The following is a 54,908-nucleotide window of genomic DNA, read 5'->3' as shown; positions in this document are numbered from 1 at the left end:
CGTCGACGTCGGCGGCCGCCGCCATCGACCCGGCCACCGAGGCACTCAACCGGCTGTCGCCGGCCGGCCGGGCGGTCATCACCACCCTGCGCGACCTCCAGCCAGCGTGGAGGGCGCCGCCCGGGTCGGTCAGCAGCGCACGTTCGCCGGCGTCGCCGGGGATCTGCGGGACCTGTCCGGCCTGTACCTGCCCGGGGTCACGTCGTGGCTGGGTCGGATGGGCGGTGCCTTCAACACCGCGATTCGGCAGTCTCTCGGCCTGGCGCAGACCCGGGACACCGTGCGGGACGTCGACCTGATCCTGGACAACACCGCGACGTCGTCGGACCGGCTGGCCGCAGCCGTCCGGCCGATCGTGAACGGGTTCCTTCAGTTCGCCGCCGTGGGGTCCGGGTTCCTGCCCGGCATGGCCGGCGACGTCGGCACCCTCGCCACGCGGTTCGAGCAGTGGGCGATTGCCTCTCGCCAGTCCGGGGACGCGCAGCGGTGGATGTCCACCGGCCTGACCGTGCTCCGCCAGCTGGGCGAGGTCGCCTGGAACGTCGTCGCGTCGGTGCGGGCGGTGGTCGGCGCCGGCGACAACGGCGGATCCACCCTCGACTTCCTGGTCCAGGGCAGCGCGGCGATGCGTGCCTGGTTGGAGTCCGCCGAGGGCCAGCAGCGCGTCGGGGAGGTGCTGACCACACTCCGGTCGATCCTGACCGGTGTCGGCGAGGTCCTACCGGTGATCGCCGGCCACGCCGACACGTTCAACGACGGGCTGAACGTCACTGGCGAGGTGGTCAGCTTCGCCGCCGGGCACCTGGACACCCTGGCGAAGATCCTGCCGATCGTGGCGGCCGGGTGGGTGATCTCCCGGTCCGCGCAGACCGCCGCCAACATCGCCTCGGTGATCGCCCTGCCGATCCGACTGGCCGAGGTCGCCGCCAACTGGGGGATGCGGTCCGCCCTGAACGCGCACACCGCCGCCCTGACCGCCAACACCACCGGCAAGCGGGGCGCCACGGTGGCCACCGCGGCGTCGACGGCCGCGACCACCGCCGGTGACGCCGCCACGAAGAGGTCAGTGTGGAGCATCAACGCGCTGTCCGGGGCGATGCTGCGGGCCCGCGCGGCGATGGTCGTGGCCACCGTCCAGCAGTGGGCTCTCAACATCGCGCAGATGGCGTCCCCGACCACGTGGATCGTGCTGGGGATCCTGGCGCTGATCGCGGTCATCGTGTTGATCGCAACGAAGACGCAATGGTTCCAGCAGGCGTGGGACTGGGCGTGGAGCGGCATCAAACGGGGTGCTGAGGCCGTGGGCGACTGGTTCGTGCACACCCTGTGGGAGGACTGGATCCTCGGGGCCTGGAACGGCATCACCAACGCCGGCAGCCGCGCCCTGGACTGGTACCTGAGCCTGCCCGGGAAGCTGCTGCGGGGCCTGGCCAAGGTCGGCGACATCCTCGCCGCCCGTTCAAAGCCGGCTTCAACATGATCGCGTCGTGGTGGAACCGCTCGGTGGGCCAGCTGTCGTTCACTACGCCGTCCTGGGTGCCGGGCATCGGCGGCATGGGCTGGGCCATGCCGCAACTGCCGATGCTCGCCCGGGGCGGCTACCTGCCGCACGGCGGCGCCGCGATCGTCGGCGACGGCGGAGAGCCCGAGGTCGTCGACTTCCCGGCCGGCGCGCGGGTCACCCCGCTGTCGCAGGTCGGCGCCGCCGGCGGGACCACGGTGTTGGAGATCCACTCCGGCGGGACCCGGCTCGACGACCTGCTGGTGGAGATCCTCCGCCGGGCCATCCGCAGTCGCGGCGGCAAGGTCCAGGTCGTGCTGGGCACGAGCAGATAGGAGGACGGGCCGTGACGCAGTCTCCGCAGGACGTCGTCGTAGAGCTGTACCTCGGCCCGGTGCTGGGCTGGGTCGACATCACCGACGACGTCCGCCTCGGGTCTGCCGACTCCGGCGGTGGCATCACCATCAGCCGCGGCCGCCGGGGCGAGGGACAGCAGACCGAGCACGGCAGCGCGGACCTGGTCATCGCCAGCCCCGGCGGCCGGTACAGCCCCCGCAACCCGCGCAGCGTCTACTACGGGCTGCTGGGACGGAACACCCCGGTCCGCGTCGGCGTGCGGCAGCTCGTCGACGCGTTCGACGATCGGACCGTGGCCGCCGGGTGGGGACCGGACTGGACCAGCTTCGGTGCCGGCGGCACCGTCGCCCCGACCGACGCGTCCGTGTCCGGCGGGATGGCCCGCGCGTACGTGCCGGCCACGGCATCGTTCCGCGCCAGCTACTACACCGACATGACCATCGTGGACGCCGAGGTCGTGGTGACCGTCGACATGTTCATCTCCAACGTCGTCGGCGGGGCGGTCGAGCCGGCGAACATCATGTTCCGGGTCCAGGACCTGTCCACGTACTACCTGTGCCGGATGGAGGTGTCGGCGGCCGAGGTCGTCAGCGTGTCGATCCACCACTCCACCGGCGGCACCATCGTCGCCCCAACGCCGGTGCCGGGGCTGCTCTTCGCCGGGCAGCCACTGAAGGTGCGCGCGTCCTGCGTCGCCGACCGGCTGGCGGTCAAGGTGTGGACCCGGCCGCCGGCGGCGAGCCGGCCGGCTGGCAGGCCACCGCCGTGGACACCCGCCTGACCGCCCCGGGTACGTCGGGATCCGCTCCGGCGTCGCCGGCGGCAACACCAACACCCTCCCGTGGAGTTCCGCTACGACGACCTGGAGGTCATCGACCGGCGAGCGTGCATGGAGGTGTCGTCGTGGCCGGCCGCTGGGACATCTCCGGCACCGACGTGTGGACCCCGATCCAGGCCGCCGGGATCCTGCGCCGCCTCGGCCAGGGCGCCAAACCCCTCGACTCGGCGCTGTACCGGCGCCTGCCGCGCACCAACCCGACGGCGTACTGGCCCCTCGAAGACCCGGCCGGGTCGTCGTCGGCCCGGTCGGCCGTCGCCGGCGTGCCGAACATGACCGTGTTCGGATACAGCAGGTTCCAGGTCCCGGGCACCGGTGGCCAGCCCGCCCGGCCGCCGGGCTGCCCCGGTTCGCCACCGGCGAGGACATCCCGGGTCCGCCCCGGTGCCGGACTGGTCGGAAGGTGGCGTGCTGGTCGGCCGGCCGCCGGTGCCCGCAGCGGGTACGCAGTCGTGGCGGGTGGCGCTCGTCGCCGTGTTTCCGCGCGACCGGGGCGCCAGCGGTACTTCCTTCTTCGGCTGGACGACCAGCGATGGCCAGTACACGCAGTGGAATCTGTCGGCCACGGCGACCCAGCTGTACGTGTTCGCCGCCGATCCGGTGACGATCATCAACGGGTACCGGATCCCGTCGGCCGACATCAATTTGTTCGATGGATTGCCGCACTTCATCGAGATCGAGGCCAAGACGGTGGCCGGCCTGCTCGACGCCCGCCTCTACATCGACGGGTGGGAGTACGGCTCGATCGAGACGCTCTCCGCGCCGAACCTGGTGCATCCGCCCGGCTGGGTCACCGGCGTCATCCCAACGTCAAGGAGTGGACCGCCGAGAGCGCGGGGAACATCGAGGGCATGCCCCAGATGGGGCACCTCGCGGTGTGGCAGCCGTCCGCCCCGATCAGCGGACACGTGGAGGCGATGCGTGCGCACGCCGGCGAGACGGCCGCCGACCGGATCGCGCGGCTCTGCGCTGAGCAGGGCATCCCCGTGGCCGTCACCCGCGGCCGGACCCGTCGGCGGCGATGGGCCCGCAGCGGGCCGTCACCATTCTGGACCTCCTACGGGAGTGCGAGGACGCCGACGGAGGTGTCCTCGGCGAGGCCCGCGAGCAGATCACCCTGATTTACCGGACGCTCGGGTCGCTGTGCAACCAGCAACCCCTGGCGGTGGACTACGGGCACCTCGCGCCGCCGTTCGACCCGGTCGACGACGACGACCAGGTCCGCAACGACGTCACCGCGAGCCGGCCCGACGGCGGGACCGCGCGGGCGGTGCTGGAGGCCGGGCCGCTGTCCATCCAAACCCCGCCGGCCGGGGTTGGCACCTACGACACCAGCCTGACCGTCAACGTCGGCACGGACGAACATCTGCCCAGCGCCGCTTGGTGGCGGCTGCACGTCGGCACGTGGGACGAGGCCCGTTACCCGACCGTCCGCGTCGACCTGACCGCCAGCGCCTGGACAGCAGACCCGGCCCTGGCCAGGCAGGCCGCCGCCGTGGACACCGGCAGCGTCGTCGACATCGACGGACTACCGGAATGGCTGCCGCCCGGGCCCGCGTCGCTCATGGTCCAGGGCACCGTCGAACGCCTCGACGCCTACGACCGGACCCTGGACTGGACGGCCACACCGGCCGGCCCGTACACCGTGGCCACCGCCGACGGGCACCCCGCGCACCCGCTGACGGGTCCGCCCTCGCGGCCGACATCACCGCGTCGGCGACAACCGTGCAGATCGCTTCCACGACGGCATGGACGACGGAGGCGCAGGACTTCCCGATCTCTGTGCGGGTCGGCGGAGAGCGCGTCGACCTCGACGCCGCGGGCATCGTCCTCAACGACAACCCGTGGTTCCTCACCGGGGCGGACGGCTGGTCGGGGCGTCCGCGTCGGTCGTCTGGACGGACGCCGTCACCCGGCCCGGCACCCGGTACGGGTCGCTTCAGATCACCGTCGCCGGCGGCGGGTCCGGCGGTGCCACCGCCAACGCGCCATACGCCGACGTGACCCCCGGTGCCCGGTACCGGGCCGTCATGTGGGCGTACGTCACCGCCGGCACGGTGACGCTGGGCCCGGCGGTGGACTGGCGCAACGCCGCCGGCATGTACATGACCACCGCGGTGCCCACCCCACAGCGGTGCCGGCCGGCGTGTGGACGCCCCTCGAGGCGATCGTGACCGCCCCGGCGCTGGCCGAGTTCGCGGCGATGCGGGCCCGGCACGACGGCGCTACGCCGGCCGGGGTCGTCTACTACGTGACCGCCATGACCCTGGCCGCCGAGTCCGGGACGTTGTCCAGCCCGCAGACGTACACCGTCACCCGAGACGTCAACGGGGTCGCCCGGGCCTGGCCGGCCGGCACCCCGGTGGACGTATGGACCCCCGCCGTGGCAGCCCCGTGAGGAGCACTGACCGATGACCGCACCGATCCCGATCGCCTCCGGCATGAGGCTCACCCCGGCCCGACTCAACTTGCCGGCCTGGACGCCGTACACGCCGACCTGGACCGCCCAGACGACCAACCCGGTGCTGAGCAACGGGACGCTGATCGGCCGGCACCGGTACCTCGACGCCGAGACGGTGCAGGTCCGCATCGTGCTGCGCCCCGGGTCGACCACGACCTACGGCTCCGGCCAGTACCGGTTCGCGCTGCCGGTGCCGGCGGTCGCTGGGGGCCCGGACCCGCTCCTGCAAGCGACCTGCCTGATGGGTGGGGCGCTGTATCGGCTGGTCGGGTGGGCCAACGCGGCGACTGCGGCACAGTCGTTCGTCTCGATGTACCGGGACAACGCCACCACGGAGCAGTTGAGCGCCTGGAACAACACCGCGCCGATCGCGTTCGCCAACGGGCACAGCTTCGGCATGTCCGGCATCTACTACGTCGCATAGGAGGCGACCAATGCACGTCACGCGGAAGCACCCGGCGCTCCGATACGACGGCACCAACGCCGCCGAGGTGCTGAACGCTCTGGGTGGCTACGAGCTCGTGTCCGAGGCCGACGGGGTGCTCACGGTGCTGTCCCTGATCGGCGGCGGTCCCCTCGCCATCACCGCGGAGTGGGTGATCGTCGACGGCTGGCCGTACTCGCCGGAGCAACTCGCCCAACAGTTCTACGTCGTGCCGGAAGCCTGAGGAGAGCCATGCCGACCTACGCGCAGTTGCAGGCCGAGCCGTACTGGGGCCGGGAGATCACCACACCGGAGGTGGACTGGCTCGGCGACGAGCTGTGTCGGCGCACCGGCCGGCCCCGGTCCGCGTGCGGCACGAAAGGCGACAACCGGCACCTAGGCGGGGCACACCGCTCGCAGGAATGGATCAAGTGGTCGAAGTACTGCACGAACCGCTCGTACACGGTGCAGTCCGGGTTGACCGCCGAGCAGGAGCGGCACCTGGCCGGGATCGACTTCGTACCCGGCGAGTGGGGCAGCGATCGCAACCGCCGGCTGATGGTCGAGCAGACCGGCCGCCTGGTCGACGCGCTCGTGTCCGGCCGGCTGGCCGGCGTGCGCGAGGTGATCGGCACCCTGGACGGCCGCACCGTCGTCGGCGTACGGGCCGACGGGTCGACGTTCAGCAGCGACGACAGCCATCTGGACCACTGGCACCTGACCCTGGACCGGCGGAAGTGCCGGGACAAGCAACTGATGGAGCGCATCGTCGCGGTCGCGCTCGGAGAGGACGACGACATGGATGCGAAGCAGTTCCTGGCCATCCTGAAGGACCCGGCCGTCGCGCGGGAGATGCGCGCCCTGCCCTGGCAGTACGTCGGCGGTGGCATCCCCAAGGGCGTGAGCACCCTCGGCGTACTGAACGAGATCGTGCTGACCGGCCGGGCGACGGCCGCGCGGGTCGGCGCGGACCTGGTCGACGAGCGGCAGCTGGCCGCCGACCTGGCCCCGGCGCTGCTGGCCGTGCTCACGCCGGAGGCGATCGCCGCGGCGATCCCCGACACCCTGGCCGGGCAGGTCGTCGACGTCCTGGCCGCGCGGCTCTCCGCCGACAAGCGACCCACCGTGGTCACCGCCGAGACGGACTGACCACACCAGTAGCAAGGGAGCGTCCCGGTGGACGAAATCACCAATGCGGAGCTGGCCAGACGGCTGGACTCGATGCGCAGGGACGTTCACGACGACCTGACAGCGATCCACCGCCGCCTGGACAGCTACGTGCTGCGCGAGGTGTACCAGGCCGAGCAGAAAGGCCAGGAGACGCGCATGTTGGTGATGGAACGTGAGCTGGCCGGGCTCCGTACGGCCATCGACGCAGCCGAGGAGAAACGAGCGGCGGACAGGAAGTCCGACGACGAGAAGCGGACGACGGAGAGGAAGGCCGCCGACGACAAGAGGACCGCCGACCGGCGATTCATGGTCGCTATGGTCGGGCTGCCGGTGCTCGCCCTCATCGTCCAGATCCTGCTGGCCTTCCGGAGCCCGACGTGACCGGCCGCCGGTGGGTGCCGTCGCCGGCCGCCGTGGCCACCACCGCGGCGGTCGTCGTGGCGGCCGGCACGATCGGCTGGGTCACCCACGAAGTGCAGTTGTCCCGCGTCCAGGTCGCCGCGCTCGCCGGCGCGCTCGACGAGCAGCGCCGCCAGGCCGAAGACGCCGGCCTGGACCCGGTCGCCCCGCCGCCCGACGAAATCCTTCGGGATCCCCGGCCGGGTCCGCCCGGACCGTCCGGGCCACCTGGCGACCCGGGCCGCGACGGCCGGACCGGCAGCCCCGGACCTGCTGGGCCCGCCGGATCACCCGGGCCTACCGGCTCGCCCGGCCGGCCCGGACCGTCCGGCCCACCCGGGCCCGCCGGCGGCACCGGACCCGCCGGACAGCCAGGCCCGGCCGGACCACCCGGACCAGCGGGCCCCGCCGGACCGGCCGGGCCCGCCGGCGAAGACGGCCAGGACGGCGCCGACGGAGAGCCGCCGGCCAGCTGGACGTGGACCGCACCGACCGGCATCACTTACCGGTGCGTCCGCGACCCGGACTCCCCGGACGACGCACCGACGTACACCTGCACAGCAACGACCAGCCGCCGGTAACCCCGGCGGCTTCCTGTTTCGCCACCTGATCGGAGGATCCATGTCGACGACGTCCCGCCGGCCACGGCCGGTGATCATCTACGCCGCGACCATGGCCGGCCTGACCACGCTCACCGGGTACGCCGGCCTCGACCAGCTCATCCCCGCCCAGGCCGTGGCCTGGCTCGCCCTGGCGACCCTGGTCGTCGGCGCGGTCGGCGGCGTCCTGGTCCAGAGCCAGGTGACCCCAGTCGCCGATCCCCGCGACCAGTACGGTCGGCGGCTGGGCGCCCCCTCGCCGGGTGGCCACCTGTCCGGCGACGTCAGTCCCGGCCGGTAGACTCCGTGCCGCGGTGCTCCCGGTGGATCCCCGGGCAGCGCCGACCAAACGACTGACGGCCCCGATCTCCCTGGCGGAGGTTGGGGCCGTCTTGTCGTGTCCGCCCGTTCCCGAGCGGGGTACGGCACCGCCCGGTCGTCGGATGCGGCGTAATCGACGAAAGCCGATAGTGGGTAACCAGCCCGTCCGCCTCAGCGTTCCCCCCGTGATGCTGAGCCGGCGGGTGGGCCGGCCGGGCTCGGAGGTGGTGTCCCGGCCGGCCCTCTTGCTGTCCGGGCCGGACGTCGGTGGCCTGCTGACCGTGGCCGCCCCACCGCCGCTCGGGTGTGGCCGGCGGCTGGAGAGTGGCCGCGTCGACCCAGTCAGCGTGCCCGGTCGAGCCGAGGTGGGGCAAGCGGTGGACCGAGCCTGTGGATAACTCTGGTCACGCCGGGTCGCTGCGGGTCCACTCGCAGCCGTTCGACACCTTGAAGCCGCGGTCGGTGGACTTCACCGTCACCCGGGCCGTCTCGCCCGGCGTCGGGTTGCCCTCGGCGATGATGGAGTCTGGTTCGCCGAAGCTGCGCAGCCTCGCCCAGTAGCACGGGTGCCCGTGGTCAGCGGGCACGGTGGTCGAGTAGACACCGGCCTGAATCTCAGTGCCGACCTCGTAGATCCGATCGCGCAGAGCGGCATCCGGTCCGGCCAGCGGCGGCTCGGTGGTGGGCACCGGGTCGACGGGCGTCTGGTCAACGATGGCGGTGGTGGGTGACGGGTCGGCGAGCGGGTCCTGGTCGTCGCTGCCGCAGCCGGCGGCGGCGAGTACAGCGACGGCGATCAGCGCGGCGGCAGCGTGGCGTCTCACCTGCGGCATCCTAGCGTTCGATGTCCACAATGGGTGCCGGATGCGTTACGCAGACGGAAGAAACCCGTCCCCGGCCTGCCTGGCTGGGGACGGGTCATCTCGTCACATGGAGGTGGTGGGCTGGCCGGATCCTTCGCACATCCGCCGGCTGCCCTCCGGCTGGTGGGGTGGGCAGGGACGGCCGGGGGGCGGTCCTACGCGCGCCCCGCAGACAGAGCATTTACTTTGAGGTGCCATTCGCGGACTCCTTCAGGAATGTGGTAGTCCGGGTATTGATCCTCTTCTGGCTCACCGCCCGCCCCGCCCGGCCCGCATGCCGACGTGCCGCGCAGGTAGATCACGTCCCCGTCGCGGGCGGTGATCCGGAGAGCGGCGGCCACGGGGACCACGGTGCCGGGCTGGCTGCACAGCTCCCACGACTTGAAGACGTCCGGCTGGGCGAAGTCGAGGAGATGATGGGCGAACATGAGCCCGCGAGCTGCACGCAGCTTCGGCGGCGGCATCTCGCCGGGCAGCGGCACCGGCGCGGCCTCACGGTGCGGTACCTCGCCCCACAGCATGGTGCTCGACCCGGACCGGTACCAGATCCTGACCCCGGCGGGAGACTGGCCGCCCGGAGCGGTGTCCCGACCGTACCGGGTGATGTCGGTGACGTCTGGGTGCTCGGCGGCACGGTGGAGCGCCTCGATGACGTCCAGGGCCTGTGACAATTGCACGGGATCTCCTGCTCTGGTCGGTATCTGTACAGCTCAGGGCCGGTGCGGACGGTCGACGGAGGCCCCCGGCTCCCGCACACCGGCCACCGTACCGGCTGGGCGGTGGTGGGCTCCGAGCGGCACACGCCCGCTCCGAGGGTCAACGCGTCCATGTCACGAACCTGCCGAACAACTGGCCGTCGACGTCCGGCGAGATCTCGTGCACGGCTAGGTGCAGTACAACGCCCATGTGCATCGACAACCCCACCTTGTCCCCGGCGAACGTGCCGTGCAGCTCGGTGCGTCCCGCCGGGCACGGCCACGGTCCGGCGCACACCTGGCAGTCCCACGACGGTCGGGCCGGCTGGTGCCGTCCTCCCGGGTTGACCGGTGGTGACAGCAGCCGTTCCACCAGCGCGCTCACCAGGCGATCCCGACGACGACCAGGACGAGGACGATCAACGCGCAGGCCAGCCCGGAGGCGTACTGCCGGCGGGTCACCGGCGACTGGACCGGCCGGGGCGGCTGGGGGACGGTGTCGCCGTCCGGCACTGGTCCCGGGCTGGCGTACCGATAGTCAGGCACCACGCGGATCACCTCATCTAACGCAAGATCATCAGACGATTACTGTCCGCAGCCTACCCAACCTCCATAGGTAGGTGGTCGCACGCATTGCTGCCCGGTTGTCCAGATGATGCAATTCCTGGCGCCCAATGCCCAGGAGACAGCCGACCTCATGCCCCGCCGGATGACCTTCGTTCAGATCGCGGACGACCTGGCCGCCCGCATCGAGTCCGGCGAGTACCCGCCTCACACCGAACTGCCGAGCACCCGCCAACTGGCCGTGCTCTACTCCGTCTCGGTGGGCACGATCGACAAGGTCCACATCGTACTCAGGCAGCGCAATCTCACATACGGCGTGCCGGGCCGGGGTGTGTTCGTAGAGGAACGCGCCGAACGTGAAACGTGACGGCATGAACGAAATCCGACACACAGTAACGAGCGGCGTTCCACTTCACACCGTGCCGGCGTGATCAACATTCAGTGATCAACAGGTGCCCAATGAGCACTCGCGCCGACCACAGCGAGTGACACATAGCACGCGGGAATCCCATCCGCCACCGGATCACAGAACGGCATCAACTGGCGCTGAAACTGGACCTGACCTGGGCCTTTCGCCAACGCCTGCACGAGGTGTTCTATCGGATCCTCCACTAGCGACTAAGGAGGATGAACACCCCTATGCCCCACCGCACCCCGGACCACGCTGTCGTCTTCGTACCTGCCCGCATCGCCGACCCGGCCGAGTTCGCCGCCGCCGCGGCACCCAGCCTGGAAAGAGTGGAAGCATGCGGCTACGTATTCGCCGGCATCGTGCGTACCTGGGACGACGCCCAGCACATGATCAACGGGGGACGGGCGCACGTGGTGATCGTGGCGGACATGGGACACCTTCCCCGGGACCGGCGGCCGCGCATCGAGGCGGCCACCGACCCCGTGCCCTTTGAGCCTCGCCCCGAACAGTGTGTGCCGTCGGAGGTGGCCAGCCAGCGCCGCCGCCGGCCGCGACGCATCCGGTAGTCCCGACACGAGAAAGCGCCCCGGACCGTGGCGGTCTGGGGCGCTTCGTCGTGTGCCGGTCAGCTTCCGTCTGGCCGCAGCTTGTACACAGGGCACCGTCCCTGGTGCCGAGGTCCGCCGCAGAACGTGCACGGGCCGCGCTGCCCGCCGTCGGGCAGACCGCAGTAGCCGGTGTCACCCCATGGTCCGCCGGTGAACACCTTCACGGCTGCGCGGCCGCAGGTGCACCGTTCGCCCGGCTCGGCTAGCCGCTCGCCGTAGGCCTCGATGGTCGTCATGAGGGCGTCCTCTCGACAGGTCAGACCGGCAGTGGCAGGGCGCGCACCGCAGCCGCCGCCGCCCCCGCCGCGGCGGCCACGTACACCTGGGTGGTGTTCGGTGAGGCGTGGCCGAGCAGATCCTGAACGACACGCAGATCCCCGCCCGCCGCCTGGTACACGTACGTCCCGTACCAGTGCCGTAGACGGTGCATCGTGACGCTGGGGTGCCCGAGTACCGCGAGGTGCCGGTTTCCGCGCCCCTGGACGTCTCTGCGGTTCGCGCGGGCAGTGTCGTAGTACCGGCGGGCGATGGGCCCGGCTGGGAGGTCGCGGATCGCCGCCCAGACGGCCGGATGGGTGGGCACGGTGCGTTCCTTGTCGCCCTTGCCGAGGATGTAAACCACGTGCTCGGTGACGTCGGCGCGGTCGAGTCGGGAAATCTCAACGCACCGCAGTCCGCAGCCGGCGGCGAGCAGGTACCACACCCGGCACGGATCCTGCGCGCGGGCGAGGATGTCGGCCAGCTCTTCGTGTGTGCATGGGCGGGGGGTGCGCTGGCGGACCCGGGCGCGCGGCAGTTGCCGGGACGGGTCGTAATCTAGCCACGGGTCGTGCTCGTCGGTCGCCCAGGCGAAGAAGGCCTTGGCTGCGGCCCGGTAGAGCGCCACCGTGGCCGGCTTACGGCCCTCAACGTAAATCTGCGCGCGCAGCTCGTCGGCGCACGCGTACGCGAGGCCCTCGGGGAGGGTCCGGTCGAGCCGGGCCAGCATGCCGACGTACGTGTCGACGGTCGCCTCGGCGCGGCGAAGATCTTGTAGGTGCCGCACGAACGCGCGGATCATTTCGTGCGAGTGCGGTGCATGGGCTGGGGTTACGGTGAGCATCGGATCGCCTCCCGTTGGCGGTCAAGCGCCCGGGCGCGGCGATGCCCCGCCGCCCCGGGCGTGTTACGTGCAGGTGTCGATGGTGTGACGGATGTCACCCGGCGACTATCGGCCGACGGGGCGGTTGATCGGGGTGGGGCGGCGACGGCTCGCCGGAACGGAGGACGTCGGCCGGGTGGACTCGGCGGCGGATCGGCCCTTCGGCCGGGAGGCGGCCGGGCGCGCCGGAGAGGTCGCACGAACGGCCTGGTCAGCCGAACGACTGTTAGGACGCACCTTATCCGCTGGCAGCAGATCGGTAACCGTGACTCCCAGCACTTCCGCGATGCGCTCCAGGTCGTCCAGGTCGAACGCCGTCTCACCTCGCAGGCGCCGGGAGACGTACATCTCGGACCGCTCAATGGCGCGGGCCAGCTTCGCGCCGCTCATGCGGCGTCGGCCGAGGTGGGCGCCGATCTCTTCGGCCACGAGGTGGCGGAGGTGGGCGCGGGTCGCAGTCTCCATGAGCGCAAGTATCTAACGCTGAGCGTTCCAAAGCAAGGGTGCTGTGAGCGACCGCCCACGCTTCGCGGTCTGATCTAACGGACACCGTTAGGATCTACCCTTGACATCTAACGCTGACCGTTAGAAGGTATCGGTCATGACCCAGCCAGCAACGCTCACCGAGGTAGTTCTCGGCGAGATCCGGGCGGAGATGGGTCGGCAGAAGATGACCGGCCGAGCGGTCGCCGAGGCGATGGGCGTGACTCACGTCTACGTGTCGCGTCGGCTCAGCGGCACGGTGCCTCTCACTCTTGCCGACCTGGACCGGATCGCCGTCGCGCTGTCGGTGCCCGTGACCGACCTGTTCCCCCGCCAGATGGCGTCGGCCGCGTGAGCCCCGGTCCGAAGGGCCCCGGCAACCCTCGCCCGTCGACGACGCCGCGCACGCCGCGCACGCCGCCCAGCCCCGTACCCGTCAGGCCCGGTAGCCCGAAGCGGCCCTAGTCCCCGAGTCGGGCGTCCGTGAGATCCGCGCCGGACGCCGGCCCGGCAGCAGAAACGCGGACCACCTGGACAGAGGTGGTCCGCGTCAGGGATCGACCAACCGAAGGAGCAGGTCGAGATGACCAAGAGTACCGCCCGTGGGGCGGACGAGACTCCGGCCACCCGGCCGGAGACGGGGGTGGCGCCCGTCGACGTCGCCGCCCCGTCCAGGACGTCGACCAGGTGGCCGCGCAGCGGTCCCGCTCCGTGGCGGAGATCGCCGCCGCGGCGTACGTCCGGCCGATGGCTCCGGCCCGGCCGCAGCTGCCGACGTGCGGCGGTCCAGCCACCCTCCGCCTGGAGATCGCCGAACAGGCGGGCAGCACCGTGGCCGCCGCCGTCATGGTCTGCTCGGGGGACCTCGACGCGGTGACCGCCGCGATCGAGGCGACCGGCCGGGTGGTCACCCCGTGGGCCGGCGTCGACCCGCCGAGCGTGTGCGGAATGTGGGTGGACGGTGCCGGGATCCCGGTGGCCACGCCGACCGGGACGCCGGGCCCGCTGCCGGCGGCCGCGCCGGTGCCGGTCGCCGGCCAGCGGGTGGCACAGCCGGCCCGGGTGCAGATGAGCCGCGCACGGGTGCTCCGGCTGGTGTCGGACATGTGCTACGCGGCCGACCGTCCGGCGCTGCCGGCCCCCGACACGGTGCGGTTCTTGCACGGCACCGAGACGGTCGTCATCACGTGCGGCACGGTCGCCGAGGCCGCCGCGTGGGCGGCGGAGATCGACGCCACCCCGGCCAACGAGCAGCGGACCATCGTCGACGGCCAGCCGACGCACCTCTACACCGCGGCGGCGCTCTGGCGCGGTAGTGCGGTGGTGGTGTCGGCGTCGGTGCCGCTGCGTCCGATGGGGGCGGCAGCATGACCGGCGGGAAGGCGATCTCGTTTCAGCCGGGTGAGCTGGTCCGGATCGAGATCGACCGGGCCACGGTGGTCCGTCGTGGCGGTCCGGGGCACCTGGTCCTGGCCGTCGACGGCGTCCAGCTGCCGGCGCTGCTGGTCGACCTGGCGGGCGTGCGCGTGGAACGGGTCGCGCCGGCGGAGTGGCCGCCCGTGCCGGGGGACCTGTGGCGGGCCGACGACGAGGGCGTGTGGTTCGCCCACCTTTACCGCACGTCCGGGACGTACCCGCGTACCGAGCTGCGGATGATCCCGATGCACGACGACGGGGGCCGCTACTCCTTCCCGGACAAGCTGCTGGCCGTGCAGGGCCCGATGCGCCTGGTCCACCGGGAGCAGGCCGACCCGACCGGCGACGAGGCGACCGGGGATCGGTCGTGAGGGCCGGGATCGTGCGCGGCATCGCGCTGGCCGCGCCGGAGGTGGCCGGGCTGCTGCTGGTGACCCTGCTGGTGGCCGCGATCTGGTGGTGGGGTCACCGGGCCGACCGGGGGTGGCCGCGCCGGCGCGCCCTTGGCGCGCACCGGACGGCGGGCCCGGGGGTGCGGCCCGGGCCCGCGCTCACCGCGGCGGCCGGTCTGGTCGCCGTGGTGAGCGCGCTCGCCCTCGGCTGGCCCGGGGACGCCGGGCCCGGCACCTACGCGCTGATCACTGTGCTGTTCCTGGGCTGGGTCAGCGCGGCCGCGGTCTGCGCTGCCTTGGCCGCCGAGCGCGCCCGAACGGCCCGGTACCGGGCGATGCGCGCCGCCGCCGGGCCCCTGCCCGGTCGCGGCCGCGCCGTCGACGACCTCGCCATCCCGGAGGTGTTCCGATGATCGACCTGACCACCTACCTGGTCAGCGTCCTGGCCGCGCTGCTCGTGGGCGGGCTGCTCGCCGCCGTGATGGTCGCCCTCGCCGCGCGGGGCCGGCAGCTCGACGAGCGGGACCAGGCGGCCCAGGCGTACCGGGACCTGGCCGCGCTGGCCCACCGCATGGTCCAGCCGGACCAGCGGGAGGCGCTGCGGGCCGGCGCGGCCCGAATCTGGACGGCGTGGCAGCCGGACTGCCCGCCGGCGATCGACCCGCCGCCGGAACACGCACCGGCCTACGTACACCGGCTGCTCGACGTGCTGGCGGGCGGGCCGCTGGACCTGTCCGGCGTGTGGGTGCCCGCAGACGTGCGGGGTCGGATCCGAGCCGTCCTCGCCGGTCCGGACGCCGTGCCGCCGTGGACACGGCCGGGTGCCAGCGATGGGTGAGCAGCACCCGGTGACGTGCATCGACTGCGGCCGCCCGGTCCGTACGCCTGCGTCGCGGGCCCGTCGCATCGGTGAGGGCTGCTGGCGCGAGCGCAAGGCCGCCGCCCGCGCCGCCGCTGCCGAGGCCGCCTCGGCCACCCTGCCCGGCATGTCCGGGCGGGGTGGCCGCCCCGGGGCCGGACAGGAACCGATCGACGGCCTCGGCGACCTCGGCGACGGGGCGGCCCGATGACCGCCCGCCGCCGGCCGGCCCGGCCGTCCATCCGCCCGCACCCGCTGGTGCCAGATCCCGACATCGGACTCGACCACGCCGACCGGCCCACCTGCAAGACCTGCCGGATGGTCGGCCGGGTCGGGGACTCCCGCCACCCGGACCCGACCGCCCCGCCCCGGCAGCTGCCCGCCGCGCTCGCTCAGGCCGCCCAAGAGCTCGATGCCGCGATCCTCGGCGAGCGGGAGGACCCGTGGTGACCGAGACTCCGCCGCCGTGGCCCGGCCAGGCCCTGCGTCGGCCGCCGGTCCCGGCCGCCGACCCGCCCACCCTCGTCCAGCCGGCCGCCGTCCCCGCCGACCTGGCGGCCGCCGGCCGGCACCACGCCGGCGACGACGCCCACCGCGACCCGCGCGGCTGGTGGTGGACCGCCCGGCCGCACCCGGCCGACTGGCGGCCACCGACCCCGGACCGTCTGCCGGTCGCCCCGGACGGCCCGACCCTGCGTCTCGACCTGGCGGCCATCGCGCAGACCCGAGAGGAGCACCGGTGAACGACTCGCGCACCATCTCGACGACCCACCTGCCCGCATCGGTCGACCCGGACCGGGTGCTGGCCGTGTGCGCCGTGATGGGCTGGCCCGACGACCGAGGCGAGCAGTACCAGGCCGACGCCGCTCTCATGCCGGCCGAGGCGCACTACCGCCTGGCCGAGGAAATCGTCCGCGCCGTCGACCAGGTCGGCCCGTCCGCCGGTCACGTCCTGGAGATCACCGCCGACGACACTGCGGCGCTCACTCACCCGCCGGTCTGCTTCGTGCCCGACCAGGCCGGCGGCGACACCGGCCTGGTGTGCCTGCTGGCCGACCTGGTCGACGAGCAGGTTCCGCTGGGCGACCTGGCGGCCGGCCGGTACGAGATCGCGCTCAACGACCTCGGCGACCGGGTATCGATCGGCGACCGGATCGACGGGCGCCGCCCCGGCACCGGACAGGACGGCCGGCCGTGACCGACCACACCCACCGTCAGCTGACCGACGAGCAGCTGAGCCAGGCGGCCGCGTCCCGTCCCGGGTACGCCACCTACCCCGAGTACCAGCCCGACCAGCCCGAACGGCTCGCCTGGCACTGGCGCGACGACATCAAGCCGCCCGTCGACGTCCACCGCGCGCCGGCCGCCCCGGCCGCGCCGGCGCCGTCGACCGCTGCCGGCGTCGTCACGGACCGGCAGCTGCCCGCGCGGATCGGCCGGTTCGTGCCGTCGCCGATCCGGATCCCGGGCCGGCCGTGGTGGCGGCCCCGCTGGCACTGGCTCGTGGCCACCCGCGAAGGAATCCACACCGGCTACACCTGGACCGAGTCCGGCGCGCACCGGCTGACGGCCCGGTACTCGAGCAAGGCGGCGGGCCGGTGACCGCGACGGTGGAGATCCGGTCGACCGAGCCGGTCGCGCGGGCCCGCGCGGAGCGGATCCGGCGAGGGTTGCAGGAGTGGCTGGAGACGGTCCAGGAGATCGCGCTGGCGTGGGAGCGACGGGACTGGGAGGTGCTCGGCTACGCCACGTGGGACGACTACGTCGACCAGGAGATCGGCGCGCAGCTTCGCCTGCCGGAGGTGCACCGCCGTCAGGCCGTGACCGCGCTGCGTCAGGTCCACATGTCGACCCGCGCGATCGGCACCGCCCTCGGTATCAGCCACTCCACCGTCGCGCGGGACCTGGCGTCTGTCTCAGGTGAGACAGACGCCGTGCTCCCCGAGACGGTCCGGTCCCTGGACGGGCGGGAACGACCGGCGACCCGACCACCGGCCGCCCCCGCCGCTGAGGCCGAGGCGACCCCGGCCGTCAACGAGCTGGACGGCCTGGGCGAGCAGTACCACCAGGACCCGGCGGCCCGGATTGCGGCGGTCGCCGAGGTGGCCCCGGAGTACGTGCGCCGCGTCGACACCCCGCCGACGGCGGGCCCGGCCGACACCGACGAGGTGTGGATCGCCACCGCGCGTCGGGGCATCCAAGCCCATGCTCCGCTGGCGGAGGAACCGTTCACGCGGTGCCGGCGGTCGACCCGTAACGGGCTGATCCTGCCCGCCGGGCAGGCCTGCGAGCGGCACGCCGTGACCTGGTGCGCCACCTGCTGGACCACGCCCACCGTGGCCCCGGCCGTGCCCGCCATCGAGGAGCACCCGGCACCGGTGCCGGCGTCCGTGCCGGCCGTCGACGTCGTCGACGAGCCCATGCCCGCCCCGGCGCCGACTTCCCCCGGCGCCGGGGCGGGCGTCCCCGCCCCGTCCGTCGCCAAGCAGACGCTGACGCTGGCTCAGATCGGCCGACTCCGCGTCGTGCTCCGGCACATCCGGCAGACCGGCGCCCGCCCCGGGCCACGCCAGTACGAGCTGCCGTTCACCCCGCCGCCGGGTGTGCCCGATCTGAGTCGGGCCGACCTGGTCGACGTGCAGTGGTGGGACGACGACGGCTATCTCGCCGTGCGCTACCTGCGCAGCGGCAGCAACGGCAGCCGGTACGAGCAGCACGGCGTCGACCTATTCGTCGGCAGCATCGACCAGGCCGTGGACGTGCTGTGCGCGCTCGGGATCCTGCCCGCCCATCTGTCCAGCGTGTACGCCGCCGGCGTGGCAGCCGGGATGCGCGGCGGTGACGCGATCGACGGCCACCTCGCCACCCCGGAGGACCGATGAGCGACACCCTGCCGGTCTACAAGTCGGGCGAGCTGCCCGAGGGCCTGGCGACGATCTCCATGCTGCGCCGGATGCGCCGCCGGCCCGCGCTCGGCCAAAGCGCGGTGGCCACCCTGCGATACCGGCCGCACAACCGGTACGAGTACGCGCCGCTGTACGAGATCGCCGCCGCCCAAGAGCTGCCGCCGCTGCCACCGGGCCGGCAGGCCGCCTTCACCGCCGTCCGAACGTGCGCCCGCTGCGCGGCGACCCGCGACACCCCGTGGCCGGTGTCGTCGCACAGCGACCGCCGCCTGTGCCCCGGCTGCGTCCGGGCAGAGCGGCTCGCCGCCGCCCGCCCGTCCTGGAACCGGTTGCGCGCTGGCGCGGTCGCGTGGGCCCGGGAGGTGCTCGCGGACCCCGACAGCGTGCTGCTCGCGCTGTGGCGGCTGGACTGGGGATGCCCGATCGAGCTGTTCGCCGCCACCCTCGACGGCCGGGTCCTCGTCGACGTCCTGGTCCAGCCCGACAGCCCTCGCACCGGACTGGCCCGCACCCCCGGGGCGGTGGACGCGGCGGACATCGTGCCGTACCTGATGCCTCTGGCCGGTACCCGCGCGGTCCACATCATGACCAGCGGTTCCCTCTCCGGCCGCTTCAACTGGTCGGACAGCCCCACCGATGCCCTCGCCAGGGCCAGCCGCACCTGGTGGCACGACCCGGATTTGCTCGGCGGGCCCGTCATCCGGCAGCACCGCGACGACGAGTTCGGGCAGCGGTGGACCGACTGGCACGCCCGCACCTGGTCCAACGGAGAGGGCCTGTGGCGCGGCAACCACGGCCGCAGCGGCCTGGCCGACGTGCCCGTCCCCGGCCCTGCCGAGTCGGCCAGGGCCCTGAAGAACGCGATGTGCGGCGGCCTGGTCTACATGGCCCTCGACAAACACCCTGACGGACCGCCCGCGTGCCCGTGGCTGCCCCCGACCGGCCTGACCACCTGCGGCGCCGACCCCGGCCCCGACGGGCTCTGCCCGCAGCACGCGGACGACCGACGCGACGCCCAGGGACAGCGACGGTGACCCACGACGAACTGCTGACCGCGCTGCTGGTCGAGCGGTACGGGCCGCCGCCATTGCCGCCGGCAGCCCCGCCGCACCAGGTCGACCAGGCCCTTGCCGTCCCGGCCGCCCCGCCGCCGACCGCCGACGGTCGGCCGCTGCCGTACGGGCGGCACCGGCGTCGGCACCTGGTGCTGCTCGACGGCGGGGCGGAGGCCGCAGCGTGACCGCCCTGGTGTGGAACCGGAACAACGTGGCCGCCCGGTCCGGCCGGTGCCGGCACTGCGGCGGGTCAACCCCGCTGCGCGACGACGAAGGCCGCCCCTGCCACAAGGTGTGCGCCGAGCAGGCGCTGACGACCCAGCTGGAGACGGCGACGGCCGCCTACCAGACCAGCACGATCGGAGATCCAACCTGATGAGAACCGACCTCACGGTGCACGACGCCGTGCTGCTCGACGCCGTCGAGCGCGGCCGCGTCCACCACGACCCGCTCTTCGACGAGGACTTCGAGCAGATCCCCGACGATGTCGGCGCCCGCCGGGCGGGTCACCGCATGGAGCCGCTGAAGCAGGCGAATCTCGTCCAGCTCGACGACGCGGCCGACCCGAACGGCATGCGCCTGTACCGGCCGACCCCGCACGGGCGGGAGGTGCTCGAGGAGATCCGCGCGGTCGTCGCCTCGACGACCCAGCGCGCGGTCGACACCTACCGCGACTATCTGGCGTCGACCGGCGGCGGCGAGCACCCGGGTGGTGACCGGTGACCCTCGTGTTCCTGGACCTGGAGACGACCGGGACCGACCCCGACGCGCACCACGTGTGGGAGGTCGCCGCGATCGTCCGGGGCCACCGTGACCGGCGCTACGACGGTCTGTGGCACGTCATGATGCGGCCTCGGCTGGCCGCCGCCGACCCGGCCGCCCTGCGCGTCGGCCGGTACTACGAGCGCGCCACCGCCTACCTGTCCGACCCGGACGTCCAGGCGCACGTGGTCGACCGGCCGCTGGAGATGCACCCCTTCGTGCCGATCGGCAGAGCGGTGACGCGGCTGGACGTGGCCCGCTGGCTGGCGGTCATCCTCGACGGGGCCACCCTGATCGGCGCCACCCCGTCGTTCGACGCCAACTTCATGGCCCGGTTCCTTCGCTCGCACTGGCAGGCCCCGACCTGGCACCACCGTCTGGTCGACGTGACCACCCTCGCGGCCGGCTACCTGGCTGGCCACCGCGACGGCTACAACACCTCCGCGCGTTGGCTCGTCGACGCGCACCACGGGGCCAGCGGGGGCGGCTGCGCCCTGGCCGACCCCGAGCTGGACACCAGCGCGGTCCCGGGCCCGCCGTGGCGGTCCACCGACCTGGCCGCGCGGCTGGGCGTCGTCGGCGAGCCGGAGGCCCGGCACACTGCCGTGGGCGACGCCCGGTGGGCGATGGCCGTCTACGACCAGGTGGCGGGGACCTGATGCGCCGCGGCTACCGGGGCCGCCCGGCGTGGGAGACGGACATCGCCGTCCGGCAGGCCGGCAGTCCGGAGGAAGCCACCGATCGGGCCCGGAAGGGCCGGGCGCTCGTCGACGCCGCCCTGGCCGGAGAGAAGCCGCCCGAGGCCGCCGAGAAGCCAGCGGCCCGGGTCGCCGGCTACGAGCAGGTGGCCTGCTGTGTCTGCTACCGGCCCGTGTGGGGCCTGCCGGGCTCGCGCTGCGACTCCTGCCCGCCCGATGCCCCACCGGACACCTCATTCGTCCGCTGACCACCAATCCATGTGGCGCGGCCGCCCCGGATCGCGGGTGGCCGCGCCAAGCCATACGGGGAGATCCATTGAGCAAGATCACTGAGCGGGAGGGGGTGTGACGTGCCCTGGCTGAAGGTGTCCGACAACGCCGCCTTTCACCAGGTCGTCACCGGCCCGCTGACCGAGGATCTCCGACCCGAGGACACCCTTGACCCCGCCGACCTGGTGAACCTCGCGTTCGGGCTGGTGATGCGCTGCGCCACCCACGCCGCCGGCTACGTCACCGACTACCTGGTGACCGACGGCGTGGTGGCGCTCATGGGCGGCCCGAACTGGCGCGCACGGGCCGAGATGGCCGAGCGCGCCGGCTACTGGCGGCGCGTTGACGGCGGCTGGGTGATCCTCGACGACCCGGAACACTTCGTCCACATCAGGTTGAAGGCCGAACTCGACTGGGAGCGCCAGCGCAAGCGCGACAACAGCGACACCGCGCTGATCATCCCGGTACGCCTACGCGACGGCGACGCGTGCCGGTACTGCGGCGTGATCGTCAACTGGCGGGCCCGTAAGGGCGGCCGCGGTGGAACGTACGACCACCGCGTCCCCGGCCAGGCCGCAGCCGGCCCCGACGACCTGCTGGTGGCCTGCCAGACCTGCAACGGCTTCCGGTCCAACCACCCGGACGCCGACCAGCGCCGACCGGCCCGGCCGGCCCCGGCGCAGCCCTTCTACGGCAGCGACACCGTGGCCCTGCTCGCCAAGCACGGCTACACGGTGCCGCTGACCGCCGGACGACCCGGCTACCCGCCGGAGCCCGCCCCCGCCGGCGACCCGGCCACCGGCCGGACCACCGCCGCCCCGGCGAGCCCGCCGCCAGCGGCCGGCCGTCCCCAGCGCGACCCGGCCGCCAGCCGGAACCCGCGCCCGACCACCGCGCGACCCGGCCGCCAGCCGGAACCCGCGCCCGCCGGCGACCCGGCCACCGCCCCGGCGAGCCCGCCGCCAGCGGCCGGCCGCCCTCAGCGCGACCCGGCCGCCAGCCGGAACCCGCGCCCGACCACCGCGCGACCCGGCCGCCAGCCGGAACCCGCGCCCACCCGCGACCCGGCCACCACCCGGGCCACGCCGCACCCCACGGCCCCGGCGCACCCACCGCCGACGGCCACCCCGCGCGACCCGGCACCCGGCCGGAACCCGCGCCAGCACCCCGGCCAGCCCGGCCGCACCCGACGCGACCCCGCCGCCAACGGGAACCCGCGCGCACCCGCACCACCCCGCCAAGATCAACAGCGGCGGCGACTTGCAGATCCGGCAGATCACCGGCATCCGGAATCTGGATCCCCGGGTCGGGACGGGTCGGGACGGGAGTCCCCTACCTCTACCCCGACGTACCGCAGGGTCCGCCGACGAGCACGCCGCAGTGACCCTCCATCTCCGTCTCGACTCGAGCACCAGCCACGCACGGAGCACCCATGACCAGAGCACCCGCCAGTCTGCCCACGAAGGCCCGTCCCCAAGACACGGACCGGCAAGATGCCCTGGATACCGCCGCCCGCCACGCTCACCGGCTCGTCCGCGCCTACGGGTGGCTGCACGTCCTGACCGAGCCCGGCCGCGACCCCCGCCCGGCCCCGCCGCTGCTCACCGACGACCAGCGGCGAACCGCGTCGGTCCGCGCGGCCGCCGAGGCCACCGACCGGGTCGCCACGCTGCGCGCCGGGTTGTCGGCCGCGCCGGCCGGCGCCGTGCCGCTGCGGCTCGACCTGGTGGCCACCCGGCTGGCCACCGTCCGCGCCGTCGCCGGCCTGGCAGCCCGCCTCGCCGTCGCCGGCGTCGTCCCGTTCGGCGAGCCAGTCACCGAGCAGAACTTGACGTACGTCGTCGACTGGATCGCCGGCGACGGCGGCCCCCGCAGCTGGGCAGCACCGGCGGCCGGGCCCGCGTACCGCCGCGGCGTCCTGGCCGACGTCGACGACGCCCGCCTGGTCGACCAGGCGGCCACCGCGCTGCGCGGGGCGGCCGAGCGGGCCCGCCAGGCCGCCGGCATCGTGGAGGAGGCCATCGCCCCGTACCCCAACCAGCCGTGCCCGGCGTGCCGCCGCCGGTCCCTCCAGATCGACGCCACCCTCCCGGCCGAGCGGTACTGGACCGTCCGCTGCATCTCCGCCGCGTGCCGGTGTACCGGCCCGGGATGCCCGTGCGATCAGCCGGTCCGGATCGAGGGCCGAGGGCACGTCTGGGCATACGCCGACCTGCCGCGCCTGGCCCTGGCCCAGCAGCGGATCCGCCTGACCCACCCGGTCCGGTCCGCCGCCACCGGCCACGGCGGGTGGCCCAACCGGCGGCGGGGCGACCGGTGAGGCGCGTCCTGGGCGACGGGCTGACCATGGTCACCCTCGACGAGCTACAGGCGCAGCTGGGCATGTGGGTCAACGACGAGGCACTGCGGAAGTGGCACACCCGACACGGCCTCCACCGCGTCAAGCTGGACGGCGTGTGGTGGTACCACCTGGAAGGCGCAATCGAGGCCGACTACCTCACCGACGGCCGGGGCCGGCCGCGCGGCAACCGAAGGGACATGGAGATGGGCACCACGCACCAGGCGAAGGTGAGCAAGGCCGAGGTAGTCATCACTGACACCGATGGCACCACGTGGACCTTCAAGCTGGCCCCGGACGGGGACGAACCCGTGGACCTGGCGGTCGCCGTCGACCGGGAGGCCGTGGAGCAGGCACCGTCGCAGGGCTGGCGCGTCTTCGAGGCCGGGCCCGCCGAGGCGTCGGTGCGGCTGCGGGGCCGGCTGATGATGGCGAGTAGGGAGGTGACTCGTGGATGACCTGGTGACCTGGATTCGCCAGCAGCTCGACGACGACGAGCGGCTGGCGAGGGCGGCGTATCAGCCGAACTGGCGCTGGTACACCGAGGACAAGGTAGTAGTCACCAAGCAGGACGACGCTGGCGAGTGCGAGCAGTGGATACCGGTAGGCACCCGGTCGGATGGCGCACACATGGCACGCCACGACCCGGCCCGGGTGCTGGCCGAGGTCGACGCCAAGCGGCGGCTGCTGACGCAATTCGAGCTGCGCGGTAACTCCGTCCGCGGCATCGTCCAGCCGTCAACCGGTGGCGTCTGGGACGACCTGCTGCGCATGCTCGCGCTGCCGTACGCCGACCGGTCCGGCTACCGGTCGGAGTGGCGGCCGTGATCCTTGAGTGGGCCGGTGATCATCCGGTGCGGTACATTGTCCGGCAGTTGCAGTACCCGTAGTCTGCCCAGCTTCCCGAACGCCCCGTGGCCCACGCCCGGGGCGTTCGTCGTGTCCGGGGAGGAACCTCCCGGTGAGCCGGCATACCGAGGACAGCCAGGCGTATCGCCGGCTGCGTCTCCAGTTCCTGGAGGACCACCCGGTGTGTTGGATCTGCCGGCATGGTGGGGCCAACCAGATCGACCACGCGATCCCGAGGTCCAAGCGGCGTGGTCGGTTGGAGACGTGGAACTGGCGGCCGTCGCATGGTCCGCCTGGTGGCTGCCCGACGTGTCGGCAGCACTGCAACCAGGTGCGGGGCGTGGGCGACCCGGATCCGCCGGCGTGGGTGACGTCACCGGCCTGGTGATCCCACCTGGACGAAACGTTTGCGCAGGTCAGAGCGGTAACGCCGTGGCTTTTTAGGGGCGGGGTGGCTGTCGGCCCCTCGCCGAGGTGAGCAAAAAATCTCTCCCGGGAACGGGGGGAGGGGCCGCATGGACCGTCAGGAACCCCAGGTGAGCGAGCCGATCAGCGCCGAGATCACCGCGCAAATCCTCGCCGCGCGGCGTGCACAGGGCACCACCCGCGAGGAGGTGGCGGCCGCCGCCCGCCGAGCCGGTGCGCCGGAGTCGTTCACCACCGCGGCGTACCGCAACGTCGAGTCCGGCCGCCGCGCCGTCGACGTCGACGAGCTGCTCTGGCTCGCTGCCGCGCTCGAGGTGCCGGTCCGACAACTGCTCGGCGCGCACCGGGACCGGTTCGGGGCGGACGTGGCCACGCCGCCGGAGTGCGGGCCGGTGGAGGACGCAACCCGCCAGGCCGTGCAGGAGCTCGGCGACCTCGACGGCCGGGAAGCCCCTCTCGCGGCGGCCGCGTACCGGCTGGCGCGGCAGCTTGACGACGGCGCGGGAATGGCCACGGCGGCGGTGTCCAAGGAGCTGAGAGCGACGCTCGCGGACATCTGGGAGGGCCAGGGTGCAGAGGACGAAGACGAGGAGTACGGCCCGTCCTGACCCGTACGAGCCGTACCCGGTGCGGCTGTGGCCGGGGATGTCGCGGGCGGAGATCTACGCCGCGTACGGGCTTACCTGCCCGCCCCGGATCGGCACGCTGAGGGACCCGTCCCGGAAGACCTACGGCACGTCGATCGCGCGGATCTCCGCCCAGCTGGGCATGCCGATGATGCCAGCGCAGCGGTATTCCGTTGACGTCGCACTGGAGGTCGACCCGGGCACCCAGGCGCTGGCGTACCGGGACGTGACGCTGCTGAAGCCGCGCCAGTCCGGCAAGACGTCCATCGTGCTCGGGGTGAAGTCGCACCGTGCGCTGGCGTTCACCAAGGAGGCGAAGCGGCACGCCCCGCAGCAGGTCGGCCGACAGCGGATCCTCTACGCGGCGCAGAAACGCCAGGACGCCCGAGAGAAGCTGATCGACGACCACCTGCCGATCCTGGAGCGCTCGCCGCTGGCCAGCCGGTTCCGTGTCCGGCTGCGTGGCGGCTTGGAGGCGCTGCTGTGGGACACCGGCGCGATCGACGGCATCACCGCCAACACCGAGGACGCCGCGCACGGCAAGACGTTGGACCTGGGTGTGGAGGACGAGTTCTTCCACGCCGAGGACTCCCGCCTGGAGCAGGCGTTCAGCCCGGCGATGTTGACCCGGTGGTCCCCGCAGCACTGGCGGGTGAGCACGGAGGGAACCGAGAAGAGCACGTACCTGGCCGCCAAGGTCGAGTTGGGCCGACAGGTAGCCGAGTCCGGGCAGCAGCACACGATCTGCTACCTCGAGTGGTCGAACCTGGACGACCCGCACGATGACCCGCAGACGTGGCTGAGCTGCATGCCGGCGTTGTGTCCGATTGAGGGCGGGCCGTGCGTGTGTGGCGTCGACGAGCACGGTCGGCAGTGGTGGCGGCACACGGTCACCGTGGAGACGATCCGCGCCGAACTGGCGAAGGCCACCACCGTGGAGGACTTCGAGCGCGCCTACCTCAACCGTCGGCGCGGCTCGAAACCCCCGGCGGATCCGAACATGCCGCCGCTGGCGCGGTGGAACGAGTTGGTCGACCCGCTCGGCGACGAGCTGCGGCCGGATCCGGACCGGCCCCTGGCGATGGGTATCGAGGCGGACTGGCAGGGCACCCAGGCCGCGATCGTGGCCGCGTGGATCGGCGCCGACGAGCGCCGGTACCTGCGGGTCATCGAGTACCGGCCGGGCATCGACTGGGTGCCCGGCCGGGCCCGGGACCTGAACGAGACGTGGAAGCCGGTCGGGTGGGGCGTCGACGTCGGCGGCGGTCCGGCGAAGCAGCTCAAGGACCCGCTGGCCGAGAACGGCCTGGTGCTGCCCAGCGGAGAGCCGGAGCGCGGGCAGATCGCCTCTCCGACGGTCCAGGACGCCGCCGCGTACACCGCCGTCCTGCTCAACCGGGTTCGGGTCGGCACGTTGCGGCACGCCGGTCAGGACTCGCTGACCAAGGCGTGGAAGGTGGCCCGCACCAAACCGGTCGGGGACTCGTTCGTGCTCGACCGCAAGGCCGGCAACATCGTCACGCTCAACGCGGCCCGGCAGGCGTTGTACGCGCTGGAGACGCGCAAGCACCTGGCCGTCGATGACGACTACGACGTGGCGGATTCCTTCGGATGACGGGTGGTGATCGCGTGCACGAGGTGGTGACCACCGTCCTGGACGTGCTGGGGCTGCTGCTGCTCGCGGCCGGCGTGGCCGCCACGGTGGCGAGTCTGCTCGGCGCGGGCCCGGGGCTGATCGTGGCCGCCGTGGTGGTGCTGGTCGGATCGTGGCGGGCGGACCGGTCGGCCCCGCGTCGCCGTCGTGCCGGGGGTGATACCCGGTGAGCCTGTGGAGGCGGGCCGCGTCGATCACCAGCCCGCAGGACCTGATCGGCGAGCGGCGCGCGGCGCGGACGAACACCACGGCGGTGACGAACGACTCGGCGATGCGGCACAGCGCCGTGTGGGCGTGTCTGCGGCTGCGCGCGGACCTGCTCTCGACCATGCCGGTGGACGTGTACCGGCGGGTGCAGGGTGTGCAGGTGGAGGTGCCGAAACCGCCGGTGCTGGTCAACCCTGGCGGTGAGCGGGTCGACATCCAGGAGTGGCTGTACTCCAGCCAGGTCGACCTGGACCGGGCGGGCAACTGCTTCGGGCTGGTCACCGAGCGGACCGCGCTGGGTCTGCCGGCGCGGATCGACCTGGTGGCGCTCTCCGACGTCGTGGTCCGGGCGAAGGGCTCGACGATCACGGAGATCCGGATCGCCGGCACGCCGTACACCGGGGACCGGCTGGCCGACGTGTGGCACGAGAAGCAGTTCACGGTGGCCGGGCTGCCGCTCGGGTTGTCACCGGTGGCGTACGCGGCGCTGTCGTTGCAGGAGTCCGCGTCCGCGCAGCGGTTCGCGGTGGACTGGTTCGGCGGGTCCGCCATCCCGATGGCGGAGCTGGTCAACACCGCCAAGACGATCAACAAGACCGAGGCGCAGATCGCCAAGGACCACTACCGGGCGGCGGTGACGTCCGGGGACCTGTTCGTGCACGGCAAGGACTGGGAGTACAAGCCGATCCAGACCGTGGCCAACGACACGCAGTTCCTGGAGTCCCGGCAGTTCGGCCTGACGGACATCTCCCGGTTCTTCGGCTGCCCGGCCGACCTGATCGACGCGGCCGTGTCCACCGGCAGCATCACCTACGCGACGATCACCCAGCGGAACCTCCAGTTCCTCATCATGAACCTGGGTCCGGCCGTGACCCGTCGGGAAACCGCGCTCGGGCGGCTGGTGCCCGGCACCCGGTACGTGAAGCTCAACCGCAGCGCGCTGCTGGCGATGGACCCGCAGGCCCGCGCCGAGACGATCAAGACCCGCCTGGACTCCCGCCAACTGACGCCGTCGGAAGGCCGGGCCCTGGACGATCGGCCCCCGCTGACCGACGCCGACCTGGCGGAGTTCGCGGCGGTCTACGGAGCACCCCGCACGCAGCCGACGGAGGCGAAGTCATGACCACGACGATGACCCGCGCGGCTGCGGCCGCCGCCCGCGCCCAGCAGGTGCGGCAGCGCGCGGACCGGCCGTCCCAGCGGCGCTGCGCCGAGGAGAGCGGATCCCGGGCGGTGGTCCGGGCCGCGCTCGCCGGCGTGCAGCTGCGCGCCGCCGCCGGCGACGGCGGTTCCCTCGAGTTCACCGGGCACGCCTCGGTGACGGAGCGGGCGTACGAGATGTGGGACTGGTACGGCCCCTACTCGGAGGTCATCTCCGCCGGGGCGTTCGACACCACCCTGTCCCGTACGGACCTGGACGTGCCGCTGGTGCTCGGTCACGACCAGCTGCGCCGCATCGCCCGGACCACCACCGGCACCCTGGACCTGACGGTCGACGACGTCGGCCTGGCCGTGGCGGCCCGCCTGGACCCGGCCGACGTCGACGTGGCGTACATCGCGCCGAAGCTGCGCGCCCAGCTCGTCGACGAGATGTCCTTCGCGTTCCGGATCGAGGCTGGCACCTGGTCGCCGGACTACACGGAGTACCGCATCGACCGCGTCGACCTGCACCGTGGCGACGTCGCGATCGTCGGGTACGGCGCGAACCCCTCCACCGACGCCGCCCTGCGCCAGCCGGCCCGGCCGGTGTCGTCGCGGGCCCGCGCGCTGCTGGAGCTCGCGCTCGCCGGCGGCTGACCGCCGCCCCTTCCTCTTCCCGGCCGGCATCCCGCCGTCCGGGTATCCCGCCCTGCTCTGCCTCGCACGAGCCCACCCGGCGCCACGGCCTCGGGTGGCCGTCTGACCTGGACGGGCGTCCCCGATCACTCACCACCCAAGGAGGACGAGCATGACGCTCGCCGAGATGATCGCGCAGGCGCAGGAGCAGCTGCGTACCGCGATCACCGCCCGCCAGGGCGCGCAGGACGCGCTGATGGCGCTGCGGTCCGACCCCAACCTGACCGAGGAGGCCGTCACCGAGCGCCGCCAGGCCCGCGACGCGGCCGACGCGGAGGTGACCCGCCGCCAGGAGGCCCTGGCCGAGCTGGAGGAGGAGCAGCGCCGGGAGGAGGAGGTCGCCGCCCTGTCCGCGCGGACGTCCCCGACCGGCACCCGCGCGCCGGCGTACGACCGGGTCGCCCGGGTCGGCGCCGAGGAGCGCACCTACCGGCCCGACACCGACCGGCGCGGCGCCGGATTCCAGGCGGACGTGGTCGCCCAGTTCATGGGCGACTTCGAGGCCCGTACCCGGCTGGAGCGGCACATGGCCGAGGAACGCGCCGAGCGCGGCGACCAGATCCGCGCGGTGGGTACCGGCGCGTTCGGTGGCCTGGTGGTGCCGCAGTACCTGACCGACATGTACGCCCCGGCGGTGGCGGCGAACCGGCCGTTCGCCGACGCGATCCGCCACCACGACCTGCCGGCGCAGGGCATGGTCGTCAACATCTCCCGCATCACCACGTCGTCGAGCGTCGACAACCAGTCGGCGGAGAACGCCGCCGTGGCCGAGCAGGACATGGACGACACCGTGCTGCAGATTCCGGTGCAGACCGCCGGCGGCCGGCAGAGCATCTCCCGGCAGGCCGTCGAGCGCGGTGCCGGCGTCGAGCAGGTGGTGCTCGACGACCTGTACCGGCGGTACGCGACGAACCTCGACGGCAAGCTGCTCAACCAGGCGTCCACCGGTCTGTCGGCGGTGGCCACCACCGTGGCCTACACCGACGCGTCCCCGACCGTCGCCGAGCTGTACCCGAAGGTCATCGAGGGCCTGTCCGGCGTCGAGGCCGCGCTGCTGGACCAGGCGTCCGGCGACAACCTCGCGGTCATGCACTCCCGTCGCTGGTACTGGATGCAGAACGCCATGGGCGCGTCCTACCCGATGATCACCCAGCCGGGCATCGTGGCGCAGACCCTCGGCGCGAACTACGCCACCGCCTACGGCCGCGGCGTGCGCGGCATCCTGCCCAACGGAACCCCCGTGATCGTGGACAACAACATCGCCACGAACCTCGGGGCGGGCACCAACGAGGACGAGATCTACCTCGGCGACCGCAACGAGTTCCACCTCTGGGAAGACCCGAACGCGCCGATGTACATCCGCGCCGAGCAGCCCAAGGCCGAGAACCTCGCCGTGGTGCTCGTGCTGTACGGCTACTACGCCTACACCCACGCCCGGTACCCGCACGCCCGCAAGATCGCCGGCACCGGCCTGGTCACGCCGACCTTCACCGGCGCCTGACCCTGACCCGCCTCACGGCCCGCCGACCGCCCAGGCCGGCGGGCCGTACCCATGCCCGAACCAACCCACTGGGAGGTACCGCCATGAGCGGCAGCGACAACGACAAGAAGATCAACGACCCGAACCCTGACGGCATGATCGCCGCGCTGGTCGACGAGCGGGCCGGCCTGTCCCGGGCGGCGGGGGCCGCCACCGACGACGCGAAGAAGAAGCGCTACACCGACCGCATCAGCCAGGTCGACGAGCAGCTCAAGCTGCGTGGCCGCAACGCCAAGGGTGAGCCGCTGCGGGCGCCGTCCGGCCGGCAGGTCCCGCCGCAGCAGACCACCTGACCAGCCCCCGGGGAGAGCGACCGTGGCGAGCACCCTGTACGCGACCCTGCCGGAGCTGAAGGCAGCCCGGAAGATCACCGCCGAGGACGACGACCAGGCGCTCACCCAGGCGCTGACCGCCGCGTGCCGGCAGATCGACCGTAAGACCGGCCGGCCGCCCGGGGCGTTCGCGCTCGACGACAACGCCACCGCCCGGACGTTCGGGGTGGTCGGGCGGACCACCGTCGACGGGCTGCTGCTCGTCGACGACATCGGCGACATCGCCGACCTGGTCGTGGAATCCGGGACCGGCAGCGCGTGGTCGCCGGTCACCGGCTACGACACCGGCCCGGACAACGCGCTGGCCACCGGTCAGCCGATCACCACGCTGATCGCCCCGCCGGGCGGCTACTGGGCCGGGCCCCGGGTCCGGGTCACCGCCCGGTGGGGCTGGCCGGCGGTGCCCGACGAGATCAGCCGTGCCGCGCTGCTGCTGGCCAACCGGCTCTACATGCGCAAGGACAGCCCCGGCGGGGTGGTCGGCTCCGCCGAGTGGGGCGCGGTGCGGCTGTCCCGCTGGGACCCCGACGTGGAAGAGCTGGTCGGACCGTACGTCCTGCCCGGCTTCGCCTGACCCGAGAGGAGGGCCGCTGTGCCCACCGTCGAACAGATCATCACCGGCCTGAACGAGCAGCGGGCCGAGCACCTCGCGGCCGGCCGGTACGCCGAGGTGCAGCGCGTCGACCAGGAGCTGATCGCCTACCAGACTCTGCTGCGGCTGTTCACCGAACGCGACGCCCACCGGGCCGCCGGCGAACAGGACGCCCTGGTCGCGGTCGAGCAGCAGATCTCCTACTGGGTCCGCCAGGTCGACCTCGTCGACGTCGACCAGGAGCACGCCGACGCCGACGTCGACGCGCCGGCCCCGGTGGCCGTCGACCAGCCGGCCGGCACCGGAACGCGGCGGCCGCCGAAGCGGGCGGAGTAGCCGTGGACCTGGAGCTGGTGACCACCCGCCTGGCCGAGCTGCTCGCCGGCGTCGACGGGATTCTGCGCGCCGACGCGTTCGTGCCCGACTCCGTCTCCGTGCCGCACGCGTACGTCACCGAGCTGACCCTCGACTACGACCAGACCTACGGCGGGCTGGATCTCCTCACGGCCGGGTGCCGGGTGCTGGTGTCCCGCGCCGACGACAAGGCCGGCCAGGCGCTGCTCAAGAAGTTCATGAAGCGGTCGGGCCCGACGTCGGTCAAGTACGGCATCGAGGGCGACCCGGGCGTCCCGCAGACCCTCGGCGGGGCCTGCCACGACCTGCACGTGACCCGCGTCCAGGGCCACCGCGCCTACCAGGTCGGCACCGACTGGTTCTACGGGGCGGAGTGGACCGTCCGGATCGTCGGAGAGGAGGACTGACGTGGCCGACATCCTCAAGAACGTGCGGTTCTTCGCCGGCGCGGCGGACATGACCGGCCAGGCCAACAAGGTCGAGATCAGTCCCGAGGCGGAAGAGAAGGACGTCACCACGTTCGGGTCCTACGACCCGGCCACCGACCGGGTGTGGAAGCAGGTCGTAGCCGGCCTGAAGTCCAGCAAGGGCAACGCGTCCGGGTTCTGGCAGGCCGGCGACCCGGGCCTGGTGGACGACGCGGCGTGGGCGGCGCTGGGCGGCATGTCCGCGTGGACGATCTGCCCGCGCGGCGCGGCCGTCGGGGATCCCGCCTACGTGACCCGGGCTCTCCAGGGCAGTTACCAGCTGCTCGGCGCGCCCGGTGACATCGCCCCGTGGTCGGCCGCCTGGTCGTCGTCGTACCCGGTCGGCCGGGGTGTGGTGCTGCACCCGCCGGGGACCGCCCGCACCGCCACCGGCAACGGCGCGGCCGTGCAACTGCCGGCGCTGCCGGCCGGCGGGGAACTGGTCGCCACGCTGCACGTGCTGTCGATCGCCGGCACCGCCACGCCGTCGGTGACGGTGACGATCCAGTCGGACGACGCGGCCGGCATGGCCACGCCCACCGACCGCCTGACCTTCACCGCGGCGACCGTCGCCGGCGGGCAAACGCTGCGCCTGGCCGGCCCGATCACCGACACCTACTACCGGGCGACCTGGACGGTGTCCGGGACCACCCCGAGTTTCCTGTTCGTCGTCGCGCTCGGCCTGGCCTGAGCCTCACAGATAGGAGTCACCCGCCATGCCGATCATGGTGCTCAAGGCCGCGTACGTGGCGCTCAACGGATCCGACCGCTCGGCCAACACCAGCAAGGCGGAGTTGAGCATGGAGGTGGAGGAGAAGGATGTCACGACCTTCGCGTCCAACGGCTGGAAGGAGGTGGCCGGCGGTCTGGCGTCCGGCGGGCTGGCGGTCACCTTCAAGAACGACCTCGCGGCGGCCGCGCTCGACAGCGTGATGTGGCCCCTGTTCGGCACGGTCGTGCCGTTCGAGGTGCGCGCGTCCAACGCCGTGGTGGGCACGTCGAACCCGAAGTACACCGGCAGCATCCTGATCAAGAACTGGACGCCGATCGCCGGTGCGCCCGGCGACGTCAACGAGGCGTCCTACACGTGGCCGACGTCCGGGCCGGTCACCCGCGCGACGGCCTGACCGGTGGACGCCGTCGTCATCGAGCCCGACCACCGGACTTTCACCCGCGTGGCGCGGGCCCTCGAGGAGGAGGCGTCCGACACCGAGTGGCGTACCGACCTGGCCGGTGCGCTGCACGCCGCTCTGGAGCCCGGCGTGACGGCGGTACGTGGCGCGCTGATGAGCATGGCCACCGGCGGGGTGGAGCACGCCGGTGAGCCGCTGCGCCAGGCGGTGGCCGCTGGCGTCGAGTCGATGGTTCGGCTCGACGGCCGCCGCGCCGGCGCGCGGATCCGCGCCCGCAAGACCCCCGACGTCCGGGGATTCGCCAGCGCTCCGAAGCGGCTCAACGCCCGGCGCGGCTGGCGGCACCCGGTCGGCGGCAACTACGACGTCTGGGTCACCCAGGTCGGCCGGCCCGGCTGGTTCGACGACACCCTACGGCCGCTGCGTCCGCGTCTGCGGGCGGCGGCCGCCCGCGTCCTGGACGACCGGGCGCGACGCATCTCACGGAGGTCCTGATGTACCTGGTTTACGCGCCGGAGGGCGGCGAAGAGCAGCGGTGGGAGTACAAGCCCGGCCGGCTGCGCGTGATGGAGATGGAGGCCATCGACCGGCACACCGGCCTGGCGTACGGCAGTGACTTCAAGGTGGCGCTCCTCAAGGGCCAGACCAGCGCACGGCGGGCGTTGCTGTGGACGTTCCTGCGCCGCCAGCACCCGACCCTGAAGTACAGCGACGTCGACTTCTACGACGACGAGCTGCGGCTGGAGCGCACCAAGAGCGAGGTGGAGGCCGCGATCACCGAGCTGGAGAACGTGCCAGACGGGGACCTCTCCCCGGAGGACCGGATGGCGGCGCTGATGGTGCTGCGTCAGCAGCTGGCCAAGGCCCCGGAGGACCCCCCGGGAAAAGCGGAAGCCTCGCCGAGCGGCGACACGACTACGCCGTAGACATCGCCGCGCTGCTGCACATTCCTCCGTCCGAGCAGGACCGGCTGACCGTCGACCAGTTCGAGCTGTGCTGCTCGCAGGTCGACAAGGCCCGCGAGGACATGCGCAAGCACTCCACCTGACCAGGGAGGTGACCCGTGTCGGATACCAGCCTGGTCTTCAACACCGTCGGCCGTGACCGGGGTGTGTCGGCGCTGCTGACCCGCACCGCCAGCCAGGTACGGGCGGCGAACCTCGCCAGCGCCGCCAGCACGGTGGTGATGGGTGGGGCGATGGCCTCGGCGGCCGCGCACGGCATCGCCCTCGCGGCGGCGGTGACCGGCGCGGCCGGCGCGGTATGGCTCATGCCCGGCGCGGTGGCGGCCACCACCGCCACGGTGCTCGCCGGCACGGCGGTCACGATGGGTCTGGGCGAAGCGTGGGACGCCACCGGCCGGGCCGCCACGACCGGGGGGTCTGCGGCGACGGCGGCCGCCCGGCGCGTCACCGCCGCCCAGCGGGAGCACCGCAGCGCCGTGCAGGCCCTGGCCGACGCGCAGCGCGCCGCCCAGGCCGCGCAGGAAGCGGTCACCCGGGCCCGCGCCGACGAGGTCGAGCGGCTCGAAGATCTGTCCCGCGCGGCCGCCGACGCGCGCCTCGACGAAGAGGACGCCGTCGACGCCGTCAGCGACGCCGAGCGGGAGCTGGCCGAGGCGCGCAGCAGCGGCAACCTGGAGCGCATCGACGACGCGGAACGGGCCTACCGGCGGGCCGAGCAGACCCTGGCCAACGTCCGCGACCGGGTCAGCGACCTCGCGCGGGAACAGGAACACGCCGGCCGGGTCGGGGTGGACGGCAGCGACCAGGTCCAGGCCGCACTGGACCGGCAGGCCGAGGCACAGCGGCAGGTCGACCAGGCCGCCCAGCGCGTCGCGGACGCCCTGGACGCCGTGCGGGAGGCGTCGACGTCGGCGGCCGCCGCCATCGACCCGGCCACCGAGGCACTCAACCGGCTGTCGCCGGCCGGCCGGGCGGTCATCACCACCCTGCGCGACCTCCAGCCAGCGTGGGAGGGCGCCGCCCGGGTCGGTCAGCAGCGCACGTTCGCCGGCGTCGCCGGGGATCTGCGGGACCTGTCCGGCCTGTACCTGCCCGGGGTCACGTCGTGGCTGGGTCGGATGGGCGGTGCCTTCAACACCGCGATTCGGCAGTCTCTCGGCCTGGCGCAGACCCGGGACACCGTGCGGGACGTCGACCTGATCCTGGACAACACCGCGACGTCGTCGGACCGGCTGGCCGCAGCCGTCCGGCCGATCGTGAACGGGTTCCTTCAGTTCGCCGCCGTGGGGTCCGGGTTCCTGCCCGGCATGGCCGGCGACGTCGGCACCCTCGCCACGCGGTTCGAGCAGTGGGCGATTGCCTCTCGCCAGTCCGGGGACGCGCAGCGGTGGATGTCCACCGGCCTGACCGTGCTCCGCCAGCTGGGCGAGGTCGCCTGGAACGTCGTCGCGTCGGTGCGGGCGGTGGTCGGCGCCGGCGACAACGGCGGATCCACCCTCGACTTCCTGGTCCAGGGCAGCGCGGCGATGCGTGCCTGGTTGGAGTCCGCCGAGGGCCAGCAGCGCGTCGGGGAGGTGCTGACCACACTCCGGTCGATCCTGACCGGTGTCGGCGAGGTCCTACCGGTGATCGCCGGCCACGCCGACACGTTCAACGACGGGCTGAACGTCACTGGCGAGGTGGTCAGCTTCGCCGCCGGGCACCTGGACACCCTGGCGAAGATCCTGCCGATCGTGGCGGCCGGGTGGGTGATCTCCCGGTCCGCGCAGACCGCCGCCAACATCGCCTCGGTGATCGCCCTGCCGATCCGACTGGCCGAGGTCGCCGCCAACTGGGGGATGCGGTCCGCCCTGAACGCGCACACCGCCGCCCTGACCGCCAACACCACCGGCAAGCGGGGCGCCACGGTGGCCACCGCGGCGTCGACGGCCGCGACCACCGCCGGTGACGCCGCCACGAAGAGGTCAGTGTGGAGCATCAACGCGCTGTCCGGGGCGATGCTGCGGGCCCGCGCGGCGATGGTCGTGGCCACCGTCCAGCAGTGGGCTCTCAACATCGCGCAGATGGCGTCCCCGACCACGTGGATCGTGCTGGGGATCCTGGCGCTGATCGCGGTCATCGTGTTGATCGCAACGAAGACGCAATGGTTCCAGCAGGCGTGGGACTGGGCGTGGAGCGGCATCAAACGGGGTGCTGAGGCCGTGGGCGACTGGTTCGTGCACACCCTGTGGGAGGACTGGATCCTCGGGGCCTGGAACGGCATCACCAACGCCGGCAGCCGCGCCCTGGACTGGTACCTGAGCCTGCCCGGGAAGCTGCTGCGGGGCCTGGCCAAGGTCGGCGACATCCTCGCCGCCCCGTTCAAAGCCGGCTTCAACATGATCGCGTCGTGGTGGAACCGCTCGGTGGGCCAGCTGTCGTTCACTACGCCGTCCTGGGTGCCGGGCATCGGCGGCATGGGCTGGGCCATGCCGCAACTGCCGATGCTCGCCCGGGGCGGCTACCTGCCGCACGGCGGCGCCGCGATCGTCGGCGACGGCGGAGAGCCCGAGGTCGTCGACTTCCCGGCCGGCGCGCGGGTCACCCCGCTGTCGCAGGTCGGCGCCGCCGGCGGGACCACGGTGTTGGAGATCCACTCCGGCGGGACCCGGCTCGACGACCTGCTGGTGGAGATCCTCCGCCGGGCCATCCGCAGTCGCGGCGGCAAGGTCCAGGTCGTGCTGGGCACGAGCAGATAGGAGGACGGGCCGTGACGCAGTCTCCGCAGGACGTCGTCGTAGAGCTGTACCTCGGCCCGGTGCTGGGCTGGGTCGACATCACCGACGACGTCCGCCTCGGGTCTGCCGACTCCGGCGGTGGCATCACCATCAGCCGCGGCCGCCGGGGCGAGGGACAGCAGACCGAGCACGGCAGCGCGGACCTGGTCATCGCCAGCCCCGGCGGCCGGTACAGCCCCCGCAACCCGCGCAGCGTCTACTACGGGCTGCTGGGACGGAACACCCCGGTCCGCGTCGGCGTGCGGCAGCTCGTCGACGCGTTCGACGATCGGACCGTGGCCGCCGGGTGGGGACCGGACTGGACCAGCTTCGGTGCCGGCGGCACCGTCGCCCCGACCGACGCGTCCGTGTCCGGCGGGATGGCCCGCGCGTACGTGCCGGCCACGGCATCGTTCCGCGCCAGCTACTACACCGACATGACCATCGTGGACGCCGAGGTCGTGGTGACCGTCGACATGTTCATCTCCAACGTCGTCGGCGGGGCGGTCGAGCCGGCGAACATCATGTTCCGGGTCCAGGACCTGTCCACGTACTACCTGTGCCGGATGGAGGTGTCGGCGGCCGAGGTCGTCAGCGTGTCGATCCACCACTCCACCGGCGGCACCATCGTCGCCCCAACGCCGGTGCCGGGGCTGCTCTTCGCCGGGCAGCCACTGAAGGTGCGCGCGTCCTGCGTCGCCGACCGGCTGGCGGTCAAGGTGTGGGACCCGGCCGCCGGCGGCGAGCCGGCCGGCTGGCAGGCCACCGCCGTGGACACCCGCCTGACCGCCCCCGGGTACGTCGGGATCCGCTCCGGCGTCGCCGGCGGCAACACCAACACCCTCCCCGTGGAGTTCCGCTACGACGACCTGGAGGTCATCGACCGGCGAGCGTGCATGGAGGTGTCGTCGTGGCCGGCCCGCTGGGACATCTCCGGCACCGACGTGTGGACCCCGATCCAGGCCGCCGGGATCCTGCGCCGCCTCGGCCAGGGCGCCAAACCCCTCGACTCGGCGCTGTACCGGCGCCTGCCGCGCACCAACCCGACGGCGTACTGGCCCCTCGAAGACCCGGCCGGGTCGTCGTCGGCCCGGTCGGCCGTCGCCGGCGTGCCGAACATGACCGTGTTCGGATACAGCAGGTTCCAGGTCCCGGGCACCGGTGGCCAGCCCGCCCCGGCCGCCGGGCTGCCCCGGTTCGCCACCGGCGAGGACATCCCCGGGTCCGCCCCGGTGCCGGACTGGTCGGAAGGTGGCGTGCTGGTCGGCCGGCCGCCGGTGCCCGCAGCGGGTACGCAGTCGTGGCGGGTGGCGCTCGTCGCCGTGTTTCCGCGCGACCGGGGCGCCAGCGGTACTTCCTTCTTCGGCTGGACGACCAGCGATGGCCAGTACACGCAGTGGAATCTGTCGGCCACGGCGACCCAGCTGTACGTGTTCGCCGCCGATCCGGTGACGATCATCAACGGGTACCGGATCCCGTCGGCCGACATCAATTTGTTCGATGGATTGCCGCACTTCATCGAGATCGAGGCCAAGACGGTGGCCGGCCTGCTCGACGCCCGCCTCTACATCGACGGGTGGGAGTACGGCTCGATCGAGACGCTCTCCGCGCCGAACCTGGTGCATCCGCCCGGCTGGGTCACCGGCGTCATCCCCAACGTCAAGGAGTGGACCGCCGAGAGCGCGGGGAACATCGAGGGCATGCCCCAGATGGGGCACCTCGCGGTGTGGCAGCCGTCCGCCCCGATCAGCGGACACGTGGAGGCGATGCGTGCGCACGCCGGCGAGACGGCCGCCGACCGGATCGCGCGGCTCTGCGCTGAGCAGGGCATCCCCGTGGCCGTCACCCGCGGCCCGGACCCGTCGGCGGCGATGGGCCCGCAGCGGGCCGTCACCATTCTGGACCTCCTACGGGAGTGCGAGGACGCCGACGGAGGTGTCCTCGGCGAGGCCCGCGAGCAGATCACCCTGATTTACCGGACGCTCGGGTCGCTGTGCAACCAGCAACCCCTGGCGGTGGACTACGGGCACCTCGCGCCGCCGTTCGACCCGGTCGACGACGACGACCAGGTCCGCAACGACGTCACCGCGAGCCGGCCCGACGGCGGGACCGCGCGGGCGGTGCTGGAGGCCGGGCCGCTGTCCATCCAAACCCCGCCGGCCGGGGTTGGCACCTACGACACCAGCCTGACCGTCAACGTCGGCACGGACGAACATCTGCCCAGCGCCGCTTGGTGGCGGCTGCACGTCGGCACGTGGGACGAGGCCCGTTACCCGACCGTCCGCGTCGACCTGACCGCCAGCGCCTGGACAGCAGACCCGGCCCTGGCCAGGCAGGCCGCCGCCGTGGACACCGGCAGCGTCGTCGACATCGACGGACTACCGGAATGGCTGCCGCCCGGGCCCGCGTCGCTCATGGTCCAGGGCACCGTCGAACGCCTCGACGCCTACGACCGGACCCTGGACTGGACGGCCACACCGGCCGGCCCGTACACCGTGGCCACCGCCGACGGGGCACCCCGCGCACCCGCTGACGGGTCCGCCCTCGCGGCCGACATCACCGCGTCGGCGACAACCGTGCAGATCGCTTCCACGACGGCATGGACGACGGAGGCGCAGGACTTCCCGATCTCTGTGCGGGTCGGCGGAGAGCGCGTCGACCTCGACGCCGCGGGCATCGTCCTCAACGACAACCCGTGGTTCCTCACCGGGGCGGACGGCTGGTCGGGGGCGTCCGCGTCGGTCGTCTGGACGGACGCCGTCACCCGGCCCGGCACCCGGTACGGGTCGCTTCAGATCACCGTCGCCGGCGGCGGGTCCGGCGGTGCCACCGCCAACGCGCCATACGCCGACGTGACCCCCGGTGCCCGGTACCGGGCCGTCATGTGGGCGTACGTCACCGCCGGCACGGTGACGCTGGGCCCGGCGGTGGACTGGCGCAACGCCGCCGGCATGTACATGACCACCGCGGTGCCCACCCCCACAGCGGTGCCGGCCGGCGTGTGGACGCCCCTCGAGGCGATCGTGACCGCCCCGGCGCTGGCCGAGTTCGCGGCGATGCGGGCCCGGCACGACGGCGCTACGCCGGCCGGGGTCGTCTACTACGTGACCGCCATGACCCTGGCCGCCGAGTCCGGGACGTTGTCCAGCCCGCAGACGTACACCGTCACCCGAGACGTCAACGGGGTCGCCCGGGCCTGGCCGGCCGGCACCCCGGTGGACGTATGGACCCCCGCCGTGGCAGCCCCGTGAGGAGCACTGACCGATGACCGCACCGATCCCGATCGCCTCCGGCATGAGGCTCACCCCGGCCCGACTCAACTTGCCGGCCTGGACGCCGTACACGCCGACCTGGACCGCCCAGACGACCAACCCGGTGCTGAGCAACGGGACGCTGATCGGCCGGCACCGGTACCTCGACGCCGAGACGGTGCAGGTCCGCATCGTGCTGCGCCCCGGGTCGACCACGACCTACGGCTCCGGCCAGTACCGGTTCGCGCTGCCGGTGCCGGCGGTCGCTGGGGGCCCGGACCCGCTCCTGCAAGCGACCTGCCTGATGGGTGGGGCGCTGTATCGGCTGGTCGGGTGGGCCAACGCGGCGACTGCGGCACAGTCGTTCGTCTCGATGTACCGGGACAACGCCACCACGGAGCAGTTGAGCGCCTGGAACAACACCGCGCCGATCGCGTTCGCCAACGGGCACAGCTTCGGCATGTCCGGCATCTACTACGTCGCATAGGAGGCGACCAATGCACGTCACGCGGAAGCACCCGGCGCTCCGATACGACGGCACCAACGCCGCCGAGGTGCTGAACGCTCTGGGTGGCTACGAGCTCGTGTCCGAGGCCGACGGGGTGCTCACGGTGCTGTCCCTGATCGGCGGCGGTCCCCTCGCCATCACCGCGGAGTGGGTGATCGTCGACGGCTGGCCGTACTCGCCGGAGCAACTCGCCCAACAGTTCTACGTCGTGCCGGAAGCCTGAGGAGAGCCATGCCGACCTACGCGCAGTTGCAGGCCGAGCCGTACTGGGGCCGGGAGATCACCACACCGGAGGTGGACTGGCTCGGCGACGAGCTGTGTCGGCGCACCGGCCGGCCCCGGTCCGCGTGCGGCACGAAAGGCGACAACCGGCACCTAGGCGGGGCACACCGCTCGCAGGAATGGATCAAGTGGTCGAAGTACTGCACGAACCGCTCGTACACGGTGCAGTCCGGGTTGACCGCCGAGCAGGAGCGGCACCTGGCCGGGATCGACTTCGTACCCGGCGAGTGGGGCAGCGATCGCAACCGCCGGCTGATGGTCGAGCAGACCGGCCGCCTGGTCGACGCGCTCGTGTCCGGCCGGCTGGCCGGCGTGCGCGAGGTGATCGGCACCCTGGACGGCCGCACCGTCGTCGGCGTACGGGCCGACGGGTCGACGTTCAGCAGCGACGACAGCCATCTGGACCACTGGCACCTGACCCTGGACCGGCGGAAGTGCCGGGACAAGCAACTGATGGAGCGCATCGTCGCGGTCGCGCTCGGAGAGGACGACGACATGGATGCGAAGCAGTTCCTGGCCATCCTGAAGGACCCGGCCGTCGCGCGGGAGATGCGCGCCCTGCCCTGGCAGTACGTCGGCGGTGGCATCCCCAAGGGCGTGAGCACCCTCGGCGTACTGAACGAGATCGTGCTGACCGGCCGGGCGACGGCCGCGCGGGTCGGCGCGGACCTGGTCGACGAGCGGCAGCTGGCCGCCGACCTGGCCCCGGCGCTGCTGGCCGTGCTCACGCCGGAGGCGATCGCCGCGGCGATCCCCGACACCCTGGCCGGGCAGGTCGTCGACGTCCTGGCCGCGCGGCTCTCCGCCGACAAGCGACCCACCGTGGTCACCGCCGAGACGGACTGACCACACCAGTAGCAAGGGAGCGTCCCGGTGGACGAAATCACCAATGCGGAGCTGGCCAGACGGCTGGACTCGATGCGCAGGGACGTTCACGACGACCTGACAGCGATCCACCGCCGCCTGGACAGCTACGTGCTGCGCGAGGTGTACCAGGCCGAGCAGAAAGGCCAGGAGACGCGCATGTTGGTGATGGAACGTGAGCTGGCCGGGCTCCGTACGGCCATCGACGCAGCCGAGGAGAAACGAGCGGCGGACAGGAAGTCCGACGACGAGAAGCGGACGACGGAGAGGAAGGCCGCCGACGACAAGAGGACCGCCGACCGGCGATTCATGGTCGCTATGGTCGGGCTGCCGGTGCTCGCCCTCATCGTCCAGATCCTGCTGGCCTTCCGGAGCCCGACGTGACCGGCCGCCGGTGGGTGCCGTCGCCGGCCGCCGTGGCCACCACCGCGGCGGTCGTCGTGGCGGCCGGCACGATCGGCTGGGTCACCCACGAAGTGCAGTTGTCCCGCGTCCAGGTCGCCGCGCTCGCCGGCGCGCTCGACGAGCAGCGCCGCCAGGCCGAAGACGCCGGCCTGGACCCGGTCGCCCCGCCGCCCGACGAAATCCTTCGGGATCCCCGGCCGGGTCCGCCCGGACCGTCCGGGCCACCTGGCGACCCGGGCCGCGACGGCCGGACCGGCAGCCCCGGACCTGCTGGGCCCGCCGGATCACCCGGGCCTACCGGCTCGCCCGGCCGGCCCGGACCGTCCGGCCCACCCGGGCCCGCCGGCGGCACCGGACCCGCCGGACAGCCAGGCCCGGCCGGACCACCCGGACCAGCGGGCCCCGCCGGACCGGCCGGGCCCGCCGGCGAAGACGGCCAGGACGGCGCCGACGGAGAGCCGCCGGCCAGCTGGACGTGGACCGCACCGACCGGCATCACTTACCGGTGCGTCCGCGACCCGGACTCCCCGGACGACGCACCGACGTACACCTGCACAGCAACGACCAGCCGCCGGTAACCCCGGCGGCTTCCTGTTTCGCCACCTGATCGGAGGATCCATGTCGACGACGTCCCGCCGGCCACGGCCGGTGATCATCTACGCCGCGACCATGGCCGGCCTGACCACGCTCACCGGGTACGCCGGCCTCGACCAGCTCATCCCCGCCCAGGCCGTGGCCTGGCTCGCCCTGGCGACCCTGGTCGTCGGCGCGGTCGGCGGCGTCCTGGTCCAGAGCCAGGTGACCCCAGTCGCCGATCCCCGCGACCAGTACGGTCGGCGGCTGGGCGCCCCCTCGCCGGGTGGCCACCTGTCCGGCGACGTCAGTCCCGGCCGGTAGACTCCGTGCCGCGGTGCTCCCGGTGGATCCCCGGGCAGCGCCGACCAAACGACTGACGGCCCCGATCTCCCTGGCGGAGGTTGGGGCCGTCTTGTCGTGTCCGCCCGTTCCCCGAGCGGGGTACGGCACCGCCCGGTCGTCGGATGCGGCGTAATCGACGAAAGCCGATAGTGGGTAACCAGCCCGTCCGCCTCAGCGTTCCCCCCGTGATGCTGAGCCGGCGGGTGGGCCGGCCGGGCTCGGAGGTGGTGTCCCGGCCGGCCCTCTTGCTGTCCGGGCCGGACGTCGGTGGCCTGCTGACCGTGGCCGCCCCACCGCCGCTCGGGTGTGGCCGGCGGCTGGAGAGTGGCCGCGTCGACCCAGTCAGCGTGCCCGGTCGAGCCGAGGTGGGGCAAGCGGTGGACCGAGCCTGTGGATAACTCTGGTCACGCCGGGTCGCTGCGGGTCCACTCGCAGCCGTTCGACACCTTGAAGCCGCGGTCGGTGGACTTCACCGTCACCCGGGCCGTCTCGCCCGGCGTCGGGTTGCCCTCGGCGATGATGGAGTCTGGTTCGCCGAAGCTGCGCAGCCTCGCCCAGTAGCACGGGTGCCCGTGGTCAGCGGGCACGGTGGTCGAGTAGACACCGGCCTGAATCTCAGTGCCGACCTCGTAGATCCGATCGCGCAGAGCGGCATCCGGTCCGGCCAGCGGCGGCTCGGTGGTGGGCACCGGGTCGACGGGCGTCTGGTCAACGATGGCGGTGGTGGGTGACGGGTCGGCGAGCGGGTCCTGGTCGTCGCTGCCGCAGCCGGCGGCGGCGAGTACAGCGACGGCGATCAGCGCGGCGGCAGCGTGGCGTCTCACCTGCGGCATCCTAGCGTTCGATGTCCACAATGGGTGCCGGATGCGTTACGCAGACGGAAGAAACCCGTCCCCGGCCTGCCTGGCTGGGGACGGGTCATCTCGTCACATGGAGGTGGTGGGCTGGCCGGATCCTTCGCACATCCGCCGGCTGCCCTCCGGCTGGTGGGGTGGGCAGGGACGGCCGGGGGGCGGTCCTACGCGCGCCCCGCAGACAGAGCATTTACTTTGAGGTGCCATTCGCGGACTCCTTCAGGAATGTGGTAGTCCGGGTATTGATCCTCTTCTGGCTCACCGCCCGCCCCGCCCGGCCCGCATGCCGACGTGCCGCGCAGGTAGATCACGTCCCCGTCGCGGGCGGTGATCCGGAGAGCGGCGGCCACGGGGACCACGGTGCCGGGCTGGCTGCACAGCTCCCACGACTTGAAGACGTCCGGCTGGGCGAAGTCGAGGAGATGATGGGCGAACATGAGCCCGCGAGCTGCACGCAGCTTCGGCGGCGGCATCTCGCCGGGCAGCGGCACCGGCGCGGCCTCACGGTGCGGTACCTCGCCCCACAGCATGGTGCTCGACCCGGACCGGTACCAGATCCTGACCCCGGCGGGAGACTGGCCGCCCGGAGCGGTGTCCCGACCGTACCGGGTGATGTCGGTGACGTCTGGGTGCTCGGCGGCACGGTGGAGCGCCTCGATGACGTCCAGGGCCTGTGACAATTGCACGGGATCTCCTGCTCTGGTCGGTATCTGTACAGCTCAGGGCCGGTGCGGACGGTCGACGGAGGCCCCCGGCTCCCGCACACCGGCCACCGTACCGGCTGGGCGGTGGTGGGCTCCGAGCGGCACACGCCCGCTCCGAGGGTCAACGCGTCCATGTCACGAACCTGCCGAACAACTGGCCGTCGACGTCCGGCGAGATCTCGTGCACGGCTAGGTGCAGTACAACGCCCATGTGCATCGACAACCCCACCTTGTCCCCGGCGAACGTGCCGTGCAGCTCGGTGCGTCCCGCCGGGCACGGCCACGGTCCGGCGCACACCTGGCAGTCCCACGACGGTCGGGCCGGCTGGTGCCGTCCTCCCGGGTTGACCGGTGGTGACAGCAGCCGTTCCACCAGCGCGCTCACCAGGCGATCCCGACGACGACCAGGACGAGGACGATCAACGCGCAGGCCAGCCCGGAGGCGTACTGCCGGCGGGTCACCGGCGACTGGACCGGCCGGGGCGGCTGGGGGACGGTGTCGCCGTCCGGCACTGGTCCCGGGCTGGCGTACCGATAGTCAGGCACCACGCGGATCACCTCATCTAACGCAAGATCATCAGACGATTACTGTCCGCAGCCTACCCAACCTCCATAGGTAGGTGGTCGCACGCATTGCTGCCCGGTTGTCCAGATGATGCAATTCCTGGCGCCCAATGCCCAGGAGACAGCCGACCTCATGCCCCGCCGGATGACCTTCGTTCAGATCGCGGACGACCTGGCCGCCCGCATCGAGTCCGGCGAGTACCCGCCTCACACCGAACTGCCGAGCACCCGCCAACTGGCCGTGCTCTACTCCGTCTCGGTGGGCACGATCGACAAGGTCCACATCGTACTCAGGCAGCGCAATCTCACATACGGCGTGCCGGGCCGGGGTGTGTTCGTAGAGGAACGCGCCGAACGTGAAACGTGACGGCATGAACGAAATCCGACACACAGTAACGAGCGGCGTTCCACTTCACACCGTGCCGGCGTGATCAACATTCAGTGATCAACAGGTGCCCAATGAGCACTCGCGCCGACCACAGCGAGTGACACATAGCACGCGGGAATCCCATCCGCCACCGGATCACAGAACGGCATCAACTGGCGCTGAAACTGGACCTGACCTGGGCCTTTCGCCAACGCCTGCACGAGGTGTTCTATCGGATCCTCCACTAGCGACTAAGGAGGATGAACACCCCTATGCCCCACCGCACCCCGGACCACGCTGTCGTCTTCGTACCTGCCCGCATCGCCGACCCGGCCGAGTTCGCCGCCGCCGCGGCACCCAGCCTGGAAAGAGTGGAAGCATGCGGCTACGTATTCGCCGGCATCGTGCGTACCTGGGACGACGCCCAGCACATGATCAACGGGGGACGGGCGCACGTGGTGATCGTGGCGGACATGGGACACCTTCCCCGGGACCGGCGGCCGCGCATCGAGGCGGCCACCGACCCCGTGCCCTTTGAGCCTCGCCCCGAACAGTGTGTGCCGTCGGAGGTGGCCAGCCAGCGCCGCCGCCGGCCGCGACGCATCCGGTAGTCCCGACACGAGAAAGCGCCCCGGACCGTGGCGGTCTGGGGCGCTTCGTCGTGTGCCGGTCAGCTTCCGTCTGGCCGCAGCTTGTACACAGGGCACCGTCCCTGGTGCCGAGGTCCGCCGCAGAACGTGCACGGGCCGCGCTGCCCGCCGTCGGGCAGACCGCAGTAGCCGGTGTCACCCCATGGTCCGCCGGTGAACACCTTCACGGCTGCGCGGCCGCAGGTGCACCGTTCGCCCGGCTCGGCTAGCCGCTCGCCGTAGGCCTCGATGGTCGTCATGAGGGCGTCCTCTCGACAGGTCAGACCGGCAGTGGCAGGGCGCGCACCGCAGCCGCCGCCGCCCCCGCCGCGGCGGCCACGTACACCTGGGTGGTGTTCGGTGAGGCGTGGCCGAGCAGATCCTGAACGACACGCAGATCCCCGCCCGCCGCCTGGTACACGTACGTCCCGTACCAGTGCCGTAGACGGTGCATCGTGACGCTGGGGTGCCCGAGTACCGCGAGGTGCCGGTTTCCGCGCCCCTGGACGTCTCTGCGGTTCGCGCGGGCAGTGTCGTAGTACCGGCGGGCGATGGGCCCGGCTGGGAGGTCGCGGATCGCCGCCCAGACGGCCGGATGGGTGGGCACGGTGCGTTCCTTGTCGCCCTTGCCGAGGATGTAAACCACGTGCTCGGTGACGTCGGCGCGGTCGAGTCGGGAAATCTCAACGCACCGCAGTCCGCAGCCGGCGGCGAGCAGGTACCACACCCGGCACGGATCCTGCGCGCGGGCGAGGATGTCGGCCAGCTCTTCGTGTGTGCATGGGCGGGGGGTGCGCTGGCGGACCCGGGCGCGCGGCAGTTGCCGGGACGGGTCGTAATCTAGCCACGGGTCGTGCTCGTCGGTCGCCCAGGCGAAGAAGGCCTTGGCTGCGGCCCGGTAGAGCGCCACCGTGGCCGGCTTACGGCCCTCAACGTAAATCTGCGCGCGCAGCTCGTCGGCGCACGCGTACGCGAGGCCCTCGGGGAGGGTCCGGTCGAGCCGGGCCAGCATGCCGACGTACGTGTCGACGGTCGCCTCGGCGCGGCGAAGATCTTGTAGGTGCCGCACGAACGCGCGGATCATTTCGTGCGAGTGCGGTGCATGGGCTGGGGTTACGGTGAGCATCGGATCGCCTCCCGTTGGCGGTCAAGCGCCCGGGCGCGGCGATGCCCCGCCGCCCCGGGCGTGTTACGTGCAGGTGTCGATGGTGTGACGGATGTCACCCGGCGACTATCGGCCGACGGGGCGGTTGATCGGGGTGGGGCGGCGACGGCTCGCCGGAACGGAGGACGTCGGCCGGGTGGACTCGGCGGCGGATCGGCCCTTCGGCCGGGAGGCGGCCGGGCGCGCCGGAGAGGTCGCACGAACGGCCTGGTCAGCCGAACGACTGTTCGGTCAGACTAACGCCATGGCAGAGATCTCCCCCGACAAGCCCGCTGCGGACTACGTCACAGACATCGGTATCCGCCGAATCGACCACGTGGGTGTGGCGGTCGCCGACCTTGACAAGGCGATCGACTTCTACCAGCAAACCTTCGGCATGCGCTGCGTGCACACCGAGACCAACACCGAGCAGGGGGTCCGCGAGGCGATGCTGGCGGTCGGCCCGACCACCGAGGGTGGCTGCCTGCAACTGCTCGCCCCGCTCACTCCGGAGTCGACGATCGCGAAGTTCCTGGACCGCAACGGGCCGGGGGTGCAGCAGGTCGCGTACACCGTCACCGACATCGACGCGGCCTGCGCGGCGCTGCGCGAGCGCGGCCTGCGGTTGCTTTACGACACCCCGCGCCGGGGCACCGCCGACTCCCGGATCAACTTCGTCCACCCGAAGGACGCCGGCGGCGTCCTCGTCGAGCTGGTCCAGCCCGCCTGAGGTGGCCGCCGGGGCCCCGGTCACCGCTCAGCGTCGGGCCGGGGCCCCGGCCACCGATCGAATCGAGGTCCCGGAGCCGGGCTCCGCCGCGCGGCGCCGGACGCGGTCGGCCGGTGGCGGCCATCGAGGACCTCCGGGGGAACCGGATCGTCATTGCGTGTCCGGCATTGGCTTTCGTCGGTGCTCGACCGGCACCGAATCGATCGATACCGACGGTGACCCGAAAAACGGCGACCCGGCGGGCGGCGGTTCTTTTCCGGTCTACCAGGTACGCCGCACACCCCGGCCCGGAGCTGCCAAGATCGCCTGTCCGGTACCGGCCACCGAGCGCGTGGGAGGTGACCAGGTAAAGAGGACAAAAAGCTCCGCACCGCTCTTGCGAAGCACCCCGGGGCGTCTGCGAGTATGGGCCAATGCCCAGCAGCAGTCCTCCCCTCTCGCGTTCTTCGATAACGCGAACTCCCAGCCGGATTTCACCGTTGGCCTGCGCGGATACAACACAGGACAGGTCGACGACTTCATCGGACGGCTGACCGCCGCGCTGACCCAGTCCGAGCAGGCCCGCGCCGAGGCCGAGCAGCGGATGAACGACGCACAGCGTCGGCTCCGCCAGGCTGAGCAGCGGCTCGCGGCGCTGGAGCAGAAGCTCGCCGAGACCAACAAGCAGCTCGAGGAGAACAACCGGCCGACCCTCTCCGGCCTCGGTACCCGGGTCGAGCAGATCCTGCGGCTCGCCGAGGAGCAGGCCAACGACCACCGCAACGAGGCCAAGCGCGAGTCCGAGGGCATCCTCTCCGCGGCCCGCCTCGAAGCCCGCGAGATCACCGACAAGGCGCGGGCCGAGGCGGCGGCGATGAAGGCCACCGCCGAGCGGGAGGCGGGCGGCGTCCGCACCACCGCGGAGCGGGAGGCGGCCGAGGTCCGGGTGCAGGCCCGCCGCGAGGCCGACACGCTGCGCGCCGACGCCGAGCGGGAGACCAAGCAGCTCCGCACGGTCACCGCGCACGAGGTCGCCGAGCTGAAGTCCACTGTCGAGCGTGAGGTGGCCACCCTGCGCGCCACCGCCGAACGGGAGATCACCCAGCAGCGGGCCAAGGCCGCCCGCGAGGCCGAGGAGAAGCGCGCCGAGGCGACCAAGCTCCTCACCGACGCCCGCGACAAGCGGGACAAGGACCTCCAGGCCCTGGAGCTGCAGCTCGCCGAGCGGCGCGAGAAGGCCGAGCGCGAGGAGTCCGAGCGGCACGCCGCGCAGGTCGCACAGACCCAGAAGCTGGTCGGCGAGGCCGAGCAGCGGGCCCGCGCCGCGCAGGAGCGCGCCAAGGAAATCGAGCAGCGCGCCGAGACCCGCCGGGTCGAGTCCGAGCGCACCGCCGCCGACACCGTCGACAAGGCCAAGTCACTGGCCGAGAAGACCCTCAACGAGGCGAAGGCCGAGGCGCAGCGCCTGCTCACCGAGGCGCGCACCGAGGCGGAGCTGACCACCCAGGCCGCGCGTCGGGAGGTCGACGACCTCACCCGCCAGAAGGACGCGGTCACCGCGCAACTCGGTCAGATGCTCTCCGGTCTCGCCGGCATCGTGCCGGCGTGCCCCCGCAGCAGAAGGCCGAGACGCCCGCCCCCAAGAAGGCCGAGGAGGCCGCCGCCGAGCCGGTGTCCGCGGAGAAGTCCAGCTGACGGCCCGCGCATCGATCGGGGCATGAGTCGTACGGCGCGGGGTGTCACCTTGAACGGGTGCACCCCGCGCCGTACGCTGCCCACCGAAGCCGATCGACACCTCCCCCCGCGCGGGTGAACTGGGTCCCATCGTCGCCGTGCGTATTGCCGCACCGGGGCCGAAGCCGTGTGAGGATGGGGATATGTCGCACGGCGAGGAACTGTTCGCTCTCGGCGGGGAAGTGACCACGGAGCCCAGCTTCGAGTCCGCCCTGCGGGGTACGAGAAACGACAGGTCGACCGGTACGTGGCTCGTGCCGAGCACGAGATCGCGGCGCTGACAGCCGAACGGGAACAGGCGTACACACACATCCACAAGCTCGCGGGCCAGGTGGAGGTGCTCCAGCGCGACCTGGCGCAGGTGCGTAAGCAGAACGCCGTGGTGGACCGGGCGTCGTTCCGGCATCTGGGGCCCCGGGTGGAGCAGATCCTCACCCTCGCCGAGGAACAGGCCGACGACATCCTCGCCTCGGCCAGCGAAGAGATCGAGGCGCGGCGCACGGCGGCCGAGCACATCATCGAGGAAGCCCGTGAGCAGGCCGCGAAGGCCCTGAAGGACTTCGAACTCGCGCTGACCGTCCGGCGGGCCGAGGAGGAGCAGCACAGCAAGGCCCGACGGGCCGAGGCGGAGGCGACGGTCACCGCCGCCCGGGAGGAGGCGGCCCGGATCCGGGAGGCCGCGCAGACCGCGCTGACCAAGGCCCAGCAGGAGGCCACCCAGCTCCGCGACGCCGCCAAGGAGATCCACAACCGGGCTCAGCAGGAGGCGACGAAGCTGCGCGAGGCGGCCCGGGAGGCGCACGCCAAGGCCCAGCAGGAGGCCACCCAGCTCCGCGACGCGGCCAAAGAGGTGCATCTGAAGGCGCAGCAGGACGCCAAGCGCCTGACCGACCAGGCCACCGAGGCCGGCCGGGCGACGCACGCCAAGGCCCAGCAGGAGGCCAAGAAACTCACCGACCAGGCCGCCGAGGCGGCGCAGGCCACCCGGGCCAAGGCCCAGCAGGAAGCGGACCAGCTCACCAAGCAGACGGCCGAGACGGCCAAGCGCAACCGGGCCGAGACCGAGGCGTACGTGCAGCGGATGCGCACCGAAACCGAGGCGTACGTCCAGCAGGCCCGCGCGCAGACCCAGCAGGAACTGGGCACCTGGCGGGCCGGGGTGGAGAAGGAGCTCAAGGCGCAGCGGGAGACGGCCGAGCGGGAGCTGACCCAGCGCCGGGAGACCGCCGACCGGGAGTTCACGACCCGCCGCGAGGAGCTGGAGCGGGAGTACACCGCCCGCCGCGACGAGATCGAGCAGGGGGCGGCCGGGATCCGGCAGGAGGCCGAACAGGCTGCGGCGGCCCTGCGGCAGACCGCCGAACAGGAGGTCACGACGCTGCGCCGGGACACCGAGCAGGAGGTGGCGACGCTGCGCCGTGAGGCCGAGGAGCGGGCCGAGCAGGTGCTCCGCGAGGCCGAGGCGGAGGCCGTCACGAAGCGGCGCAAGGCCGACGAGCACATGGTGACGTCCCGCCGGCAGTTCGAGGAGTACGCGGCCACCACCCAGCAGCACCTGGCGACGACCCAGCAGCACCTGGCCGCCACCCAGCAGGAGGTCGCCGCCGGCCGGCAGCAGTTGGCCCAGGTGATGCTGGAGATCGCCCAGGCCCAGCAGGAGCTGGCCGACCTGCGGCAGGAGACCTGGCAGTCCCGGCAGGAGTCCGACGACCTCCAGCAGGCCCTGGAGGAGATCCGTCAGCAGCTCGGCGGCGAGCGGTCCCGGCTGGCCGAGACGGACACCTCGGTCCGGCAGGCCGGCGAGTCGGCGGCCCGGGCGCAGGCGGAGGCCCGCCGGATCGCCGAGGTCGCCGCCGACGGCGACGCCGGCAAGCCGAAGGCCCGGCCGGTGGCCGAACCGGTGACCACCCTGGACGGCGGGGCCGCCAGCTCGGGGGTCGACGGTGAGCCGACGGTGGCGGCGGTTCCCGGTGAGGGAGGCCGCGGTGCCACCCCGACGAAGATCACCAGCACCGGTGAGGGCGGGAAGCGACCGACCAAGCCGACCACCGACGAGCGCAGCGCGAAGCCGACGAAGGTAACGGTCGAGTCGGAGTAACCGATACTCCTGGCATGAATCCGACGAAACGCGTTCGGCTGGCGGTGGCGGGTGCCACCGCCGCCGGGCTCCTCGGGTTGGTCGCCTGCGGCACGGGGTACCCGCCTCCCTGCTCCGGCACCGACCAACGCCATCGCTCCGGTACCGACCAGCACCACCGGGTCGACACCGGCCGTGGACCCGGGGTTCGGTGCGCTGGAGGCACGGTTCGGGGCACGGCTCGGCGTCTACGCGGTCGACACCGGTTCCGGCGTCACCGTCGTCCACCGCCCCGACGAGCGCTTCGCCTACGCCTCCACGTTCAAGGCGCTGGCCGCCGCCGCCCTGCTGGACGCGACCAGCACCGCGGAACTCGGCCGGGTCGTCCGCTACACCCGGGACGACCTGGTGCCGCACTCCCCGGTCACCGAGCGGCACGTCACCACCGGCATGCCGCTGCGCGACCTCGCCGACGCGGCGGTGCGGTACAGCGACAACACCGCGGCCAACCTGGTGCTGGCCGAACTCGGCGGACCGCCCGGGTTCGCCGGACACCTGCGGGCACTCGGCGACCGGACGACCAGGCCGGCGCGTACCGAGCCCGCCCTCAACCGGACCGCCCCGGGCGACGACCGGGACACCAGCACGCCCCGGGCGCTCGCCACCAACCTGCACGCGTACGTGCTGGGCGACGCGCTGAGCGCCGAGGACCGCGCGCTGCTCACCGACTGGCTGCGCCGCAACACCACCGGCCACAAGCTGGTCCGGGCCGGCGTGCCGGCCGGCTGGACGGTCGGCGACAAGACCGGCACGGCCGGCTTCGGCACCCGGAACGACATCGCGGTGCTCTGGCCGCCGAGGCGCCCCGGTGGTGATGGCCGTGCTCTCCAGCCGGGACGTCCGGGACGCGAAACCCGACGACGCCCTGATCGCCGAGGCCACCCGGCTGACGATCGACGCCCTGGGCCGCTGACCCCCGGGCCGGGTGGCGGTCCGGCGCGGGTCGGCCGGCACCCGACCGGTCGCGGGCCCGGGTCCGCTCAGGGGTTGGGGCAGCTCAGGGATCGGCGGCCAGCGACACCGGCCGGCTTCAGCTCAGGAGTTGGGTCAGTTCGCGGGCGGGCCGGGACCGGCCGGTCGGCGAACGAGGCCACCGTCCGATCGGCGTATGTGCTGGCGTCACCGGTCTCCATCGGGCCGTCCCAGGTGGTGGGCAGCGGCACCGGCACCGCCGGGTTCACCGACGGACCACCTCGTCGAGGACGGTCTCGGCGTCCCCCACCCAGAGGTGCTTCGCCCCGGGCACCCCACCACCTCGGCCTGCGGCACCGCCGCGAACCGCTGCCGGGCCTCGTCCGGGCGGAGGTAGTCGTCGAACTCGGGCACCAGCGCGACCAACGGCTTGCCGTTGGCGGCCCAGACGGCCAGGTCCTCCGGGTGGAGAAGCGCAGTGGCGGGGAGAGCAGGATGGCACCGGTGACCGCCGGGTCGCAGCCGTACTTCAGGGTCAGGTCAGTACCGAAGGACCAGCCGAGCAGCCAGACGTTCGGCAGCTCGGCGAACTCGGCGTACTCGATCGCGGCGGCCACGTCGTACCGCTCGCCGACCGCGTTGTCGAACTCGCCCTCGCTGCTGCCCCGGACGCTGCTGGTGCCCCGCGTGTTGAACCGGAGCACGGCCAGGTCGGCCAGGGCCGGCAGCCGCCAGGCGGCCTTGCGGAGGACGTGGCTGTCCATCATCCGCCGTGGGTGGGCAGCGGATGCAGGCAGACCAGGGTGGCCACCGGCGCGCGGTCGAGCGGTCGGGCCAGCTCGCCGACGAGGGTCAGGCCGTCCGCGGTGTGCAGTTCGATGTCCTCGCGGTGCCCCGGCAGGATCGAGGAGGCACGGATCGGGGTGCTCACCCGTCCAGTCTCCCGCCTGAGCGGTCCGCGCGTCGGGCGAGGGGCCACCGGGTGACCGAGATCGCTCAACCGTGGCGCGGGGCGCCGCGTCCGCGCTGGACCACCGGCCCGCGCCGGTCCGGGCCCGCCAGCACCCGCTGTGCCAGTGCCGGCGGTCGGTGAGGTCGCCCCGCCCGTCCGCCGGCCAGGCCACCAGGTGCGCCACCCCGGGCGGATCTCCTGGTCACACCCGGGGCAGCGGTACGTCTTGGTCGACGCGCCGCCGCTGATGCCGCGTACCTGCCACTCGCCGTCCCGCCACTGCTCCACGCTGGGGACACCGTGACGGGCCCGGTCGGAGTCCAGGTGGGCGGTGTCGTCACGGCGGGGGCGGTTGCGACGCGGGCTCACGCCGTCCAGCGTACGGGCGTGCGCCGACCCCCAGCACCACGGCCGGGTCCGGCCACCGCGCTGCCGCGACGGCCGTGCCCGGTGCGGTCAGCGCTGGGTGTGGTCGCGGAACCCGCGACCGCTTTCGCGGCCCAGGTAGCCGGCGGTGACTAGGTGTTCCAGCAGCGGCGCGGGCGCCAGGCCGGGCTCCCGCAGCTCCCGGTAGAGCGCCCGCTGGGTGTCCAGGGCGACGTCCAGGCCGACCGTGTCCAGCAGTTCGAAGGGACCCGTCGGGTAGCCGCAGCCCAGCTTCATCGCGTGGTCGACGTCGTCGACGGTGGAGTAGTTCGCCTCCAG

The 54,908-nt window shown here is 72.7% G+C and carries 70 protein-coding genes and 5 pseudogenes (1 of these 75 running past the window's edge); 61 read left to right on the top strand and 14 right to left on the bottom strand.

What is annotated here, in order from left to right; translation table 11 throughout:
- The 11 genes from GA0074692_RS33315 to GA0074692_RS33255 form a co-directional block, all read left to right on the top strand.
- Positions 1–299: the 3' end of a hypothetical protein gene (locus tag GA0074692_RS33315; protein ID WP_091654689.1), read on the top strand. 424 nt of this gene lie to the left of the window's left edge; only the last 299 of its 723 coding nucleotides appear in the window; its start codon lies off the left edge, out of view; it ends in the stop codon at positions 297–299.
- Positions 218–1,480 carry a hypothetical protein gene (locus GA0074692_RS33310; RefSeq protein WP_091654687.1) on the top strand — a complete coding sequence of 421 codons (1,263 nt, stop codon included), beginning with the start codon at positions 218–220 and terminating at the stop codon, positions 1,478–1,480. The genes GA0074692_RS33315 and GA0074692_RS33310 overlap by 82 nt, the downstream gene beginning before the upstream one ends.
- A 23-nt stretch (positions 1,481–1,503) precedes the next feature.
- The gene (locus GA0074692_RS33305; RefSeq protein ID WP_141725494.1) at positions 1,504–1,836 is read left to right on the top strand and encodes a hypothetical protein; all 333 of its coding nucleotides are present in this window, start codon (positions 1,504–1,506) and stop codon (positions 1,834–1,836) included.
- 11 nt (positions 1,837–1,847) lie between these two features.
- The gene (locus GA0074692_RS33300; RefSeq protein WP_091654682.1) at positions 1,848–2,639 is read left to right on the top strand and encodes a hypothetical protein; all 792 of its coding nucleotides are present in this window, start codon (positions 1,848–1,850) and stop codon (positions 2,637–2,639) included.
- 1,901 nt (positions 2,640–4,540) lie between these two features.
- Positions 4,541–4,870 (top strand): hypothetical protein, encoded by a 330-nt coding sequence (locus GA0074692_RS34425; protein ID WP_141725493.1) that lies wholly within the window; start codon positions 4,541–4,543, stop codon positions 4,868–4,870.
- Complete coding sequence (locus tag GA0074692_RS34420) at positions 4,843–5,094, top strand: hypothetical protein (RefSeq protein WP_141725492.1); 252 nt, start codon at positions 4,843–4,845, stop codon at positions 5,092–5,094. The genes GA0074692_RS34425 and GA0074692_RS34420 overlap by 28 nt, the downstream gene beginning before the upstream one ends.
- 13 nt (positions 5,095–5,107) lie before the next feature.
- The gene (locus GA0074692_RS33280; protein ID WP_091654584.1) at positions 5,108–5,581 is read left to right on the top strand and encodes a hypothetical protein; all 474 of its coding nucleotides are present in this window, start codon (positions 5,108–5,110) and stop codon (positions 5,579–5,581) included.
- Positions 5,582–5,591: 10 nt separating this feature from the next.
- Positions 5,592–5,825, top strand: coding sequence for a hypothetical protein (locus tag GA0074692_RS33275; protein WP_091654581.1), 234 nt, complete (start codon positions 5,592–5,594; stop codon positions 5,823–5,825).
- Between the two features lie 8 nt (positions 5,826–5,833).
- Entirely contained in the window at positions 5,834–6,730 is an 897-nt protein-coding gene (locus tag GA0074692_RS33270; protein WP_091654579.1) for a hypothetical protein, read from the top strand.
- A gap of 27 nt (positions 6,731–6,757) precedes the next feature.
- Entirely contained in the window at positions 6,758–7,132 is a 375-nt protein-coding gene (locus tag GA0074692_RS33265) for a hypothetical protein (protein WP_091654577.1), read from the top strand.
- A gap of 639 nt (positions 7,133–7,771) precedes the next feature.
- Entirely contained in the window at positions 7,772–8,050 is a 279-nt protein-coding gene (locus GA0074692_RS33255; RefSeq protein WP_091654573.1) for a hypothetical protein, read from the top strand.
- Positions 8,051–8,474: 424 nt separating this feature from the next.
- Here the strand turns inward: GA0074692_RS33255 and GA0074692_RS33245 are convergent, their stop codons facing one another.
- The 4 genes from GA0074692_RS33245 to GA0074692_RS35140 all read right to left on the bottom strand — a co-directional run bounded on the left by GA0074692_RS33245 (position 8,475) and on the right by GA0074692_RS35140 (position 10,177).
- Complete coding sequence (locus tag GA0074692_RS33245) at positions 8,475–8,894, bottom strand: Rv1352/Rv1906c domain-containing protein (RefSeq protein WP_141725489.1); 420 nt, start codon at positions 8,892–8,894, stop codon at positions 8,475–8,477.
- 194 nt (positions 8,895–9,088) lie between these two features.
- Complete coding sequence (locus GA0074692_RS33240) at positions 9,089–9,610, bottom strand: hypothetical protein (protein ID WP_091654566.1); 522 nt, start codon at positions 9,608–9,610, stop codon at positions 9,089–9,091.
- A gap of 139 nt (positions 9,611–9,749) precedes the next feature.
- The gene (locus GA0074692_RS33235) at positions 9,750–10,013 is read right to left on the bottom strand and encodes a hypothetical protein (RefSeq protein WP_091654564.1); all 264 of its coding nucleotides are present in this window, start codon (positions 10,011–10,013) and stop codon (positions 9,750–9,752) included.
- Positions 10,010–10,177 carry a hypothetical protein gene (locus GA0074692_RS35140; protein ID WP_176738763.1) on the bottom strand — a complete coding sequence of 56 codons (168 nt, stop codon included), beginning with the start codon at positions 10,175–10,177 and terminating at the stop codon, positions 10,010–10,012. The genes GA0074692_RS33235 and GA0074692_RS35140 overlap by 4 nt, the downstream gene beginning before the upstream one ends.
- Before the next feature lie 103 nt (positions 10,178–10,280).
- On the opposite strand from GA0074692_RS35140, the gene GA0074692_RS33230 reads away from it, so the two are divergent.
- Together GA0074692_RS33230 and GA0074692_RS33225 are read left to right on the top strand one after the other, a co-directional pair.
- A complete protein-coding gene (locus GA0074692_RS33230; RefSeq protein ID WP_245730836.1) occupies positions 10,281–10,559 on the top strand; it encodes a winged helix-turn-helix domain-containing protein in 279 nt (92 codons plus the stop codon).
- 272 nt (positions 10,560–10,831) lie between these two features.
- Positions 10,832–11,170 carry a hypothetical protein gene (locus GA0074692_RS33225; RefSeq protein WP_091654561.1) on the top strand — a complete coding sequence of 113 codons (339 nt, stop codon included), beginning with the start codon at positions 10,832–10,834 and terminating at the stop codon, positions 11,168–11,170.
- A gap of 298 nt (positions 11,171–11,468) precedes the next feature.
- Here GA0074692_RS33225 and GA0074692_RS33215 read toward each other — a convergent pair whose 3' ends face one another.
- Together GA0074692_RS33215 and GA0074692_RS33210 are read right to left on the bottom strand one after the other, a co-directional pair.
- Complete coding sequence (locus tag GA0074692_RS33215; RefSeq protein ID WP_176738762.1) at positions 11,469–12,272, bottom strand: site-specific integrase; 804 nt, start codon at positions 12,270–12,272, stop codon at positions 11,469–11,471.
- A 147-nt stretch (positions 12,273–12,419) separates the two neighbouring features.
- A complete protein-coding gene (locus GA0074692_RS33210) occupies positions 12,420–12,818 on the bottom strand; it encodes a helix-turn-helix domain-containing protein (RefSeq protein ID WP_091654673.1) in 399 nt (132 codons plus the stop codon).
- 136 nt (positions 12,819–12,954) lie between these two features.
- Between GA0074692_RS33210 and GA0074692_RS33205 the strand changes: the two genes are divergently transcribed.
- The 42 genes from GA0074692_RS33205 to GA0074692_RS32995 all read left to right on the top strand — a co-directional run bounded on the left by GA0074692_RS33205 (position 12,955) and on the right by GA0074692_RS32995 (position 43,476).
- Entirely contained in the window at positions 12,955–13,191 is a 237-nt protein-coding gene (locus GA0074692_RS33205; protein ID WP_091654672.1) for a helix-turn-helix domain-containing protein, read from the top strand.
- 332 nt (positions 13,192–13,523) lie between these two features.
- Positions 13,524–14,207: a hypothetical protein gene (locus GA0074692_RS33200; protein WP_091654669.1), complete on the top strand. Its 684-nt coding sequence runs from the start codon at positions 13,524–13,526 to the stop codon at positions 14,205–14,207.
- Entirely contained in the window at positions 14,204–14,623 is a 420-nt protein-coding gene (locus GA0074692_RS33195) for a hypothetical protein (protein ID WP_091654666.1), read from the top strand. The genes GA0074692_RS33200 and GA0074692_RS33195 overlap by 4 nt, the downstream gene beginning before the upstream one ends.
- Complete coding sequence (locus GA0074692_RS33190; protein ID WP_091654663.1) at positions 14,620–15,057, top strand: hypothetical protein; 438 nt, start codon at positions 14,620–14,622, stop codon at positions 15,055–15,057. Before GA0074692_RS33195 ends, GA0074692_RS33190 begins: the two co-directional genes overlap by 4 nt.
- The gene (locus GA0074692_RS33185; RefSeq protein ID WP_091654661.1) at positions 15,054–15,482 is read left to right on the top strand and encodes a hypothetical protein; all 429 of its coding nucleotides are present in this window, start codon (positions 15,054–15,056) and stop codon (positions 15,480–15,482) included. The genes GA0074692_RS33190 and GA0074692_RS33185 overlap by 4 nt, the downstream gene beginning before the upstream one ends.
- Positions 15,475–15,714 carry a DUF6011 domain-containing protein gene (locus GA0074692_RS33180; RefSeq protein WP_091654659.1) on the top strand — a complete coding sequence of 80 codons (240 nt, stop codon included), beginning with the start codon at positions 15,475–15,477 and terminating at the stop codon, positions 15,712–15,714. The genes GA0074692_RS33185 and GA0074692_RS33180 overlap by 8 nt, the downstream gene beginning before the upstream one ends.
- A complete protein-coding gene (locus GA0074692_RS33175) occupies positions 15,711–15,953 on the top strand; it encodes a hypothetical protein (protein WP_091654656.1) in 243 nt (80 codons plus the stop codon). The genes GA0074692_RS33180 and GA0074692_RS33175 overlap by 4 nt, the downstream gene beginning before the upstream one ends.
- Complete coding sequence (locus GA0074692_RS33170) at positions 15,950–16,246, top strand: hypothetical protein (RefSeq protein WP_091654654.1); 297 nt, start codon at positions 15,950–15,952, stop codon at positions 16,244–16,246. The genes GA0074692_RS33175 and GA0074692_RS33170 overlap by 4 nt, the downstream gene beginning before the upstream one ends.
- Positions 16,243–16,701, top strand: a complete 459-nt coding sequence (locus tag GA0074692_RS33165; protein WP_091654652.1) for a hypothetical protein — start codon at positions 16,243–16,245, stop codon at positions 16,699–16,701. The genes GA0074692_RS33170 and GA0074692_RS33165 overlap by 4 nt, the downstream gene beginning before the upstream one ends.
- Positions 16,698–17,105, top strand: coding sequence for a hypothetical protein (locus GA0074692_RS33160; protein WP_091654649.1), 408 nt, complete (start codon positions 16,698–16,700; stop codon positions 17,103–17,105). Before GA0074692_RS33165 ends, GA0074692_RS33160 begins: the two co-directional genes overlap by 4 nt.
- A complete protein-coding gene (locus tag GA0074692_RS33155) occupies positions 17,102–18,385 on the top strand; it encodes a hypothetical protein (protein WP_091654646.1) in 1,284 nt (427 codons plus the stop codon). Before GA0074692_RS33160 ends, GA0074692_RS33155 begins: the two co-directional genes overlap by 4 nt.
- On the top strand, positions 18,382–19,443 hold the full coding sequence (locus GA0074692_RS33150) for a hypothetical protein (protein WP_091654644.1): 1,062 nt from the start codon (positions 18,382–18,384) through the stop codon (positions 19,441–19,443). Before GA0074692_RS33155 ends, GA0074692_RS33150 begins: the two co-directional genes overlap by 4 nt.
- Complete coding sequence (locus GA0074692_RS33145; protein WP_091654643.1) at positions 19,440–19,649, top strand: hypothetical protein; 210 nt, start codon at positions 19,440–19,442, stop codon at positions 19,647–19,649. The genes GA0074692_RS33150 and GA0074692_RS33145 overlap by 4 nt, the downstream gene beginning before the upstream one ends.
- A complete protein-coding gene (locus GA0074692_RS33140; protein WP_091654640.1) occupies positions 19,646–19,840 on the top strand; it encodes a hypothetical protein in 195 nt (64 codons plus the stop codon). The genes GA0074692_RS33145 and GA0074692_RS33140 overlap by 4 nt, the downstream gene beginning before the upstream one ends.
- Positions 19,840–20,187 carry a hypothetical protein gene (locus GA0074692_RS33135; protein WP_091654638.1) on the top strand — a complete coding sequence of 116 codons (348 nt, stop codon included), beginning with the start codon at positions 19,840–19,842 and terminating at the stop codon, positions 20,185–20,187. The genes GA0074692_RS33140 and GA0074692_RS33135 overlap by 1 nt, the downstream gene beginning before the upstream one ends.
- Entirely contained in the window at positions 20,184–20,885 is a 702-nt protein-coding gene (locus GA0074692_RS33130) for a 3'-5' exonuclease (RefSeq protein WP_091654635.1), read from the top strand. Before GA0074692_RS33135 ends, GA0074692_RS33130 begins: the two co-directional genes overlap by 4 nt.
- Positions 20,885–21,172: a hypothetical protein gene (locus tag GA0074692_RS33125; protein WP_091654633.1), complete on the top strand. Its 288-nt coding sequence runs from the start codon at positions 20,885–20,887 to the stop codon at positions 21,170–21,172. The genes GA0074692_RS33130 and GA0074692_RS33125 overlap by 1 nt, the downstream gene beginning before the upstream one ends.
- 102 nt (positions 21,173–21,274) lie before the next feature.
- Positions 21,275–22,630 carry a hypothetical protein gene (locus tag GA0074692_RS33120; protein ID WP_091654630.1) on the top strand — a complete coding sequence of 452 codons (1,356 nt, stop codon included), beginning with the start codon at positions 21,275–21,277 and terminating at the stop codon, positions 22,628–22,630.
- Positions 22,627–23,514: a hypothetical protein gene (locus GA0074692_RS33115; protein WP_091654627.1), complete on the top strand. Its 888-nt coding sequence runs from the start codon at positions 22,627–22,629 to the stop codon at positions 23,512–23,514. The genes GA0074692_RS33120 and GA0074692_RS33115 overlap by 4 nt, the downstream gene beginning before the upstream one ends.
- Positions 23,511–23,990 (top strand): hypothetical protein, encoded by a 480-nt coding sequence (locus GA0074692_RS33110; RefSeq protein WP_141725491.1) that lies wholly within the window; start codon positions 23,511–23,513, stop codon positions 23,988–23,990. Before GA0074692_RS33115 ends, GA0074692_RS33110 begins: the two co-directional genes overlap by 4 nt.
- Positions 23,983–24,360, top strand: a complete 378-nt coding sequence (locus GA0074692_RS33105; protein WP_091654623.1) for a DUF6221 family protein — start codon at positions 23,983–23,985, stop codon at positions 24,358–24,360. Before GA0074692_RS33110 ends, GA0074692_RS33105 begins: the two co-directional genes overlap by 8 nt.
- A 557-nt stretch (positions 24,361–24,917) precedes the next feature.
- Positions 24,918–25,415: a helix-turn-helix domain-containing protein gene (locus GA0074692_RS33100; RefSeq protein WP_245730838.1), complete on the top strand. Its 498-nt coding sequence runs from the start codon at positions 24,918–24,920 to the stop codon at positions 25,413–25,415.
- Positions 25,378–27,048: a terminase gene (locus tag GA0074692_RS33095; RefSeq protein ID WP_141725490.1), complete on the top strand. Its 1,671-nt coding sequence runs from the start codon at positions 25,378–25,380 to the stop codon at positions 27,046–27,048. Before GA0074692_RS33100 ends, GA0074692_RS33095 begins: the two co-directional genes overlap by 38 nt.
- Positions 27,049–27,062: 14 nt before the next feature.
- Positions 27,063–27,257 (top strand): hypothetical protein, encoded by a 195-nt coding sequence (locus GA0074692_RS33090; protein ID WP_245730837.1) that lies wholly within the window; start codon positions 27,063–27,065, stop codon positions 27,255–27,257.
- Positions 27,254–28,417, top strand: coding sequence for a phage portal protein (locus tag GA0074692_RS33085; protein WP_091654613.1), 1,164 nt, complete (start codon positions 27,254–27,256; stop codon positions 28,415–28,417). The genes GA0074692_RS33090 and GA0074692_RS33085 overlap by 4 nt, the downstream gene beginning before the upstream one ends.
- The gene (locus GA0074692_RS33080) at positions 28,414–29,091 is read left to right on the top strand and encodes an HK97 family phage prohead protease (protein WP_091654611.1); all 678 of its coding nucleotides are present in this window, start codon (positions 28,414–28,416) and stop codon (positions 29,089–29,091) included. The genes GA0074692_RS33085 and GA0074692_RS33080 overlap by 4 nt, the downstream gene beginning before the upstream one ends.
- Positions 29,092–29,242: 151 nt before the next feature.
- Positions 29,243–30,631 carry a phage major capsid protein gene (locus GA0074692_RS33075; protein ID WP_091654609.1) on the top strand — a complete coding sequence of 463 codons (1,389 nt, stop codon included), beginning with the start codon at positions 29,243–29,245 and terminating at the stop codon, positions 30,629–30,631.
- Between the two features lie 83 nt (positions 30,632–30,714).
- Positions 30,715–30,963, top strand: a complete 249-nt coding sequence (locus GA0074692_RS33070) for a hypothetical protein (protein WP_091654607.1) — start codon at positions 30,715–30,717, stop codon at positions 30,961–30,963.
- Between the two features lie 22 nt (positions 30,964–30,985).
- A complete protein-coding gene (locus GA0074692_RS33065; RefSeq protein ID WP_091654604.1) occupies positions 30,986–31,576 on the top strand; it encodes a head-tail connector protein in 591 nt (196 codons plus the stop codon).
- Between the two features lie 18 nt (positions 31,577–31,594).
- Positions 31,595–31,930: a hypothetical protein gene (locus GA0074692_RS33060; protein ID WP_091654602.1), complete on the top strand. Its 336-nt coding sequence runs from the start codon at positions 31,595–31,597 to the stop codon at positions 31,928–31,930.
- Positions 31,931–31,932: 2 nt separating this feature from the next.
- Positions 31,933–32,355: a hypothetical protein gene (locus GA0074692_RS33055; protein ID WP_091654599.1), complete on the top strand. Its 423-nt coding sequence runs from the start codon at positions 31,933–31,935 to the stop codon at positions 32,353–32,355.
- Between the two features lies 1 nt (position 32,356).
- Positions 32,357–33,106 carry a hypothetical protein gene (locus GA0074692_RS33050; protein WP_218106826.1) on the top strand — a complete coding sequence of 250 codons (750 nt, stop codon included), beginning with the start codon at positions 32,357–32,359 and terminating at the stop codon, positions 33,104–33,106.
- Positions 33,107–33,131: 25 nt separating this feature from the next.
- Positions 33,132–33,542: a phage tail protein gene (locus GA0074692_RS33045; RefSeq protein ID WP_091654597.1), complete on the top strand. Its 411-nt coding sequence runs from the start codon at positions 33,132–33,134 to the stop codon at positions 33,540–33,542.
- A gap of 3 nt (positions 33,543–33,545) precedes the next feature.
- Positions 33,546–34,043, top strand: a complete 498-nt coding sequence (locus GA0074692_RS33040) for a hypothetical protein (protein ID WP_091654595.1) — start codon at positions 33,546–33,548, stop codon at positions 34,041–34,043.
- Positions 34,043–34,474: a hypothetical protein gene (locus tag GA0074692_RS33035; RefSeq protein ID WP_091654592.1), complete on the top strand. Its 432-nt coding sequence runs from the start codon at positions 34,043–34,045 to the stop codon at positions 34,472–34,474. Before GA0074692_RS33040 ends, GA0074692_RS33035 begins: the two co-directional genes overlap by 1 nt.
- Before the next feature lie 137 nt (positions 34,475–34,611).
- Entirely contained in the window at positions 34,612–37,251 is a 2,640-nt protein-coding gene (locus GA0074692_RS33030) for a coiled-coil domain-containing protein (protein WP_091654589.1), read from the top strand.
- Between the two features lie 11 nt (positions 37,252–37,262).
- On the top strand, positions 37,263–40,520 hold the full coding sequence (locus GA0074692_RS33025) for a hypothetical protein (protein ID WP_091654587.1): 3,258 nt from the start codon (positions 37,263–37,265) through the stop codon (positions 40,518–40,520).
- Between the two features lie 13 nt (positions 40,521–40,533).
- On the top strand, positions 40,534–41,007 hold the full coding sequence (locus tag GA0074692_RS33020; RefSeq protein WP_091654584.1) for a hypothetical protein: 474 nt from the start codon (positions 40,534–40,536) through the stop codon (positions 41,005–41,007).
- A 10-nt stretch (positions 41,008–41,017) separates the two neighbouring features.
- A complete protein-coding gene (locus GA0074692_RS33015; RefSeq protein ID WP_091654581.1) occupies positions 41,018–41,251 on the top strand; it encodes a hypothetical protein in 234 nt (77 codons plus the stop codon).
- Between the two features lie 8 nt (positions 41,252–41,259).
- The gene (locus GA0074692_RS33010) at positions 41,260–42,156 is read left to right on the top strand and encodes a hypothetical protein (RefSeq protein WP_091654579.1); all 897 of its coding nucleotides are present in this window, start codon (positions 41,260–41,262) and stop codon (positions 42,154–42,156) included.
- A 27-nt stretch (positions 42,157–42,183) separates the two neighbouring features.
- Complete coding sequence (locus tag GA0074692_RS33005; protein ID WP_091654577.1) at positions 42,184–42,558, top strand: hypothetical protein; 375 nt, start codon at positions 42,184–42,186, stop codon at positions 42,556–42,558.
- 639 nt (positions 42,559–43,197) lie between these two features.
- Positions 43,198–43,476, top strand: a complete 279-nt coding sequence (locus GA0074692_RS32995; protein WP_091654573.1) for a hypothetical protein — start codon at positions 43,198–43,200, stop codon at positions 43,474–43,476.
- Between the two features lie 425 nt (positions 43,477–43,901).
- Here the strand turns inward: GA0074692_RS32995 and GA0074692_RS32985 are convergent, their stop codons facing one another.
- The 4 genes from GA0074692_RS32985 to GA0074692_RS35135 form a co-directional block, all read right to left on the bottom strand.
- Complete coding sequence (locus tag GA0074692_RS32985; protein WP_141725489.1) at positions 43,902–44,321, bottom strand: Rv1352/Rv1906c domain-containing protein; 420 nt, start codon at positions 44,319–44,321, stop codon at positions 43,902–43,904.
- Between the two features lie 194 nt (positions 44,322–44,515).
- The gene (locus GA0074692_RS32980) at positions 44,516–45,037 is read right to left on the bottom strand and encodes a hypothetical protein (RefSeq protein ID WP_091654566.1); all 522 of its coding nucleotides are present in this window, start codon (positions 45,035–45,037) and stop codon (positions 44,516–44,518) included.
- A gap of 139 nt (positions 45,038–45,176) precedes the next feature.
- Complete coding sequence (locus GA0074692_RS32975; protein ID WP_091654564.1) at positions 45,177–45,440, bottom strand: hypothetical protein; 264 nt, start codon at positions 45,438–45,440, stop codon at positions 45,177–45,179.
- Complete coding sequence (locus GA0074692_RS35135) at positions 45,437–45,604, bottom strand: hypothetical protein (protein WP_176738763.1); 168 nt, start codon at positions 45,602–45,604, stop codon at positions 45,437–45,439. The genes GA0074692_RS32975 and GA0074692_RS35135 overlap by 4 nt, the downstream gene beginning before the upstream one ends.
- A 103-nt stretch (positions 45,605–45,707) precedes the next feature.
- Between GA0074692_RS35135 and GA0074692_RS32970 the strand changes: the two genes are divergently transcribed.
- Together GA0074692_RS32970 and GA0074692_RS32965 are read left to right on the top strand one after the other, a co-directional pair.
- Positions 45,708–45,986: a winged helix-turn-helix domain-containing protein gene (locus GA0074692_RS32970; RefSeq protein WP_245730836.1), complete on the top strand. Its 279-nt coding sequence runs from the start codon at positions 45,708–45,710 to the stop codon at positions 45,984–45,986.
- A gap of 272 nt (positions 45,987–46,258) precedes the next feature.
- Entirely contained in the window at positions 46,259–46,597 is a 339-nt protein-coding gene (locus tag GA0074692_RS32965; RefSeq protein ID WP_091654561.1) for a hypothetical protein, read from the top strand.
- A gap of 298 nt (positions 46,598–46,895) precedes the next feature.
- Here GA0074692_RS32965 and GA0074692_RS32955 read toward each other — a convergent pair whose 3' ends face one another.
- Positions 46,896–47,699, bottom strand: coding sequence for a site-specific integrase (locus GA0074692_RS32955; protein ID WP_176738762.1), 804 nt, complete (start codon positions 47,697–47,699; stop codon positions 46,896–46,898).
- A gap of 325 nt (positions 47,700–48,024) precedes the next feature.
- On the opposite strand from GA0074692_RS32955, the gene mce reads away from it, so the two are divergent.
- The 4 genes and pseudogenes from mce (at position 48,025) to bla (ending at position 53,252) form a co-directional block, all read left to right on the top strand.
- Entirely contained in the window at positions 48,025–48,489 is a 465-nt protein-coding gene (mce, locus tag GA0074692_RS32950; protein ID WP_091651264.1) for a methylmalonyl-CoA epimerase, read from the top strand.
- Positions 48,490–48,886: 397 nt separating this feature from the next.
- Positions 48,887–50,163, top strand: a pseudogene (locus GA0074692_RS32945) (DivIVA domain-containing protein).
- Between the two features lie 182 nt (positions 50,164–50,345).
- A pseudogene (locus GA0074692_RS32940) lies at positions 50,346–52,300 on the top strand (coiled-coil domain-containing protein).
- 14 nt (positions 52,301–52,314) lie between these two features.
- Positions 52,315–53,252 (top strand): annotated as a pseudogene (bla, locus tag GA0074692_RS32935) (class A beta-lactamase).
- 67 nt (positions 53,253–53,319) lie between these two features.
- On the opposite strand, the pseudogene GA0074692_RS32930 reads toward bla, so the two are convergent.
- From GA0074692_RS32930 to GA0074692_RS32920, 3 genes and pseudogenes are all read right to left on the bottom strand, one after another.
- Positions 53,320–54,182, bottom strand: a pseudogene (locus GA0074692_RS32930) (alpha/beta hydrolase).
- A 65-nt stretch (positions 54,183–54,247) separates the two neighbouring features.
- Positions 54,248–54,527: pseudogene (locus tag GA0074692_RS32925) on the bottom strand (hypothetical protein).
- A 132-nt stretch (positions 54,528–54,659) separates the two neighbouring features.
- On the bottom strand, positions 54,660–54,908 hold a 249-nt coding region (locus GA0074692_RS32920), incomplete at its 5' end, for a 3-hydroxyacyl-CoA dehydrogenase family protein (protein WP_245730835.1).

The sequence above is a fragment of the Micromonospora pallida genome, from assembly GCF_900090325.1.
GTDB lineage: Bacteria > Actinomycetota > Actinomycetes > Mycobacteriales > Micromonosporaceae > Micromonospora > Micromonospora pallida.
The sequence above is the reverse complement of the archived record's forward strand: the minus strand, read 5'-3'. Positions and strand labels throughout refer to the sequence as shown.

Bases quoted from the DNA above. Each gene is read 5' to 3' on its own strand.
- GA0074692_RS33310 (WP_091654687.1), top strand. From the start codon at position 218: ATGGGCGGTGCCTTCAACACCGCGATTCGGCAGTCTCTCGGCCTGGCG.
- GA0074692_RS33205 (WP_091654672.1), top strand. From the start codon at position 12,955: ATGACCCAGCCAGCAACGCTCACCGAGGTAGTTCTCGGCGAGATCCGG.
- GA0074692_RS33185 (WP_091654661.1), top strand. From the start codon at position 15,054: ATGATCGACCTGACCACCTACCTGGTCAGCGTCCTGGCCGCGCTGCTC.
- GA0074692_RS33045 (WP_091654597.1), top strand. From the start codon at position 33,132: ATGCCGATCATGGTGCTCAAGGCCGCGTACGTGGCGCTCAACGGATCC.
- mce (WP_091651264.1), top strand. From the start codon at position 48,025: ATGGCAGAGATCTCCCCCGACAAGCCCGCTGCGGACTACGTCACAGAC.
- GA0074692_RS33280 (WP_091654584.1), top strand. From the start codon at position 5,108: ATGACCGCACCGATCCCGATCGCCTCCGGCATGAGGCTCACCCCGGCC.
- GA0074692_RS33150 (WP_091654644.1), top strand. From the start codon at position 18,382: ATGAGCGACACCCTGCCGGTCTACAAGTCGGGCGAGCTGCCCGAGGGC.
- GA0074692_RS33035 (WP_091654592.1), top strand. From the start codon at position 34,043: ATGTACCTGGTTTACGCGCCGGAGGGCGGCGAAGAGCAGCGGTGGGAG.
- GA0074692_RS33225 (WP_091654561.1), top strand. From the start codon at position 10,832: ATGCCCCACCGCACCCCGGACCACGCTGTCGTCTTCGTACCTGCCCGC.
- GA0074692_RS32970 (WP_245730836.1), top strand. From the start codon at position 45,708: ATGATGCAATTCCTGGCGCCCAATGCCCAGGAGACAGCCGACCTCATG.
- GA0074692_RS33135 (WP_091654638.1), top strand. From the start codon at position 19,840: ATGAGAACCGACCTCACGGTGCACGACGCCGTGCTGCTCGACGCCGTC.
- GA0074692_RS33115 (WP_091654627.1), top strand. From the start codon at position 22,627: ATGACCAGAGCACCCGCCAGTCTGCCCACGAAGGCCCGTCCCCAAGAC.
- GA0074692_RS33015 (WP_091654581.1), top strand. From the start codon at position 41,018: ATGCACGTCACGCGGAAGCACCCGGCGCTCCGATACGACGGCACCAAC.
- GA0074692_RS33180 (WP_091654659.1), top strand. From the start codon at position 15,475: ATGGGTGAGCAGCACCCGGTGACGTGCATCGACTGCGGCCGCCCGGTC.
- GA0074692_RS32995 (WP_091654573.1), top strand. From the start codon at position 43,198: ATGTCGACGACGTCCCGCCGGCCACGGCCGGTGATCATCTACGCCGCG.
- GA0074692_RS33210 (WP_091654673.1), bottom strand. From the start codon at position 12,818: ATGGAGACTGCGACCCGCGCCCACCTCCGCCACCTCGTGGCCGAAGAG.
- GA0074692_RS33275 (WP_091654581.1), top strand. From the start codon at position 5,592: ATGCACGTCACGCGGAAGCACCCGGCGCTCCGATACGACGGCACCAAC.
- GA0074692_RS33175 (WP_091654656.1), top strand. From the start codon at position 15,711: ATGACCGCCCGCCGCCGGCCGGCCCGGCCGTCCATCCGCCCGCACCCG.
- GA0074692_RS33010 (WP_091654579.1), top strand. From the start codon at position 41,260: ATGCCGACCTACGCGCAGTTGCAGGCCGAGCCGTACTGGGGCCGGGAG.
- GA0074692_RS33255 (WP_091654573.1), top strand. From the start codon at position 7,772: ATGTCGACGACGTCCCGCCGGCCACGGCCGGTGATCATCTACGCCGCG.
- GA0074692_RS33230 (WP_245730836.1), top strand. From the start codon at position 10,281: ATGATGCAATTCCTGGCGCCCAATGCCCAGGAGACAGCCGACCTCATG.
- GA0074692_RS33070 (WP_091654607.1), top strand. From the start codon at position 30,715: ATGAGCGGCAGCGACAACGACAAGAAGATCAACGACCCGAACCCTGAC.
- GA0074692_RS33125 (WP_091654633.1), top strand. From the start codon at position 20,885: ATGCGCCGCGGCTACCGGGGCCGCCCGGCGTGGGAGACGGACATCGCC.
- GA0074692_RS33215 (WP_176738762.1), bottom strand. From the start codon at position 12,272: ATGATCCGCGCGTTCGTGCGGCACCTACAAGATCTTCGCCGCGCCGAG.
- GA0074692_RS33270 (WP_091654579.1), top strand. From the start codon at position 5,834: ATGCCGACCTACGCGCAGTTGCAGGCCGAGCCGTACTGGGGCCGGGAG.
- GA0074692_RS32955 (WP_176738762.1), bottom strand. From the start codon at position 47,699: ATGATCCGCGCGTTCGTGCGGCACCTACAAGATCTTCGCCGCGCCGAG.
- GA0074692_RS33020 (WP_091654584.1), top strand. From the start codon at position 40,534: ATGACCGCACCGATCCCGATCGCCTCCGGCATGAGGCTCACCCCGGCC.
- GA0074692_RS33195 (WP_091654666.1), top strand. From the start codon at position 14,204: ATGACCGGCGGGAAGGCGATCTCGTTTCAGCCGGGTGAGCTGGTCCGG.
- GA0074692_RS33075 (WP_091654609.1), top strand. From the start codon at position 29,243: ATGACGCTCGCCGAGATGATCGCGCAGGCGCAGGAGCAGCTGCGTACC.
- GA0074692_RS33080 (WP_091654611.1), top strand. From the start codon at position 28,414: ATGACCACGACGATGACCCGCGCGGCTGCGGCCGCCGCCCGCGCCCAG.
- GA0074692_RS32965 (WP_091654561.1), top strand. From the start codon at position 46,259: ATGCCCCACCGCACCCCGGACCACGCTGTCGTCTTCGTACCTGCCCGC.